The organism is Pandoraea nosoerga (assembly GCF_902459585.1).
Classification (GTDB): Bacteria; Pseudomonadota; Gammaproteobacteria; order Burkholderiales; family Burkholderiaceae; genus Pandoraea; species Pandoraea nosoerga.
The window spans coordinates 566,269-622,042 of sequence record NZ_CABPSC010000001.1 but is presented as its reverse complement, the minus strand read 5'-3'; the positions used below and the strand labels follow the sequence as shown (position 1 = coordinate 622,042).

The 55,774-nt window shown below is 67.2% G+C and carries 57 protein-coding genes and 1 riboswitch (2 of these 58 running past the window's edge); of the genes, 35 read left to right on the top strand and 22 right to left on the bottom strand.

Features of this window, described 5'->3' with window-relative positions:
* Both PNO31109_RS02880 and PNO31109_RS02875 read right to left on the bottom strand, forming a co-directional pair.
* Positions 1–252 carry the 5' end (the start) of a Rieske 2Fe-2S domain-containing protein gene (locus tag PNO31109_RS02880; protein ID WP_150554101.1) on the bottom strand. 807 nt of this gene lie to the left of the window's left edge, so the window shows 252 of its 1,059 coding nt (coding positions 1–252); its start codon is at positions 250–252; its stop codon lies beyond the left edge, outside the window.
* A 99-nt stretch (positions 253–351) separates the two neighbouring features.
* Positions 352–1,020: a GntR family transcriptional regulator gene (locus tag PNO31109_RS02875; RefSeq protein ID WP_150554100.1), complete on the bottom strand. Its 669-nt coding sequence runs from the start codon at positions 1,018–1,020 to the stop codon at positions 352–354.
* Positions 1,021–1,244: 224 nt separating this feature from the next.
* On the opposite strand from PNO31109_RS02875, the gene PNO31109_RS02870 reads away from it, so the two are divergent.
* The 20 genes from PNO31109_RS02870 to PNO31109_RS02770 all read left to right on the top strand — a co-directional run bounded on the left by PNO31109_RS02870 (position 1,245) and on the right by PNO31109_RS02770 (position 21,135).
* Positions 1,245–2,084 (top strand): gallate dioxygenase, encoded by an 840-nt coding sequence (locus PNO31109_RS02870; protein WP_150554099.1) that lies wholly within the window; start codon positions 1,245–1,247, stop codon positions 2,082–2,084.
* Complete coding sequence (locus PNO31109_RS02865) at positions 2,081–2,440, top strand: protocatechuate 3,4-dioxygenase (protein ID WP_150554098.1); 360 nt, start codon at positions 2,081–2,083, stop codon at positions 2,438–2,440. Before PNO31109_RS02870 ends, PNO31109_RS02865 begins: the two co-directional genes overlap by 4 nt.
* A gap of 23 nt (positions 2,441–2,463) precedes the next feature.
* Entirely contained in the window at positions 2,464–3,849 is a 1,386-nt protein-coding gene (locus PNO31109_RS02860) for a LysR family transcriptional regulator (RefSeq protein WP_150554097.1), read from the top strand.
* A 383-nt stretch (positions 3,850–4,232) separates the two neighbouring features.
* Complete coding sequence (locus tag PNO31109_RS02855; RefSeq protein WP_150554096.1) at positions 4,233–5,441, top strand: ABC transporter substrate-binding protein; 1,209 nt, start codon at positions 4,233–4,235, stop codon at positions 5,439–5,441.
* A gap of 37 nt (positions 5,442–5,478) precedes the next feature.
* Positions 5,479–6,351 (top strand): branched-chain amino acid ABC transporter permease, encoded by an 873-nt coding sequence (locus PNO31109_RS02850; protein WP_150554095.1) that lies wholly within the window; start codon positions 5,479–5,481, stop codon positions 6,349–6,351.
* A 13-nt stretch (positions 6,352–6,364) separates the two neighbouring features.
* Complete coding sequence (locus PNO31109_RS02845; RefSeq protein ID WP_150554094.1) at positions 6,365–7,465, top strand: branched-chain amino acid ABC transporter permease; 1,101 nt, start codon at positions 6,365–6,367, stop codon at positions 7,463–7,465.
* The gene (locus PNO31109_RS02840; RefSeq protein ID WP_150554093.1) at positions 7,462–8,214 is read left to right on the top strand and encodes an ABC transporter ATP-binding protein; all 753 of its coding nucleotides are present in this window, start codon (positions 7,462–7,464) and stop codon (positions 8,212–8,214) included. The genes PNO31109_RS02845 and PNO31109_RS02840 overlap by 4 nt, the downstream gene beginning before the upstream one ends.
* Positions 8,207–8,926, top strand: coding sequence for an ABC transporter ATP-binding protein (locus PNO31109_RS02835; protein ID WP_150554092.1), 720 nt, complete (start codon positions 8,207–8,209; stop codon positions 8,924–8,926). Before PNO31109_RS02840 ends, PNO31109_RS02835 begins: the two co-directional genes overlap by 8 nt.
* A 30-nt stretch (positions 8,927–8,956) precedes the next feature.
* Positions 8,957–9,712, top strand: coding sequence for a PIG-L deacetylase family protein (locus tag PNO31109_RS02830; RefSeq protein WP_241014084.1), 756 nt, complete (start codon positions 8,957–8,959; stop codon positions 9,710–9,712).
* Positions 9,709–10,413 (top strand): 4-carboxy-4-hydroxy-2-oxoadipate aldolase/oxaloacetate decarboxylase, encoded by a 705-nt coding sequence (locus tag PNO31109_RS02825; RefSeq protein ID WP_174966243.1) that lies wholly within the window; start codon positions 9,709–9,711, stop codon positions 10,411–10,413. The genes PNO31109_RS02830 and PNO31109_RS02825 overlap by 4 nt, the downstream gene beginning before the upstream one ends.
* A gap of 8 nt (positions 10,414–10,421) precedes the next feature.
* On the top strand, positions 10,422–11,540 hold the full coding sequence (locus PNO31109_RS02820; RefSeq protein WP_150554090.1) for a 4-oxalomesaconate tautomerase: 1,119 nt from the start codon (positions 10,422–10,424) through the stop codon (positions 11,538–11,540).
* Positions 11,537–12,292, top strand: coding sequence for an alpha/beta fold hydrolase (locus tag PNO31109_RS02815; RefSeq protein ID WP_150554089.1), 756 nt, complete (start codon positions 11,537–11,539; stop codon positions 12,290–12,292). Before PNO31109_RS02820 ends, PNO31109_RS02815 begins: the two co-directional genes overlap by 4 nt.
* The gene (locus PNO31109_RS02810) at positions 12,289–12,765 is read left to right on the top strand and encodes a nuclear transport factor 2 family protein (protein ID WP_150554088.1); all 477 of its coding nucleotides are present in this window, start codon (positions 12,289–12,291) and stop codon (positions 12,763–12,765) included. The genes PNO31109_RS02815 and PNO31109_RS02810 overlap by 4 nt, the downstream gene beginning before the upstream one ends.
* Before the next feature lie 337 nt (positions 12,766–13,102).
* Complete coding sequence (locus tag PNO31109_RS02805) at positions 13,103–14,182, top strand: porin (RefSeq protein WP_174966242.1); 1,080 nt, start codon at positions 13,103–13,105, stop codon at positions 14,180–14,182.
* A gap of 346 nt (positions 14,183–14,528) precedes the next feature.
* Entirely contained in the window at positions 14,529–15,899 is a 1,371-nt protein-coding gene (locus tag PNO31109_RS02800; RefSeq protein WP_150554086.1) for an MFS transporter, read from the top strand.
* A gap of 201 nt (positions 15,900–16,100) precedes the next feature.
* Positions 16,101–16,904 (top strand): HAD-IA family hydrolase, encoded by an 804-nt coding sequence (locus PNO31109_RS02795; RefSeq protein ID WP_150554085.1) that lies wholly within the window; start codon positions 16,101–16,103, stop codon positions 16,902–16,904.
* A 10-nt stretch (positions 16,905–16,914) separates the two neighbouring features.
* The gene (slmA, locus tag PNO31109_RS02790; protein ID WP_150554084.1) at positions 16,915–17,571 is read left to right on the top strand and encodes a nucleoid occlusion factor SlmA; all 657 of its coding nucleotides are present in this window, start codon (positions 16,915–16,917) and stop codon (positions 17,569–17,571) included.
* Between the two features lie 307 nt (positions 17,572–17,878).
* The gene (gene metX / locus PNO31109_RS02780; protein WP_150554082.1) at positions 17,879–19,078 is read left to right on the top strand and encodes a homoserine O-acetyltransferase MetX; all 1,200 of its coding nucleotides are present in this window, start codon (positions 17,879–17,881) and stop codon (positions 19,076–19,078) included.
* The gene (gene metW / locus PNO31109_RS02775; RefSeq protein ID WP_150554081.1) at positions 19,075–19,737 is read left to right on the top strand and encodes a methionine biosynthesis protein MetW; all 663 of its coding nucleotides are present in this window, start codon (positions 19,075–19,077) and stop codon (positions 19,735–19,737) included. Before metX ends, metW begins: the two co-directional genes overlap by 4 nt.
* Positions 19,738–19,839: 102 nt before the next feature.
* The gene (locus PNO31109_RS02770) at positions 19,840–21,135 is read left to right on the top strand and encodes an AmpG family muropeptide MFS transporter (protein ID WP_150554080.1); all 1,296 of its coding nucleotides are present in this window, start codon (positions 19,840–19,842) and stop codon (positions 21,133–21,135) included.
* Positions 21,136–21,158: 23 nt separating this feature from the next.
* On the opposite strand, the gene PNO31109_RS02765 is transcribed toward PNO31109_RS02770, so the two are convergent.
* On the bottom strand, positions 21,159–21,932 hold the full coding sequence (locus PNO31109_RS02765; RefSeq protein WP_150554079.1) for an exodeoxyribonuclease III: 774 nt from the start codon (positions 21,930–21,932) through the stop codon (positions 21,159–21,161).
* A gap of 227 nt (positions 21,933–22,159) precedes the next feature.
* Entirely contained in the window at positions 22,160–23,104 is a 945-nt protein-coding gene (locus PNO31109_RS02760; RefSeq protein WP_150554078.1) for a LysR family transcriptional regulator, read from the bottom strand.
* A 208-nt stretch (positions 23,105–23,312) separates the two neighbouring features.
* Between PNO31109_RS02760 and PNO31109_RS02755 the strand changes: the two genes are divergently transcribed.
* From PNO31109_RS02755 to PNO31109_RS02700, 12 genes are all read left to right on the top strand, one after another.
* A complete protein-coding gene (locus PNO31109_RS02755; protein ID WP_150554077.1) occupies positions 23,313–23,762 on the top strand; it encodes a CidA/LrgA family protein in 450 nt (149 codons plus the stop codon).
* 84 nt (positions 23,763–23,846) lie between these two features.
* On the top strand, positions 23,847–24,530 hold the full coding sequence (locus PNO31109_RS02750) for an LrgB family protein (RefSeq protein ID WP_150554076.1): 684 nt from the start codon (positions 23,847–23,849) through the stop codon (positions 24,528–24,530).
* A gap of 63 nt (positions 24,531–24,593) precedes the next feature.
* A riboswitch (S-adenosyl-L-homocysteine riboswitch) is annotated at positions 24,594–24,719 on the top strand.
* A 31-nt stretch (positions 24,720–24,750) separates the two neighbouring features.
* The gene (gene ahcY / locus PNO31109_RS02745; protein ID WP_150554075.1) at positions 24,751–26,166 is read left to right on the top strand and encodes an adenosylhomocysteinase; all 1,416 of its coding nucleotides are present in this window, start codon (positions 24,751–24,753) and stop codon (positions 26,164–26,166) included.
* Between the two features lie 224 nt (positions 26,167–26,390).
* Positions 26,391–26,747 (top strand): phage holin family protein, encoded by a 357-nt coding sequence (locus PNO31109_RS02740; protein ID WP_150554074.1) that lies wholly within the window; start codon positions 26,391–26,393, stop codon positions 26,745–26,747.
* Positions 26,748–26,803: 56 nt separating this feature from the next.
* On the top strand, positions 26,804–27,634 hold the full coding sequence (locus PNO31109_RS02735; protein WP_150554073.1) for a TlyA family RNA methyltransferase: 831 nt from the start codon (positions 26,804–26,806) through the stop codon (positions 27,632–27,634).
* Between the two features lie 25 nt (positions 27,635–27,659).
* Entirely contained in the window at positions 27,660–28,490 is an 831-nt protein-coding gene (metF, locus tag PNO31109_RS02730) for a methylenetetrahydrofolate reductase [NAD(P)H] (RefSeq protein ID WP_150554072.1), read from the top strand.
* 206 nt (positions 28,491–28,696) lie between these two features.
* The gene (locus tag PNO31109_RS02725) at positions 28,697–30,337 is read left to right on the top strand and encodes an ABC transporter substrate-binding protein (protein ID WP_150554071.1); all 1,641 of its coding nucleotides are present in this window, start codon (positions 28,697–28,699) and stop codon (positions 30,335–30,337) included.
* A 213-nt stretch (positions 30,338–30,550) separates the two neighbouring features.
* Positions 30,551–31,555 carry an ABC transporter permease subunit gene (locus PNO31109_RS02720; RefSeq protein WP_150554070.1) on the top strand — a complete coding sequence of 335 codons (1,005 nt, stop codon included), beginning with the start codon at positions 30,551–30,553 and terminating at the stop codon, positions 31,553–31,555.
* Between the two features lie 11 nt (positions 31,556–31,566).
* Positions 31,567–32,487: an ABC transporter permease subunit gene (locus PNO31109_RS02715; RefSeq protein WP_150554069.1), complete on the top strand. Its 921-nt coding sequence runs from the start codon at positions 31,567–31,569 to the stop codon at positions 32,485–32,487.
* The gene (locus tag PNO31109_RS02710) at positions 32,484–33,488 is read left to right on the top strand and encodes an ABC transporter ATP-binding protein (RefSeq protein ID WP_150554068.1); all 1,005 of its coding nucleotides are present in this window, start codon (positions 32,484–32,486) and stop codon (positions 33,486–33,488) included. Before PNO31109_RS02715 ends, PNO31109_RS02710 begins: the two co-directional genes overlap by 4 nt.
* Positions 33,485–34,531, top strand: coding sequence for a peptide ABC transporter ATP-binding protein (locus tag PNO31109_RS02705; protein ID WP_241014086.1), 1,047 nt, complete (start codon positions 33,485–33,487; stop codon positions 34,529–34,531). Before PNO31109_RS02710 ends, PNO31109_RS02705 begins: the two co-directional genes overlap by 4 nt.
* Positions 34,532–34,563: 32 nt before the next feature.
* On the top strand, positions 34,564–35,529 hold the full coding sequence (locus PNO31109_RS02700; RefSeq protein WP_150554183.1) for a TraB/GumN family protein: 966 nt from the start codon (positions 34,564–34,566) through the stop codon (positions 35,527–35,529).
* A 118-nt stretch (positions 35,530–35,647) separates the two neighbouring features.
* On the opposite strand, the gene ureG is transcribed toward PNO31109_RS02700, so the two are convergent.
* The 17 genes from ureG to urtA form a co-directional block, all read right to left on the bottom strand.
* Positions 35,648–36,274, bottom strand: coding sequence for an urease accessory protein UreG (ureG, locus tag PNO31109_RS02695; RefSeq protein ID WP_174966253.1), 627 nt, complete (start codon positions 36,272–36,274; stop codon positions 35,648–35,650).
* Positions 36,275–36,355: 81 nt separating this feature from the next.
* Positions 36,356–37,081, bottom strand: a complete 726-nt coding sequence (locus PNO31109_RS02690; protein ID WP_150554066.1) for an urease accessory protein UreF — start codon at positions 37,079–37,081, stop codon at positions 36,356–36,358.
* Entirely contained in the window at positions 37,050–37,712 is a 663-nt protein-coding gene (gene ureE / locus PNO31109_RS02685) for an urease accessory protein UreE (RefSeq protein WP_150554182.1), read from the bottom strand. Before ureE ends, PNO31109_RS02690 begins: the two co-directional genes overlap by 32 nt.
* Positions 37,713–37,817: 105 nt before the next feature.
* Entirely contained in the window at positions 37,818–39,518 is a 1,701-nt protein-coding gene (gene ureC, locus PNO31109_RS02680) for an urease subunit alpha (protein WP_150554065.1), read from the bottom strand.
* Positions 39,515–39,820, bottom strand: a complete 306-nt coding sequence (locus tag PNO31109_RS02675) for an urease subunit beta (RefSeq protein WP_150554064.1) — start codon at positions 39,818–39,820, stop codon at positions 39,515–39,517. Before PNO31109_RS02675 ends, ureC begins: the two co-directional genes overlap by 4 nt.
* A 95-nt stretch (positions 39,821–39,915) precedes the next feature.
* Positions 39,916–40,620 (bottom strand): HupE/UreJ family protein, encoded by a 705-nt coding sequence (locus PNO31109_RS02670; RefSeq protein ID WP_150554063.1) that lies wholly within the window; start codon positions 40,618–40,620, stop codon positions 39,916–39,918.
* 89 nt (positions 40,621–40,709) lie between these two features.
* Positions 40,710–41,012, bottom strand: a complete 303-nt coding sequence (gene ureA / locus PNO31109_RS02665; RefSeq protein ID WP_150554062.1) for an urease subunit gamma — start codon at positions 41,010–41,012, stop codon at positions 40,710–40,712.
* Positions 41,013–41,060: 48 nt separating this feature from the next.
* Positions 41,061–41,783 (bottom strand): amino acid ABC transporter ATP-binding protein, encoded by a 723-nt coding sequence (locus PNO31109_RS02660; RefSeq protein WP_150554061.1) that lies wholly within the window; start codon positions 41,781–41,783, stop codon positions 41,061–41,063.
* Positions 41,770–42,423: an amino acid ABC transporter permease gene (locus tag PNO31109_RS02655; RefSeq protein WP_150554060.1), complete on the bottom strand. Its 654-nt coding sequence runs from the start codon at positions 42,421–42,423 to the stop codon at positions 41,770–41,772. Before PNO31109_RS02655 ends, PNO31109_RS02660 begins: the two co-directional genes overlap by 14 nt.
* The gene (locus PNO31109_RS02650; protein WP_150554059.1) at positions 42,420–43,100 is read right to left on the bottom strand and encodes an amino acid ABC transporter permease; all 681 of its coding nucleotides are present in this window, start codon (positions 43,098–43,100) and stop codon (positions 42,420–42,422) included. Before PNO31109_RS02650 ends, PNO31109_RS02655 begins: the two co-directional genes overlap by 4 nt.
* Before the next feature lie 46 nt (positions 43,101–43,146).
* Positions 43,147–43,917 carry a transporter substrate-binding domain-containing protein gene (locus PNO31109_RS02645; RefSeq protein ID WP_241014092.1) on the bottom strand — a complete coding sequence of 257 codons (771 nt, stop codon included), beginning with the start codon at positions 43,915–43,917 and terminating at the stop codon, positions 43,147–43,149.
* A gap of 445 nt (positions 43,918–44,362) precedes the next feature.
* Complete coding sequence (locus PNO31109_RS02640) at positions 44,363–45,208, bottom strand: urease accessory protein UreD (RefSeq protein WP_150554057.1); 846 nt, start codon at positions 45,206–45,208, stop codon at positions 44,363–44,365.
* 87 nt (positions 45,209–45,295) lie between these two features.
* Positions 45,296–45,997 (bottom strand): urea ABC transporter ATP-binding subunit UrtE, encoded by a 702-nt coding sequence (gene urtE / locus PNO31109_RS02635; RefSeq protein ID WP_150554056.1) that lies wholly within the window; start codon positions 45,995–45,997, stop codon positions 45,296–45,298.
* A 2-nt stretch (positions 45,998–45,999) separates the two neighbouring features.
* Positions 46,000–46,857, bottom strand: a complete 858-nt coding sequence (urtD, locus tag PNO31109_RS02630) for an urea ABC transporter ATP-binding protein UrtD (protein ID WP_150554181.1) — start codon at positions 46,855–46,857, stop codon at positions 46,000–46,002.
* Between the two features lie 8 nt (positions 46,858–46,865).
* Positions 46,866–48,071, bottom strand: coding sequence for an urea ABC transporter permease subunit UrtC (gene urtC, locus PNO31109_RS02625; RefSeq protein ID WP_244958114.1), 1,206 nt, complete (start codon positions 48,069–48,071; stop codon positions 46,866–46,868).
* A 150-nt stretch (positions 48,072–48,221) separates the two neighbouring features.
* Positions 48,222–49,901, bottom strand: coding sequence for an urea ABC transporter permease subunit UrtB (urtB, locus tag PNO31109_RS02620; protein WP_150554055.1), 1,680 nt, complete (start codon positions 49,899–49,901; stop codon positions 48,222–48,224).
* A 63-nt stretch (positions 49,902–49,964) separates the two neighbouring features.
* Positions 49,965–51,161, bottom strand: coding sequence for an urea ABC transporter substrate-binding protein (gene urtA, locus PNO31109_RS02615; protein ID WP_370749702.1), 1,197 nt, complete (start codon positions 51,159–51,161; stop codon positions 49,965–49,967).
* Between the two features lie 362 nt (positions 51,162–51,523).
* Here urtA and PNO31109_RS02610 point away from each other — a divergent pair, with 362 nt between their 5' ends.
* Positions 51,524–52,792, top strand: a complete 1,269-nt coding sequence (locus tag PNO31109_RS02610; protein WP_150554053.1) for an MFS transporter — start codon at positions 51,524–51,526, stop codon at positions 52,790–52,792.
* A 63-nt stretch (positions 52,793–52,855) separates the two neighbouring features.
* Positions 52,856–53,836 (top strand): GlxA family transcriptional regulator, encoded by a 981-nt coding sequence (locus PNO31109_RS02605; RefSeq protein ID WP_150554052.1) that lies wholly within the window; start codon positions 52,856–52,858, stop codon positions 53,834–53,836.
* 9 nt (positions 53,837–53,845) lie between these two features.
* Here the strand turns inward: PNO31109_RS02605 and PNO31109_RS02600 are convergent, their stop codons facing one another.
* A complete protein-coding gene (locus PNO31109_RS02600; RefSeq protein ID WP_150554051.1) occupies positions 53,846–55,360 on the bottom strand; it encodes an aminotransferase-like domain-containing protein in 1,515 nt (504 codons plus the stop codon).
* A gap of 205 nt (positions 55,361–55,565) precedes the next feature.
* On the opposite strand from PNO31109_RS02600, the gene aptA reads away from it, so the two are divergent.
* Positions 55,566–55,774 carry the beginning of an omega-aminotransferase AptA gene (gene aptA, locus PNO31109_RS02595; RefSeq protein ID WP_150554050.1) on the top strand. Its footprint extends 1,120 nt past the window's final position, so only the first 209 of its 1,329 coding nucleotides appear in the window; it begins with the start codon at positions 55,566–55,568; the stop codon falls past the right edge of the window.

Genomic DNA, 55,774 nt, shown 5'->3' with positions numbered 1-55,774 from the left:
GCCGACCATCTTCGTGCACTTGCCGCCGCCGTCCACCGTCAGGCCGTGATAGCCGCACACCAGATGGCCGTCCTTCACGAAGCCCAGCGACAGCGCCGCGCCGCGATGCGGGCAGAAGTCTTCGAGCGCGGCGACGTTGCCGTTCGCCTCGCGAAAGAAGACCATCGCTTCGTTGCAGATCTTGCGGCCCAGCGGCTTGTCGGCGAACTCGTCCGGCGTGCAGGCCACGTACCAGGTGTTTTTGAGGAACATGATCGGTTGTCTCCTTGGCGCGCGCTCACCCGGCGCGCGCTCGTTTCGATAGGGGTGGAAGGTGATGAAAAATGTGGGGCCGACGATGCGTGTCGGCGCCTAGAGCAGTTGCGCGCCCATGCTGTGTTCCTGTGTGACGATGTGCTCGCGGCACATGAATTCGGCCCGGTCGGGCTGACGCGCCGCAATGGCCTCGACGATCGCGTGGTGCTGCCGGTGTGCGTACGCGATGATGTCCGCGTACTGGCGCCGGTCCTCGTGCCCGAAGGCCACCGTGCGCGGCGCGACGAACGGCACGAGGTTGCAGCGCGCGATGAAGCCTTCGAGCAACGGATTGCGTGCGCCGGTCACGAGCAGATCGTGAAAGCGCGCATTGAGCGATGCGTAGCCGATCTGCACTTCCGGCGTCATGGTATGGCCCGCGAGCAGCGCGTCGCCTTCGGCCAGCAGGTCGCGCAACCGGACCAGCAACTCGGCGCCGGCGCCTTTCTCGGCCAGTAGCCGTGCGGCGTAGCCTTCGAGCGCGCCGCGCAGGTGCAGCGCCTCGATGCTCTCTTCGCGCGTATGCGCCCGCACGGCATAACCGCGCTGCCCGGCGCGCACGACGAGCCCTTCTTCGGCCAGCACCGGCAGCGCCTGCCGTATCGGCATGCGAGAGACGCCGAGCTGCTCGGCAAGTTTCGCTTCGGCCAGCCGCTCGCCCGGCGCGAGCTCGCCCTTGAGGATCATCTCGCGCAATTGAACCGTGGTCGGCGTGGGGTGCAGCATGCGTTTCCTTTCGTTCGATGGACAGGCGCGCCGGTCCCTCAGAGCCGGCTTTTTTTCATTATGGGATCCCATAATTACAAAACGCATCAGTAAATACCCTGCTTTATGCGAATATGGGATCCCGTATAGACTCGGGCCAGCATAATCAAAGGCGTCGTCGGCTGCCGCGGGGTGACGTTATCCCCACGCGCGCGCATCGCGAGACACGAAACGGAGACTAAAGCGTGGCAAAGATCATTGGGGGGATCGGGACGTCGCACGTGCCGACCATCGGTGTGGCATACGACAAGGGCAAGCAGCAGGATCCCGCGTGGGCGCCGCTGTTCCAGGGCTACGAGCCGGTGGCCAGGTGGCTGGCCGAGAAGCAGGCCGACGTGCTGGTGTTTTTCTACAACGACCACGCGACCACGTTTTTCTTCGACATGTACCCGACCTTCGCGCTCGGCGTGGGCGAGTCGTTCCCGATCGCCGACGAAGGCGCGGGCCTGCGCCCGCTGCCGCCGATCCGGGGCGACGTTGCGCTGCAGGCGCATATCGCCGAGTCGCTCGTGAACGACGAGTTCGACATCACCGTGTTTCAGGACAAGCCGATCGATCACGGCTGCGCTTCGCCGCTGCCGTTGCTCTGGCCGCACAAGCCGGACTGGCCGGGCACCGTGGTGCCGATTGCGATCAACGTGCTGCAGTACCCGCTGCCCACCGGCCGTCGCTGCTATCGGCTCGGTCAGGCGGTGCGTCGCGCCATCGAGTCGTATCCCGAGGACCTGCGCGTGGTCGTCGTCGGCACGGGCGGGCTTTCGCACCAGATTCACGGCGAACGCGCGGGTTACAACGACGAGGCGTGGGACCGCGAGTTCCTCGAGCTGCTGGAGCACCAACCCGAGACGCTCGCCGAACTCAGGCACGTGGACTATGTGCGGCGCGGCGGCGCCGAGAGCGTCGAGCAGATCATGTGGCTGTCGATGCGCGGCGCGTTGAGCCCGCGCATCCGCCGCACGCACCTGAACTACTACCTGGCGACGACCACGGCCATGACCGTCGCGCTGTACGAGGAACTCGCATGAACCCGCAACTCGAAGGCATCGAGGCGATCACCGGCACCTACGCGTTCGATTTGCGCGTGAGCAATCGCACGCTCGCGCTCAATCGCTTCTTCTGGCACATGATTCGCGCCGAACATCGCGAGACGTACCTCGCCGACCCCGTTGCCGCCATGACGCAGGCCGGCCTCACGGCCAAAGAGCAGGCAATGGTGCAGGCGCAGGACTGGCTCGGCCTCGTGCGCCACGGCGTGAATTTCTTCGTGCTGGAGAAGTTCGCGCGCGTGGTGCGCAAGACCAATCTCGAAGTGTATGCGCTCATGCGCGGCGAGACGTTCGACGAGTTCATGGCAACCCGGCGCGTGCCGACCATGCGGTGAGCGCACCGGAGGCCATCCATCGCATGTCGATCGACACGTCCGTGAGCTTCACCACCGCCACGCCGGCGCCGGCCGCGAGCACGGCCGCGTCGGGGGCGTCGCCGGCATCCGCGGCCCGGCTCGGCTGTCACGAGCGCGGCACATGGAGCCGCGCGCCGCAGAACAACGACGCCACGCTGCTGTGCCGCAAGCTGCGCGGCCTGCGCGCCATGGTCGCCGTGCTCGAATGCGAGTCGGTCGCGCGCGCGGCGCGCATGCTGCACCTCTCGCAGTCGGCCGTTGCGCGATCGATCACCGACATCGAGACGGAACTGGGCTTTCCGCTCTTTCATCGCAGCGCCCGCGGCCTGATCCCGAATGCCGCCGGCCAGCGCCTCGGCGTGCGCGCCACGCGCGCGCTTGCCGAGCTCGCCAACGGCTACCGCGAAGCGTTTGCGGCGACGGCCTCGCAGTCCGATGGCGGCGCGCGCGCCGCGAGTCGCTTTGCCGCCGTGGTCGCCCCGCAGCAGCTCACGAGCTTCATCGCCGTGGCGGAACTCGGCAGCGGGCCGCTCGCCGCGAGTCGGCTGCAGTGCTCGCAGCCGACGATCCAGCGCAATCTCGATCAGCTCGAGGACCTCATCGGCATCAAGCTGTTCCGGCGCACACCGCGCGGCACGCGTCTGACCGACGAAGCGATGGCCCTGCTCGGGCCGGTCAAGCGCGCACTGGCCGAACTCGCAATCGCCGAAGACGAGCTCGCGCCTTTCGGCGGCCGCCAGCAAGGCACGGTGATCGTGGCAGCGCTGCCGCTCTCGAGCGGCTTTCTTCTGCCGAAGGCCATCGACAGCCTGCTGCACAAGTCGCCGTATCTCACCGTCACCGTGGTCGACGGCACCTATGAGGCGCTCGTTCGCCAACTGCGCCAGGCAGACGTGGACATGATCGTCGGCGCGTTGCGCGCGAACGACGTGCCGGCGGACATTCGTCAGGAAGCGCTGTTCGAGGACCACCTCTCGGTCGTCGCGCGCGCGGATCACCCATGCCTGTCGCGGGGCCGCTCGCCCACGCTCGCCGAGCTGCTGGAGTACGGCTGGGTGAGCCCGCTGCCGTGCACGCCCGCGCGCGGCGTGTTCGAGCGCGTGTTCCAGGCCGAGGGTCTGCCGCTGCCGCAAACGCAGGTGCAGGCGAGCAGTTCGCCGGTGGTGCGCGGCCTGTTGTCCTCGAGCGACAGGCTCGCGCTGCTCTCGCCGGTGCAGATCACCTCGGAGCTGCGCACGGGCGAGCTCGCCGTGGTGCCGGTGACACTGCAGCACGCGCGCCGCGCCATCGGTGTGGCAACACGCCGCGACGGCCTGCTCTCGCCGGCCGCCGAGCAATTGCTCGACGAACTGCGCGTGCTCGCGCCGACGATGCAGCATCCGACGTAAATCCCGCGTCATGCGCTCGGCGAGTGCGGCGAAATTCGCCGGATTCGCCATGAGTTGCATGACGCTGCGCGTGGCTTCGCGCACCACTTTCCCGGCGCGCGACGCGCTCTCTCGACAGCCTGTGCGGCCTTGCCCGGCGGGCGTTTCACCGCGCAGGCGAGAGGCGTCCCGCAGTGCGCGACGTCGCTCGCAAGACGTGCCACGTTTCGTAGGGGAAATCTCGGGGATATACGAAAAACGCAACGCTCGACGCGGGACTTTCATTCGACGTCGCCATTTCGGCTGCCTAAGCTGTTCCGGACATTATCGAGAAGGCGCGCCAACTCCCGGCGCGCTCATCGGAAAAACGGAGCGGCGCGAGACGCCGACGAGGAGACGACACCATGATGAAGCGCCACCTGTGGCTCGCTGTGGCACTCGCGAGCGTTTGCCAATTCACCGCCATTCCCACCATTTCGTCGGCCCGCGCCGAAGAGATCAAGGTCGGCGTGCTCGGACTGTTCTCCGGCTCGGCCTCGTGGTGGGGCACCGAGTATCGCCGCGGCCTGAACCTGTGGATGGAGCAGAACAAGGGCAAGGTCGGCGACGACACGCTCGTGCTGCTCGAACGCGACGAGGGCGGCGTGAATCCGCAGCGCACGCGCCAGCTTGCCCAGGAACTCGTGGTGCGCGACCAGGTGCAGTACCTGTTCGGTGGCTCGTACACGCCGAACGTGCTCGCGATGGCCGACGTGGCGAACCAGACGAAGACGCCGCTCGTGATCGGCAACTCGGGCACTTCGAGCGTCACGCTCAAGTCGCCGTACTTCGTGCGCACCGGCTTCACGCAATGGACGGTGAGCGTGCCGCTGGTGCAGTACGCCGCGAGCAAGGGCATCAAGAATGCGGCCATCGTGGTCGCCGACTTCGCCACTGGCTACGACGCCATCGACGCCTACTCGGATACGTTCAGGAAGGCCGGCGGCACGATCAGTACCGAAGTGAAGGTGCCGCTGGGCACCACGGACTTCTCGAGCTACCTGCAGCGCGTGCGCGACGCCAAGCCGCAGGCCGTCTTCATGTTCATGCCGGTCGGCCCGATGTCGGCTGGCTTCGTCAAGGCGTTCAAGGAACGTGAGCTCGACCGCGCCGGCATCCAGCTCTTCGCCACGACCGAGACGATGGAGTCGGACCTGCCCGCCATCGGCGACAGCGCGCTGGGCACCATCACCGCGCTGCACTACTCGCCGTTCCTCAACACGCCGGAGAACAACGCGTTCGTGAAGGCCTACAAGGCCAAGTACGGTGCAGGCGCGCTGCCGTCGATCGCGTCGGTGGCCGCCTACGACTCCATGACGCTCATCGCCCAGATGGTCCGGGCGACCAAGGGAAAGAAGGACGCGGACAAGGCGATAGCCGCCGTGAAGGGCTACAGCTGGACGAGCCCGCGCGGTCCGGTGTCGATCGATCCGAAGACCCGCGAGATCGTGCAGAACGTGTACATCCGCCGCGTGGAGACCATTGACGGCAAGCTCGGCAACAAGCCGATCGAGACCTACAAGTCCGTGGTCGAGCCGTGGCATCAGAGCCACCCGCAGGTGGCCGCCAAGTAAGGCGCACGACGTCGCTCAGCCCGTTCGGTAATTCCTCATGACGCAATCGCTTGCCACCTTCCTGTCGCTGTCGATCGACGGTGTGGCCTACGGGATGTTGCTGTTCCTTATCTCCGTGGGCCTCACGGTCACGCTCGGCGTGATGCGCGTGGTCAACCTCGCGCATTCCGCCTTCGCCATGATCGGCGGCTATTTCACCCTGTGGGCCATGCAGCGCGCGGGGCTCGACTTCTTCGCCGCGCTGCTCGTCGGCGTGGCGGGCACGATGGCGCTCGGGGCGATCCTCGAGCGCACGCTGTATCGCTGGGTCTACACGGCCAACGGTCTGGGGCAACTGCTCATGACGATCGGCCTCGCGTTCATCATCTGCGCGATCGCGAAGCATCTGGCCGGCACCGAGCTGCAGACCATTCCGGTGCCCCAGGCCCTGCGCGGCACCTGGGATGTGGGCGGCTTCTCGGTGTCCGTTTATCGCGTGTTCGCGCTGGTGTGCAGTGCGGTCGTGGCGCTGGGCATCTGGTGGGCGCTGGAGCGCACGCCGTTCGGCGCGAAGCTGCGCGCCGCCGTCGACAACCCGCGCATGGCGCGCTGCGTCGGCATCGACGTGCCGCTCGTGTTCTCCATCACGTTCGCCATCGGGTGCGGTCTGTCGGGGCTGGGCGGCGCGCTCTCGAGCCAGATCCTGCCGCTCGAGCCGTACTACGGTCTGAAATATCTGGTGCTCGTGCTGATCGTGGTCGCCGCCGGCGGCCTGGGCAGCCTGCGCGGTTCGCTGTACGCGGGGCTGCTGCTCGGACTCATCGACACGCTTGGCCGCTACTACGTGCCGGCGCTTGGCGCGTTCATGATCTATCTGGCCGTGCTGGCCATTCTGCTCGTCCGCCCGCAAGGGCTGGTCGGGCGCGCCTGAGCGGAGGACGACGATGCCGCAAACGAATCCTTCGCATCCGGCCGCGGGCGCGGCACAGGTCGAGCAGGTCGAGCAAGTCGGGGCGGCCCTGCGCCGCAAGCGCCTCGGCATGCTCGACGCGCTGCTGTTGCTTGCCGCGCTCGCCACTTACTTCTTCGCCGATCTGTATCTCGCGCTCGCCACGAGCGTGCTGATCATGATCATCTTTGCGCTCTCGCTCGATCTCGTGCAGGGCTACTGCGGCATCGAGACGCTGGGCCACGCCGCGTTCTTCGGCAGCGGCGCCTATGCGGCGGGCCTGTTCGCGCTGCACGTGTCGCCCGATCCGCTGCTCGGACTCGCGGCCGGCGCGGTGCTCGCGGCGGCCGTCGGCCTGGTCACGGGCATCGTGGTGCTGCGCGTGAGCGGTCTCACGCAGATCATGCTCACGCTCGCGTGTGCCACGCTGCTCTACGAGGCCGGCAACGTCGCCAAGTCGATCACGATGGGCGATGACGGTCTGACGGGCTACAGCATCGCGCCCGTGCTCGGCATGTTCGAGTTCGATATCTATGGCCATACGGCATACGTCTATGCGCTCGTGGTGCTGATCGTCGTCTACCTGTTCACGCGGTTTCTCGTGAACTCGCCCTTCGGACTTGCCGTGCAGGGCATTCGCGAGAACGCCATGCGCATGTCGCTGCTCGGCGTGCGCGTCGGCCTGCGTCGTCTGATGCTCTACACCCTCGCGGCGGCCGTGGCCGGCGTGGCGGGGGCGCTCTCGGCGCAGGTGAACAACATCGTGGCGCTCGACACGCTCTCGTTCACGCTCTCGGCCAACGTGCTCGTGATGCTCGCGCTCGGCGGCACCGGGCGGCTTTATGGCGCCGTGCTCGGCGCCGTCGTCTTCATGGTGCTGTCCGACCGCATCGCCGCCGTCGATCCGACCAACTGGCTCGCCGCGCTCGGCGTGCTGCTCATCGTGGTCGTGCGTTTTGCGCCGGACGGCCTGATCGGTCTCGTCGATCGCTTCTCCGCGCGTCTTCGCCGCACGCGCCGGCGCCCGGTCGAAGCGCCGGGGACGGCGAGCGGCGCAGCCACTTCGACGCCCACCGACAAGGAGGTCACGCCGTGAGCGCCGCACTCGAAATTCAGGGGCTGTCCAAGCGTTTCGGCCAGCTCGACGTTACGCGCAACGTCAGCCTTTCGCTGCCCGTGGGCGCGCGCCACGCGCTGATCGGGCCGAACGGCGCCGGCAAGAGCACGCTGATGAACCTGCTCACGGGCGTGCTCAAGCCGAACGCCGGCGTGGTGCGCGTGGGCGGCACCGACGTGACGACGATGCCCTCGCACAAGCGCGTGAAGCTGGGCCTCGCGCGCACGTTTCAGCTCAACACGCTGTTCGACACGCTTACCGTGGCCGAGAACGTGGCCATGGCGCTCGCCTCGCGCCGCGGGCTCGACGGCCGCATCGGCAAGCCGCTGGCGGCGCGCCCGGCCGTGGTGGAGGAGGCGGCGGAGCGCCTGCGCGCACTAGGCATGCTCGAACTCGCGGGCCGGCGCATCAACGAGCTGGCCTACGGCCAGCGCCGGCAGGTGGAAATCGCGCTCGGCCTCGCGCTGGACCCGAAGGTGCTGCTGCTCGACGAGCCGGTCGCCGGCGTGCCGTCAGGGCAGGGGCGCAAGTTGTTCGAGCTGCTCGAACGCCTGCCGCACGACGTGGCGGTGATGGTCATCGAGCACGACATGGACCTGGTCTTCCGTTTTGCACGCCGCATCACGGTGCTCGTCGAAGGCGCCGTGCTGATGGAAGGCGAGAAGGACGAAGTGCGCCGCGATCCGCGCGTGCGCGACATCTATCTGGGGCGCCGCCATCATGACTGACATCCTGCTCGACGCCAGCGGCCTGTGCACCGGCTACGGCGAGACCATCGTGCTCGAGGATCTGAGCGTGCGCGTGCGCGCGGGAGAGGCCGTGGCCATTCTCGGGCGCAACGGCGTGGGCAAGAGCACGTTGCTGCTCAGCCTGCTCGGCCTCACCACCCGCCACGGCGGCGTGGTGCGCTATCGCGGCGACGACGTTTCCTCGTGGCCGGCCTACAGGCGGGCGCGTGCAGGCCTCGCGCTGGTGCCGCAGGAGCGCGAGATCTTCAAGTCGCTCTCGGTCGAAGAGAACCTGCAGGTCTCGGCAATGGGCGCGTCCGACGGCGCCTGGACGCTCGAGCGCATCTATGACCTTTTCCCGCGCCTGCACGAGCGGCGCCGCAACCTCGGCAATCAGCTCTCGGGCGGCGAACAGCAGATGCTCGCCATCGGCCGTGCGCTGATCGGCAACCCGCACGTGGTGCTGTTCGACGAGCCGTTCGAAGGGCTCGCGCCCGTGATCGTCGATCAGCTGGTCGATGCGTTCTGGAAACTGCGCGCGCACGGCGGCATGGGCGTGGTGCTCGTGGAGCAGCACGCGGAACTCGGACTCGAGCTGACCGATCGTGCGCTGGTGCTCGACCGCGGCCGCGAAGTCTGGGCGGGACAGAGCCGCGAGCTGGCCGCGTCGCCCGAATTGCTCGGCAGCCTGGTCGGACTCGAGAACGCGTAAGCATTGGCAATACGAATGGATGACAAACTCATGAGCACTACACAGAACACGCAAGCCACCGGCCGCGCGGGCCTTGTCGTCAGCGCGCATTCGGCCGATTTCGTCTGGCGCGCCGCCGGGACCATCGCCACGCACGTGGCGCAGGGCTATCGCATGAAGGTCGTGTGCCTGTCGTTTGGCGAGCGCGGCGAGTCGGCCAAGCTCTGGCGCAAGGGCGCGCAGATGACCGAGGCGAAGGTCAAGGCGGCACGTCGCGAGGAGGCGCAGCGCGCGGCCGACATTCTCGGCGCGGAAATCGAATTTCTCGACATCGGCGACTACCCGATGCGCGTGTCGGACGAAACGCTGTTCCGGCTGGTCGACATCTATCGCGAACTCCAGCCGTCGTTCGTGCTGAGCCACTCGGAGAAGGATCCGTACAACTTCGACCATCCGCTCGCCATGCACGTCACGCAGGAAGCCCGCGTCATCGCGCAGGCCGAAGGCCACAAGCCGGGGGAAAAGATCATCGGCGCGCCGGCCGTGCTCGCGTTCGAGCCGCATCAGACCGAGCAGTGCGAATGGGTTCCCAATACGTTCGTCGACATCACGCCCGTGTGGGACAAGAAGCGCGCCGCGATCGAATGCATGGCCGGTCAGGAACACCTGTGGGACTACTACACGCGCGTGGCGCTGCAGCGCGGCGTGCAGGCCAAGCGCAACATCGGCATTACGGCGGCGCGCGACATCCGGTATGCGGAGGGGCTGATGCGCCTCACGCCGACCGTCACGGAGCAACTGTCATGATTCGCGGCGTCGTCGTTCGTCGGATTCCCCGTGTCGATGCCGCGACGCTCGACGTGCTGCGCAGCGCGGGCAGCGCCACCGTCCACGAGGCCCAAAGTCGCCTCGGGCTGATGGCCACGTACCTGCGTCCGATCTACGCGGGCGCGTGCGTGGCGGGCAGTGCCGTGACGGTGCTCGCGCCGCCGTCCGACAACTGGATGCTGCACGTTGCCGTGGAGCAGGCGCGGGCGGGCGACGTCGTGGTCGTGGGCGTGACCTCGCCGTGCGACGATGGCTATTTCGGCGATCTGCTCGCCACGTCGATGAAGGCGCGCGGCGTGGCCGGGCTGATCATCGACGCGGGCTGCCGCGACATCGGCACGCTCACCGAAATGCAGTTCCCGGTGTGGTCGAAGGCCATCTCGTCGCAGGGCACGGTAAAGGAGACGCTCGGCTCCGTGAACGTGCCGGTCGTGTGCGCGAACCAGATCGTCAATCCGGGCGACGTGATCGTCGCCGACGACGACGGTGTGGTGGTCGTGCCGCACGCCACCGCGCAGACGGTGGCGAAGGCCGCCGCGGCGCGCGGCGCCGACGAAGCATACAAGCGCGGCGTGCTCGCGAGCGGCACGCTGGGACTCGACTACTACAAGATGCGCGAACGCCTTGCCGCGAAGGGGCTGCGCTACGTCGACTCGCTCGACGAGCTGCAGGGGCAGTGACGGCCGACATGAAACACTCCCAGACGCGCATTCCGGCCGCGGTGATCCGCGGCGGCACCTCGAAGGGGCTGTATTTCCTCGCCGGGGATCTGCCCGCCGACACCGCCGCGCGCGACGCCGTGCTGCTCGCGGCGATGGGCTCGCCCGACGCGCGCCAGATCGACGGCATGGGCGGCGCCAATCCCCTCACCAGCAAGGTCGCGATCGTCTCGCGCGCGACGCGGCCCGATGCCGACGTCGACTATCTGTTCGCGCAGGTCGTGGTCGACGAGGCGCGCGTGGACTACGGACAGAACTGCGGCAATCTGCTCGCGGGCGTGGGTCCGTTCGCGATCGAGCGCGGCCTCGTGGCGATCGCGGGCGAGGTGACCGAGGTCGGCATTCACATGGTCAACACCGGGCAGGTGGCGGTCGCCGCCGTGCAGACGCCGGGCGGCGAGGTGAGGTACGACGGCGAGGTGGCCATCGACGGCGTGCCGGGCACGGCCGCGCCGATTCCGCTGATGTTTCGCGACACCGCCGGCGCGACCTGCGGCGCGCTGTTCCCGACGGGGCGGCGTCAGGACGTGGTCGAGGGCGTCGCCGTGACGTGCATCGACAACGGCATGCCGCTCGTGCTCCTGCGGGCGGCGGACGTGGGCTGCACCGGCGCCGAGCCTTGGCAGGCACTCGATGCGAGCGCCGATTTTCAGGCGATGCGCGAGCGGATCGAGACGATCCGCCTGGCGCTCGGCGAGCGCATGAACCTCGGCGACGTTCGCTCGCGCACCGTGCCCAAGATGTGTCTCGTCGCACCGCCCCGGGCGGGCGGCGCGCTCGCGACGCGTTGTTTCATTCCGCACCGCTGCCATTCGGCCATCGGCGTGCTGGCGGCGGTGAGCGTGGCGACCGCCGCGGCCTTGCCGGGGACCGTTTGCCACGACATGGCCGTGGTGCCGCCCGGCGAGGCGCCGCTACTCGCCATCGAACATCCGAGCGGCGAGTTCACGGTGCGTCTGGCGCTCGGCGCTAACGCGGCGGGCGAGACCGAAGTCGTCGGCGCAGGGCTGTTGCGCACCGCGCGCTGGCTCTTCGACGGTCAGGTGTGTGTGCCGCGCGCCGTCTGGGCGCAGGGAGGAAAGCCATGAGCGCCGATCGTCCCCCCTTGCTCATGCTTCCCGGCTTGCTGTGCGACCGGGTGGCCTGGGCTGCCACGGCGGCCTTGCTGCCGCAGTTCGATTGCCGCGTGCCGTCCTGGGGCACGCTCGACACCATCGGCGCGATGGCGCAGCACGTGCTGGCCACTGTCGCCGAGCCGCGGTTCGCAGTGGCGGGCCATTCGATGGGAGGACGCGTCGCGCTCGAAGTCGCGCGCCGCGCGCCGCATCGCGTCACCCATCTCGCGCTGCTCGACACCGGCTATCAGGCGCTGCCCGAAGGCGAGGCCGCCGACAAGGAGCGTGCGGGACGCGCCGCGCTGCTCGCGCGTGCGCGCGCCGAGGGCATGCGCGCGATGGGGCAGGTCTGGGCCACCGGCATGGTGCATCCCGACCAGATCGCGACACCGCTCTTCGAATCGATTCTCGACATGATCGAGCGCAGCAGCCCCGAGCAGTTCGCGGCACAGATCCACGCGCTGCTGGGAAGACCGGACGCCACCGCGGTGCTGGGCGAGCTGCGCTGCCCGACGCTCGTGCTGTGCGGGCGGCAAGACACGTGGAGTCCGCTCGCGCGGCACGAAATCATGGCCGGTCTGATCCCGGGCGCCGTGCTGCGTGTCGTCGAGCACAGCGCTCACATGAGTCCGATGGAACGTCCGCAGGCGGTGGCCGACGCGATGCGCGAATGGTTGGCCAGGCCCGCGCCGAACGCGGGAGCCACACAGGGGGTGGGCGCATGACGCACGACGTTCGGCCGACCGGCTCCGGCATCGATCAGCACACGCTCGACGCCGTGCTCGCGAAACAGGCGTGTTACGACCTGGTGATGCGCTTCGTCGCCTGTAACGATCGGCGCGACCCGCAGGGGCTCGCGGCGCTTTTCGCCGAGACGGGCGTGCTCGTGCGTCCGAACGGCGACACGCTCGTCGGGCCGGCCGCGATTGCCGCGGCCTATGCGGACCGGCCGGTCGACCGGCTCACGCGGCATCTCGTAGGCAACGTCCTCATCGACGTGACATCCGCGACGAGCGCTCGCGGCAGCAGCGCCGTGCTGCTCTGGAGCGGCTCGGCGCAGGACACGCCGGGGCCGTTCGGGCGGCCGGCGCAGGGACGTCAGGTGATGGGCGAATTCGAAGACATGTTCGTGCGTACCGCGCAGGGCTGGCGTATCGCCCGACGCGAGGCGCGTTTCACATTCGTGCGCGAGGCGTGAAGAAAAATCAGCGCTTCACGTCGCGCGGGGAGACATCGGAGTGCTCGGCCGAAGGGCGGTCGCATCGCCCAGGAGGCGGCGGGGCACGCCGGTAACGCTGTCGGCGCCGCCACGCTGCGAAGCAGGGCACAACGGCGGCGGGCGGCGGGCGGCAGGGCGGCAAGGCGGCGGGCGGTGCTCGCAGTCACCGGACAGGTGAGGCGAAGCAGCGGTGCCGCAGTCGTGCAGTCACGCCGTAGAAGAGGCCGGGCCGGCGACATTGTCGCGGGTCCGGAGACCGACTCGCGGGGGTGAGCAGACCCTCGAAGCTGTGTATTTCAAAAACAAGGGGACAGAAGTGAAAGGGAAACACGCATTGGCCGCTGGCCTGCTGTTGGGCGCAGGCCTGGCTCACGCACAAAGCAACGTGACGCTTTACGGGATCATCGATACCGGCATCGCGTATTACAACAACGCCGCCAACGGCGGCAGCTTCATCGGCGAGCCCACGCTCACCGGCAAGGTGCCGTCGCGCTTCGGCTTCAAGGGCGTCGAGGATCTGGGCGGCGGTCTGAAAGCCGTCTTCACGCTGGAAAACGGCTTCCAGCCGGGCACCGGCGGGCTGAACTACGGCGGCCGTCTGTTCGGCCGTCAGGCGAACGTGGGCCTGTCGGGCGCCTGGGGCACGCTGCTCGTCGGCCGTCAGAACAACATGACGTTCTACGTGACCGGCAACGCGGACGTGATCGGACCATCGATCTTCTCGCTCGCGAGTATCGATCCGTACATCGCCAATGCGCGCAGCGACAGCGCCATCGGCTACATGGGCAAATTCTCGGGCGTGACCATCGGCGCGACGTACAGCTTCGGGCGCGACGCTTCGTCGGCCGGCGGCCCGTCGGGGACCAACTGCGCGGGTAACGTGGCCGGCAATTATCAGGCCTGCAAGCAGTTCACCGGCCTGATCGGCTACGACTACGAGAACTTCGGCATCTCGGCGTCCTACGACCAGATGCGCGGCAACACCGGCGCGGCCGCACCGCTCACGAGCTCGAGCTACACCGACTCGCACTCGGTCATCAACGTGTACTACAAGTGGTCCTCGGGCCGCGTGGGCGGCGGCTGGATTCATCGCAACGTGAGCGCGGACGCCGCTTCGCTGCGCTCGGACATGTATTTCATCGGCCTCACCTATCTGCCCACGATCACCTGGGCGCTCGACGCGCAGGCCATCCGCTATCAGTTGAAGAGCCGCGCCAACGCGACGATGCTCATCGGCCGCGCCACGTATTCGCTGTCCAAGCGCACGTCGCTGTATGGCATGGCGGGCTGGGTGGCCAACAGCCGCAACGGTGCCGTGGCGATCGCCGCGGGCGGCTCGGTCGTGACCGGCAGCAACCAGTTCGGCACGATGCTGGGCATTCAGCACACGTTCTGAGCGCCGGCCTGCGACTCAGACAGCGCTTAGCAGGTTTACGCGGCATCGCGCGCTCCAGCGGTGTGAGGCGTCCGGGGGGGCGGCTCATGCCGGCGCGGTGCGGCGTCACTCCCGATGCGCGGCACGCGACGTGGTGGCGGTGCCGCGCGCCACGAGAGAGTGATCCGGCAGACGTCGCGCGGCAGCACCGTGTGCCGCCGTACATTCCCCGAGCTGCACCATCGCGCGCGATTTTCCTGCCCGGCCCGGGCCCAGAGGCTTGTATCATCTGCGGAACTCCCCGGGCCGATTTTTTTCTTCGACGACCCGTCGATATCCGATTCGATTCGATTCACACCGTTTGCGTATGACACGACCCCACGCGCCGCTCGACGAGGGACTGAACGCGAGTGCGCGGCGCATTGCCGTGCCGTCCATTCTGCTCGGCACGTTTCTCGGCAATCTCGACGCGTCGATCGCCAACGTGGCGCTGCCGACCATTGCGCGCGATCTCGCGGCCGATCCGGCGTCGACCGTATGGGTCGTCAACGCCTATCAACTGATCTTCGCGATGGCCGTGCTGCCACTCGCCGCGCTCGGCGAGAAGCTTGGCTACCGACGCGTGTTCCTGTTCGGCGTGGCGGGCTTCACGCTGGCCTCGGCGGGCTGCGCGCTGGCGCCCGGCCTCGGCTGGCTCGTTGCCGCGCGCGTGGCACAGGGCCTGTGCGGCGCGTGCATGTCGACCATCGTGCCGGCGCTGCTGCGCATGGTGTTTCCGCCAAGCATGGGCGGACGCGCCATTTCGTTGCTCGCGCTCACCGTGGCGCTGTCGACGGCGGCCGGGCCGAGCGTGGCCGCCGGCCTTCTCTCGCTGGGCGACTGGCGATGGCTTTTCGCCATCAATCTGCCGATCGGCCTCGTGGCGTTCGCCGCGTCTTACCGGTTCCTTCCGCGCACGCCCGGCACCGAGCGGCATCTCGATGTGCCGGGTGCCCTGCTCAACGCCGCGGCGCTCGCGCTCATCATCATCGGACTGGGACACGTGGGCGAAGCCGGGCGGCGCGGTATGGCGGCGCTTCAGATCGTGCTCGGGCTGATCGTTGCCGTGGCGCTCGTGCTGCATCAGCGCCGGCAGCGCGTGCCGCTGCTGCCGCTCGATCTCATGCGCGTGCCGGTGCTGGCGCTGTCCTCGCTCACGTCGGTTGCCTGCTACATGTCGCAGACGCTGTCATACGTCGGCATGCCGTTCTTGCTGCAGCACACGCTCGCGCGCGGCGAAGCCATGACCGGCCTGCTGATCACGCCGTGGCCGCTGGTGATCGTGTTCGTCGCGCCGCTCACCGGCCGGCTGTCCGATCGCTTCGACAGCGCGCATCTGAGTGCGCTCGGCCAGGGCGTGTTCGCGCTTGGGCTGGCGTCGCTGGCCTGGCTGCCACACGATGCGTCCGACTGGGGCATCGCGGTGCGCATGGCGGTATGCGGGCTGGGCTTCGGCTTCTTCCAGACGCCCAACAACCGCATCATCATGATGGGCGCGCCGCGCGAGCGCAGCGGCGCGGCCAGCGGCCTCATGACGATTGCGCGCACGGTGGGCATGACGCTGGGCGCGGCGCTCGTCGCGCTGCTCTTCGATCTGTACGGCGAGGCCGGCGCGCACGCTGCGATGGTGGCCGCGACCGTGCTGGCGGCCGTCGGCGGCGCCGTCAGCCTGCTGCGCGTGCGGGCCAGGGCGGTATGACCCGGCGGGCTGATTTGGCAGGCGAATTTGTCAAAGGGCGTAACGCACGCTAGCATCGTGCTTTCGTCGCGGCTGCCCGCGTTCGCCACCCGGTGGTCTCGCCCATCGGGATTGCCGTCCCGGCATGGTCCGGCCTGCATGGCACAGTCGCCCGCGGGCGCATGGCAGCCGAGCCCCTTCGCATCACTTGCGCTTTTTTCTGTGGCTTCTTCTCATGTCCTGAGCCGGCGTCGCCGGGCGAACCGCGCCCGCAGCGAGCACGGCGCGCGCGGCCCGGTCTGGTTGTTCGATCTGGACAACACGTTGCACCGCGCCTCGCACGCGATCTTCCCGCGCATCAATCGCGCGATGACGGCCTATATCGTCGAGAAGCTCGGGTTGCCGCAGGAGCAGGCCAACCGGCTGCGCTCGGACTACACCGAACGCTACGGGGCGGTGCTGCTTGGGCTCATCCGGCATCACGCCATCGATCCCCATGAATTCCTGGAGCGCGTGCATGAACTGCCGCCGCTGGCGGAGGTGCTGCGCGCGGAGCGGGGCATCGCCCGCCTGCTCGCCGGCCTGCCCGGGCGCAAGATACTGCTCACCAACGCGCCGGCGCACTACGCATTGCCGATCGTCGAGGCGTTGGGCATTCGCCGCCATTTCGAGCGCTGCGTGAGTATCGAGGACATGGCCGACCGGCGCGGGTGGCGCGCCAAGCCCGACGCCGCCATGCTGCGCCGGCTGCTCGCGCGCGAGCGGCTTTTGCCGCGTCGCACGTGGCTGGTGGAGGACACGCGCTCGCATCTCAAACACCTGCGGCATTTCGGCATCGGGACGGTGTGGATTACGGGCCATCTGCCTGTCAGAAACAGTCTTGGCGACGCGATGCCGCGCAGTGGGCGCCCACACTATGTGGATATCAAAGTACAATCTCTGCGCGAGTTACGGGCGCGCCTTGCGACCGGGGCCGGAGCGAAGCGCGTAGCCCAGGCCGCCCGACCATCAAATCCCTACCGATAACGACCAGACGATGCAGCAGGAAAACTCTTCGAGCGGCGCCGGCTACGGCGCCGCCGACGCGCTGGAGGCCGCACCCGCGCCGGTAAAAACGACCCGCCCCAAGCCGGGCGAGCGTCGCGTGCAGGTGTTGCAGACCCTCGCCGCCATGCTCGAGGCGCCCAAGGGCGAGAAGATCACCACGGCGGCACTCGCCGCCCGGCTCGATGTCTCGGAGGCGGCGCTCTATCGCCACTTCGCGAGCAAGGCCCAGATGTTCGAAGGCCTCATCGAGTTCATCGAACAAACCATTTTCGGGCTGATCAACCAGATCTCCGCCCAGGACCAGGACGGCGTGTCGCAGGCGCGCGCCATCGTGCTGATGCTGCTCGGTTTCGCCGAGAAGAACCCGGGCATGACGCGCGTGCTGACGGGCGAGGCGCTGGTCGGCGAAAACGAGCGTCTGCAGGAGCGCATGAACCAGTTGCTCGACCGCATCGAGGCGTCGCTGCGCCAGGTGCTGCGTCTGGCCGCGGCCAACGGCACGCTGCCCGAGACCTTCGACGCCAATTCGCGCGCCAACCTGCTCGTCTCCTACGTGCTGGGCCGCTGGCACCGTTTCGCCAAGAGCGGCTTCAAGCGCTCGCCGGCCGAAGGGGCCGAACCGCAGGTCGCCGCGCTGCTGCGCTAAGACCTGCCTCGTCTGCGCTGCCTGCGCGGATTACGTTATACTTTCGCAGCACGCGACGGGGCGCCGGCGATTCGACCGGCCCTGTCGCGACGATTGGCGCGCCGATTTGGTGACTCGCTTGCGGGCGCGCGAATGACGCTGTCGGGCAGACCGGCAGGGCCATTCATTACAAATGCGGCTAAAGAGGTCGTTCGCGCACCCCGCCGTCTTTTCATCGACCCCTTTTCCCGCATAGAACGCCCGAGGACGCCGTGCGTCGACACCCGTCGAACGCGAGGCCGGCCCGGCATGTTTCGGACAGGGGTTTATGGAATCTTCAATCGGAATCGTCACGCCGCAGCGGATGCATTTCGCTGAGCCGCTGGCATTGCAGAACGGCAGCACGCTCGCGGGCTACGACCTGATGGTCGAGACCTACGGCGAGCTCAACGCCGATCGCAGCAATGCCGTGCTCGTCTGTCACGCGCTCAACGCATCGCATCACGTGGCGGGCATTGCCGCCGACAATCCCAAGGACGTCGGCTGGTGGGACAACATGGTCGGGCCCGGCAAGCCGCTCGACACCCGGCGCTTCTTCGTCATCGGCGTGAACAACCTCGGCTCGTGCTTCGGCTCCACCGGGCCGATGAGCATCGACGACGCCACGGGCACGCCCTACGGCGCGCGTTTTCCGGTCGTCACCGTCGAGGACTGGGTCAACGCGCAGGCGCGCGTGGCCGACGCTTTCGGCATCCGCAAATTCGCCGCCGTGATGGGCGGCAGCCTCGGCGGCATGCAGGCGCTCGCGTGGAGCATCATGTATCCGGAGCGCGTCGGGCACTGTCTCGTCATTGCCTCCACGCCGAAGCTCTCGGCGCAGAACATCGCATTCAACGAGGTGGCCCGCTCGGCCATCCTCTCCGACCCCGATTTCCACGGCGGCGACTATTACTCGCATGGTGTGGTGCCGCGTCGCGGCCTGCGCGTGGCGCGCATGATCGGTCACATCACGTATCTGTCCGACGAGGACATGGCGACCAAGTTCGGCCGTGCGCTGCGGCGCGCCGAGGCGCTCGCCGACGGTGTGGCGAATGGTGCGTCGAATGGTGCGGCGGGTGGCGGCGCAGACGACGGCTACCGGTTCAGCTTCGACGTGGAGTTCGAAGTGGAATCGTATCTTCGCTATCAGGGCGACAAGTTCGCCGAGTACTTCGACGCCAACACGTATTTGCTGATCACGCGGGCGCTCGACTACTTCGATCCGGCGCGCACGGTCGGCGGCGATCTGGCGAAGGCGCTCGCGCACACCACGGCAAAGTATCTGATCGTGTCGTTTACGACCGACTGGCGCTTCGCGCCGTCGCGCTCGCGCGAGATCGTCAAGGCGCTGCTCGATACGCGCCGTACCGTGAGTTACGCCGAGATCGACGCGCCGCACGGGCACGACGCCTTCCTGCTTACCGACGCGCGCTATCACAACCTGGTGCGCGCCTACTACGAACGCATCGCCGAGGAGGTCGGAGTATGAGTCAGTCCACGGTCCCGGCAAACGGCGTGCGCGCGGCTTCGCCGGCCGCATCGCGCAATACCATCTCGGCGTCGCTTGCCGAGCGTCCGGATTTTCGCGTCATCGCGCGCTGGATCGAACCGTCGTCCCAGGTGCTCGACCTGGGCTGCAGCGACGGCTCGCTGCTGCGTCTGCTCATCGACGAACTCGGCGTGAGCGGTTATGGCGTGGAGATCGACGACGCGGGTGTGCTGGCCTCCGCGCAGCGGGGCATCAACGTCATCCAGCAGAACATGGAAGACGGGCTCAAGCTGTTCGAAGACCAGAGCTTCGATACCGTGATCCTCTCGCAGACGCTGCAGACGATCCACCGCACGGCCGACATCCTGCGCGAGACGGTGCGCGTCGGCCGCGAGGCGATCGTGTCGTTCCCGAACTTCGGCTACTGGCCGCATCGTCTATCGGTGCTGCAGGGGCGCATGCCGGTCTCGAAGAGCCTGCCGTTCCAGTGGCACAACACGCCGAACGTGCGCGTGCTCACGATCAGGGACTTCGAGGCGCTGGCGCCGGAAGTCGGCGTGCAGATCCTCGATCGCGCCGTGTTGCATAACGGGCGACTGGTGTCGGTGGGGGCGAACTGGCGTGGTAGTCTTGCGGTCTATCGCGTCAAGCGTTCCTGAACCGACGGCAGCTAGCGGGGCAGCGCAGCGCCCCCGGGCGGGTCAAGGCAAGGGGGAGCCGGCGTCGCACGCCGCGGGCGGCCGGCCCCAACCGTGCCTTCCATGACCGATTCGCTGCCGCCCGACGACGGGCGAGTCTTCCACCCCACGCGGATGCTCATCTGCGTGATCCTCGGCTTCACTTCGGGTTTGCCGCTGTTCATCCTGCTCAATCTCGTGCAGGCGTGGCTGCGCAGCGAGCACGTGGACCTCAAGGCGATCGGCCTGTTCGCGCTGATCCAGTTTCCCTACACATGGAAGTTTCTGTGGGCGCCGCTCATGGATCGCTTCGCGCCGAACTTTCTCGGCTGGAAGCCGGGACGGCGGCGCGGCTGGATGTTCCTCACGCAGTTGCTCGTGGCGGGCGCCGTCGCGCTCATGGGCACGTATTCGCCGCAGCGCGACCTGCCCACCATCGCCGCGCTCGCGGCGGCGCTGGCGTTTTTCAGCGCGAGCCTGGACATCTGTCTCGACGCCTATCGCCGTGAGCTGCTCTCCGACCGCGAGCAGGGACTCGGCACGGCCATGCACGTGAACGCCTACAAGGTGGCCGGTCTCGTGCCGGGCTCGCTCGCGCTGATTCTGGCCGATCATCTGCCGTGGGCCGAAGTGTTCCTCGCGACGGCTGCCTTCATGCTGCCGGGCATCGTGATGACGCTCGTCGTCAAGGAGCCGGAGATTCGCGGCACGCCGCCGAAGACGCTGCGCGAAGCGGTCGTCGAACCGTTCCACGAGTTCGTGACGCGCGGCGGCTGGTCGCAGGCGCTCCTCGTGCTGGCGTTCATCTTTCTGTACAAGCTGGGCGACTCGATGGCGACGTCGCTCGCGACATCGTTCTATCTCGATCTGGGCTTCACCAAAACGCAGATCGGCGTGGTGGCCAAGGCGACGAGCCTGTGGGCGAGCGTTGCGGGCGGCATCATCGGCGGCGTCTGGCTGATCAAGCTCGGCATCAATCGCGGGCTGTGGGTCTTCGGCGTGCTGCAGCTCGTGTCGGTGCTAGGCTTTGCGTGGCTCGCGCAAGCCGGCGCCGTGGTGGTGGGACTGGGCGCGGTGATCGCGTTCGAGGCGTTCACGGCGGGGCTGGGTACGGCGGCCTTCACGGCATACATCGCGCGCACGACGGACCCGCGCTACACGGCCACGCAGTTCGCGCTTTTCACGAGCCTGGCGTCGGTGCCGCGCACGTTCGCGAATGCCGGTACGGGCTATATCGTGGATGGCGTGGGCTGGCTCACCTTCTTCCTCGTTTGCACGGCGCTCGCCGTGCCCGGCATGCTGCTGCTGCCGAAGGTCGCGCCGTGGGGCGCCGACGACGGTGGCGGCGACGGCGTTCCGGCGCCCAGCGGCTCACGTTGACGGCGTGGCGCGCGAGCGCGCCGTCACAGCGCGTGATCGTAATCCACGGTCAGCGGGGCATGGTCGCTGAACTTGATGTCGCGAAAGACCGACGTCGCCCTGGCCTTGCTCGCGATGCCCGGCGTGGCGATCTGGTAATCGATGCGCCAGCCGACGTTTTTCGCATAGGCCTGTCCGCGGTTGCTCCACCATGTGTACTGGTCGGGACGGTCGTCGAGCGTGCGAAACACGTCGACGTAGCCGTGCTGGTCGAACAACTGCGTGAGCCACGCGCGTTCCTCGGGCAGGAAGCCGGAGTTCTTCAGGTTGCCCTTCCAGTTCTTGATGTCGATCTCCTTGTGCGCGATGTTCACGTCGCCACACAGCACCACCTCGCGGCCCGCCGACTTGAGCGAGAGCAGGTGCGGCATGAAGTCCGCCATGAAGCGGAATTTCGCCGCCTGACGTTCCTCGCCGCTCGAGCCGGACGGGATGTAGACCGAGATGACCGACAGGTTGCCGTAACGGACTTCCACGTAGCGGCCTTCGGCGTCGAACTCTTCGTTGCCCCAGCCGATGAGGATGTCGTCGGGCTCGCGCCGCACGTACACGCCTGCGCCGCTGTAGCCCTTCTTCTGCGCGTAATGGAAGTAGCCCTGGTAGTCGTGCGGCTTGAGAAAGTCCGGCGTCATGTCGGGCAGTTGCGCCTTGATTTCCTGCACACAGAGGATGTCGGCTTCCTGATTGCCGAACCACTCGAAAAAGCCTTTCTTGGCGGCCGATCGCACGCCGTTCAGATTCGCGGTAATGATGCGCATGGATGTCGATGTGCCGCGCTCGCGCGGCGGGGGGGAAATATCAGCGGCAAGGATACCGCAATCCCCGCGCCCGGGCGGGGATGCACCGCGAGGCGCGACGGCAGTCGCGAACAGCGGCGACCAGCGGCGGACAGTCGCGGGCGGTCATGCGCGGGCAAGCCCGTGCGCGGCGCCCCGGCCCCCGGGAGTACCGCACTCGCGCGGGACTTGCGTCGAGGCCGCCGTGCTCAGTTGCGACGCGCGCCTCCGGCAATGGCCGCCTGGGCTTCCCCATCGCCGCCGGGACCGAGGATGTCGCGCGCGAGCGCCAGCCAGCGACGCGCCGCGTGCGACAGGTACGAGTCGCGCCGCCATGCCATCGCCAGGTCCCATGGGATCGCGGGGTCGCGCACGTCAGCGATCACGAAGCGCCCCGGATCGAGCCGCGCGCAGAACGGCTCCGGAAGCAAGGCGATGCCCACGCCGTTGTCCACCATCGACGCGATGAAGTCCCACTGACTGGAGCGTCCCGCGATCTTCGGCGTGAAGCCTGTGCGGCGGCAGGCCGCAATCACCAGTTCCGAGAGTGCGAAGCCTTCGCCATAGAAGACGAACGGCTCGTCGCGCAATTCGCCGAGACCCACCGACGCACGTCCTTCCCAGCGCGACCCGCGCGGGGCGATCAGGCGCAGCGGGTAGTGACACACCGGCAAGACGTCGAGGACCGTGGGATCGACGGGCAACAGCACGGCGCCCAGCTCGATGTCACCCGCGAGCAGCGCTTGCTCGATGGCGCGCGAGCCCGTCTCGAACAGCTTCATCTCGATGTCGGGATAGTGCTGATGAAACGCGCCGATCACGGGAATGAACAAATCGCCGCCGAGCGGCGGGATGCCGATCGACAGTTCGCCGCGCGCCACCGTCTCCAGGTCCGCCAGTTCCTGCTGCAGCCGGGCGTAGGCGGCGAGCACGTCCTGCCCGCGCTCGAAGACGACCCGTCCGGCATCGGTCAACTGCAGCCGGCGCCCCATGCCGCGCTCCTCGCGCAGCATCAGCGGCGTGCCGAGCTCGTCCTCGAGCGCCTTGACCATCTTGCTCACCGTCGGCTGCGTGACGAACAACGCTTCGGCGGCTGCCGTGAAGCTCTGCTGTCGCACGACTTCCACAAATCCTCGCAACGCGCGCAGTTCCATGTTGGTTCCTTCGTTTGCCCCGATTTGGTGCAATTTGTCGCAAAGCCCCGTCCCGTAAGGGGTTCGCATGCACGATTAGGGTTAATACTTAAATTATTCCGCTTTGGAATTGATTTGATAATACTAATTCATTTTATTTATGTTGCGGTGCTTCCTATACTGGCCTTCATGTCGATGCCTATCGACGCCAAACCCTCGGGAGTCCGCCATGACCAAGATGATCGCCAGCCGTCTGTATAGCCGCAGCAAGCGCGTTGTGGACGTGGTGTGGCAAATCGCGCTGCTCACGGGCATCTATCTCGTGGCCGATGCTGCATCGCGTCATTTTCATTTGCCGCTGCCGGGCGGGGTACTGGGGCTGCTTGCAGTGGTCGCGCTGCTCATGAGCGGCGTGCTCAAAACGGAGAAGATCAAGCGCGGCGCCGACTGGTTCCTCGCCGAAATGATTCTGTTCTTCGTGCCGATGGTCGCCGCCGTCATGCAATACACGGACTTGCTGCGCCACGAGGGTCTGCAGCTGCTCGCCGTGATCGGCGTGGGCACCGTGCTCGTGATGGTCTCGACGGCGCTGGCCGTGGACCTCGCATGCCGCGCCGAGCGGCGCTTCAAGCGCGCCCTCGTTCGCGTGCCGTCGCGCCGCGCCCACCAGGCGCGCTGAGCTGCCGGGCGCACTGGCCGCCGTCTGCGCGGTTTCGTCCGCGCTCTTCGCCTTGTCCGCTTCTAACGCCTGTCGGGTATTGCCATGAATCATACGGCGCTCCTGCTGCTCGTTCTCACGGTCGTGTTCTATTACGTGTCGAAGCGCCTCCATGCGCGCTTCGGCAAGGTCTGGCTCGGTCCGGCGATCCTCGCGCCGTTGCTGCTCATCGCGGTGATGGTGGGCGGCGACATCTCCTACGCGACCTACATTTCCGATTCGCGCTGGCTCGTGTGGCTGCTCGGGCCTACGACGATCGCGTTCGCCGTGCCGATCTACGAGCATCGCGACATCATCCGCCGTCATGCCTTTGCGCTGAGCGTCGGGGTGCTCGTGGCGATGATCGTGGCCGTCGGCAGTTCGTACCTGCTCGCGCGCCTGTTCGAGCTACCGCCCGAGATGGCGCGCAGCCTGCTCGCGCGTTCGATTTCGACGCCGTTCGCGCTGGCCGTGTCGGACAAGGTTGGCGGCTCGCGCGATCTGGTGGGGCTGTTCGTCATCATCACGGGCTTCGTCGGCATGTTGCTCGGCGAGGCGCTGCTGTCCTGGCTGCCGTTACGCACGCGCATGGCGCGCGGCGCGCCGTTCGGCGCCGGGGCGCACGGTTTCGGCACCGCCAAGGCGCGCCAGATCGGCAGCGAGGAGGGCGTGGTGGCCAGCCTCGTCATGATGATCAACGGCATTCTCATGGTGTTCGCCGCGCCGCTGCTCACCCATCTGCCGTTCTGAAGAATAACCCTTCGCGCGTCGCCCCTGCGCCGACACCGCGCATCACTTTTGCTACAATGCCGGGGTCTTGAGGAGCGTTGCGACAGCCGAAGTGCTGCCAGGCTCAAGATCCTTCCCATTGGCCCCGCCGGCCGCCGGTTCACCCCGGGTAGTCTGGCGCGTGGGCTGCAAGAACGGCGCTCACGTCCCAACTATCTAGACTTTAGAGAAAGGAGGCGTGATGAACGCCGTAGTCGATTCGAAATTCTCCGATTTCCACGTAGCCGATATCCATCTCGCCGCCTGGGGCCGTAAAGAGCTCACCATCGCCGAGAGCGAAATGCCCGGCCTGATGGCCACACGCGAGGAGTTCAAGGCGAGCCAGCCGCTCAAGGGCGCGCGCATTGCCGGTTCGCTGCACATGACCATCCAGACCGGCGTGCTCATCGAGACGCTCGTGGCGCTGGGCGCCGAAGTGCGCTGGGCGTCGTGCAACATCTTCTCGACGCAGGATCACGCCGCGGCCGCCATCGCCGCGGCCGGCATTCCGGTGTTCGCCTTCAAGGGCGAATCGCTCGACGAATACTGGGAATACAGCCATCGCATCTTCGAGTGGCCGAACGGCCAGTTCGCCAACATGATTCTCGACGACGGCGGCGACGCCACGCTGCTGCTGATCCTGGGCAGCAAGGCCGAGAAGGACATCTCGGTCGTGGCCAACCCGACCAACGAGGAAGAGGTGGCGCTGTACGCGTCGATCAAGCGCCACCTCGAAGTCGACCCGCAGTGGTACAGCAAGCGCCTGTCGCAGATCAAGGGCGTGACCGAAGAGACCACCACCGGCGTGCATCGTCTGTACCAGATGGAGAAGGACGGCACGCTGCCGTTCCCGGCCATCAACGTGAACGACTCGGTCACCAAGTCGAAGTTCGACAACCTGTACGGCTGCCGCGAGTCGCTCGTCGACGGCATCAAGCGCGCCACGGACGTGATGATTGCCGGCAAGATCGCGGTGGTGGCCGGCTACGGTGACGTGGGCAAGGGCTGCGCGCAGAGCCTGCGCGGTCTGGGCGCCACGGTGTGGGTCACGGAAATCGATCCGATCTGCGCGCTGCAGGCCGCCATGGAAGGCTATCGCGTGGTGACCATGGAGTACGCCGCCGACAAGGCCGACATCTTCGTGACCGCCACGGGCAACTACCACGTGATCGATCACGACCACATGCTCGCGATGAAGCATCAGGCGATCGTGTGCAACATCGGCCACTTCGACTCGGAAATCAACGTGGCGTCGACCCGCAAATACCAGTGGGAGAACATCAAGCCGCAGGTCGATCACATCATCTTCCCGGACGGCAAGCGCATCATCCTGCTCGCCGAGGGCCGCCTCGTGAACCTGGGCTGCGCCACGGGCCACCCGTCGTTCGTGATGAGCAACTCGTTCACCAACCAGACGCTCGCGCAGATCGAGCTGTTCGTGCACGGCGCCAAGTACAAGAACAGCGTGTATGTGCTGCCGAAGCACCTGGACGAGAAGGTCGCGCGGCTGCACCTGGGCCGCATCGGCGCCGAGCTGACCGTGCTGACCGACGAGCAGGCGAAGTACATCAGCGTCGACAAGAACGGTCCGTTCAAGCCGGCGCACTATCGCTACTGATCGCCGCCGCTGCCGGCCGGGACGTCGCACGCAGCGGTGCGCGGCGTCGGCAGGGGCCGCAGCGTGGTGGCGGCAGGGCGGCATGACAGCAGGGTCGCGCGCGACGTCGCAGGTTGCCGCCGCGCGCATTGGAGTGCCCGGCGTGCCGCGCGTGCCGCGGAAGTCTTTCTTACCGCCGGTGCCGGGACTTTGGTCCCGCACCGGCTCGTTCATCGGAGCTTGCCATGCGTCTGCTGCTGATTTGGCTCATCAACGCCATTGCGCTTCTCGTCTTGCCGTATATCGTGTCCGGCGTTCAGCTCAAGGGCATTGGGACGGCGCTGATCGTCGCGATCGTGCTTGGCCTGATCAACGCGTTTCTTCGCCCGCTGCTCGTCGTGCTCACGCTGCCGGTCACGGTGCTCACGCTCGGTCTGTTCATCTTCGTGATCAACGCCTTGCTGTTCTGGCTGGCTTCGCATGTCGTGAAGGGTTTTGAAGTCTCGGGCTTCTGGGCGGCGCTGTTCGGCTCGCTCCTGTACAGCCTGATTTCCTGGATTCTGTCGGCGCTGGTCTTCGGCGAGCGCGCGACCAACGTGTAATTTCGACGCGCGTCCACGCCCCATCGTCGAGCGCTTTTCGCAGGAATTCCGTCGTCATGTCGCAAGCTCTTCGTGCCGATCAGGCGCTCGTCTCGAGAGGACTGGCCGCTTCACGCACCGCCGCGCAACGTCTGATCGATGCCGGACGCGTGTATTACGCCGGCACCGACACGGCGCTCAAGAAGGCCAGCCAGATCGTGGCGGACGACGAGGGCATCGAAGTGCGTGCGGCGGCCGACGGACGGCCCGGCGAGGATCGCTACGTCTCGCGCGGCGGGCTGAAGCTGGCCGGGGCGTTGGCCCGGACGGGCCTCGGCGTCGCCGGGCGCGTGGCGCTCGACGTGGGACTGTCGACCGGCGGCTTCGCCGACTGCCTGCTACAGGGCGGTGCGGCGCAGGTCCTCGGGGTCGACGTCGGCCATGGGCAGTTGCACCAGCGGCTGGCCGGCGAGGCGCGGCTCGTGTCGCTCGAAGGCGTCAATGCGCGGCATCTGTCGCGCGAGATGCTCGACGAACGGCTGGCGGCGCTCGCGTCGGCCGCCGGCGAAACGCCGCCGGCGATCGCGCGTGTGCCGGCGAGCGGCTTCGACCTGATCGTGGGCGACGTGTCGTTCATCTCGCTCACGCTGGTGCTGCCTGCGCTGGTGCCGCTGCTGGCGGCGAACGGCGATCTGCTGATGCTGGTCAAGCCGCAGTTCGAAGTGGGACGCGAGCACATCGGCCGCGGTGGCCTCGTGCGCGACGCCGCGCAATATGCGCAAGTGGAGACAAGGATCCGCGCCGCCTGCGAGGGCTTGGGGCTGACGGTGGCCGCATGGCTCGACAGCCCCATTGCCGGCGGCGACGGCAACCGGGAGTTCTTCGTGCATGCCAGGCATGCGGCATGAACGCTCCCCAGAAAAGACAACGATCATGACGCAACCTTCCTTCAGTTTCGAATTCTTCCCGCCCAAGACCGCCGAAGGCGCGCAGAAGCTGCGCGCCACGCGCCAGCAACTATTCCCGCTCGGCCCGAAGTTCGTCTCGGTGACGTTCGGTGCGGGCGGCTCTACCCAGCAGGGCACGCTCGATACGGTCGTCGAGATCCAGCGCGAAGGCGTGGAGGCCGCCCCGCATCTGTCGTGCGTGGGCTCGACGCGCGAGAACATCCGCGCAATTCTCTCGACGTACCAGCAGCACGGCATCCGCCACATCGTCGCGCTGCGCGGCGATCTGCCCTCGGGCATGGGCGAGATCGGCGAATTCCGCTACGCGTCGGAGCTCGTCGAGTTCATTCGCGCCGAGACGGGCGACTGGTTCCACATCGAAGTGGCGGCCTATCCGGAATACCATCCGCAGGCGAAATCACCGCGCCTGGATCTCGAGCACTTCGCCAACAAGGTCAAGGCCGGCGCGAACGCCGCGATCACGCAATATTTCTTCAACGCCGACGCCTATTTCCGCTTCGTGGACGACGCCAGCCGCCTCGGCGTGAACGTGCCGATCGTGCCGGGCATCATGCCGATCACGAACTACTCGCAGATGATGCGTTTTTCGGAGATGTGCGGCGCCGAAGTGCCGCGCTGGATTGCCAAGCGTCTGGAAGGGTTCGGCGACGACCGCGAATCGATCCGCGCGTTCGGTCTGGACGTGGTGAGCGCATTGTGCGAACGCCTGCTCGCCGGCGGCGCGCCCGGTCTGCATTTTTATACGCTCAATGCGGCCTCGGCCACCAAGGCCATGTGGCAGCGTCTCGGCCTCTGAGGGGCGCCGCGCAATCGTTTGCCAACGATAGGGTGGTTCGGAAGTCAATCCTGATAAAAATTAAGTGGTTTCCTAATCAAAAACGCCACAAATACGCGGATTGCTAGGGATTTGGCGTGTTGTTGCGCCGGGTAAGCTTCAGTAATATCCCCCGTGGGCTCGGCGACGGACCGTTGCCGGGCGTCACACAAGATCCCGAGGAGCCTATGAAACGAACCCACACCCTGCGTTTGCTTTTGGCTGCAACCCTGCTGACCGGCGCGGCGGTGATCCCGCCCGCCGTAGCCGTCGAGCTCCCCAACAAGACCCTCGTGTACTGCTCCGAGGGCAGCCCGGCCGGTTTCGATCCGGGACAATTGACTACTGGCACGGACTTCGATCCGGCCGACGCCATCTACAACCGTCTCATTGCCTTCGTCCCGGGCGAGACGGGCGTGATGCCCTCGCTGGCGGAGAAGTGGGAGATCTCGCCCGACAGCAAGGTCTACACGTTCTACCTGCGCAAGGGCGTGAAGTTCCACACCACCGAATACTTCAAGCCGACGCGCGACTTCAACGCCGAGGACGTGAAGTTCACCTTCGATCGCATGGGCGATCGCGAAATGCCGTTCCGCAAGGCCTATCCGGCCGAATTCCCGTACTTCGTCGACATGGGCCTGCAGGCTGACATCGACCGCATCGAGATCGTCGATCCGTACACGGTGCGCTTCGTGCTCAAGAAGGTCGACGCACCGCTCATCCAGAACCTGGCCATGTCGTTCGCGTCGATCCTGTCGAAGGAATACGCGGACAAGCTGCTCGCGGCGAACAATCCGCGCGACATCGCGCTCAAGCCGGTTGGCACGGGTCCCTTCATCTTCCGCAGCTACACGAAGGACGCCACGCTGCGCCTGGACGGCAACAAGGAGTACTGGAACACGCAACTGCCGCCCAAGGTCGGCAAGCTGATCTTCGCGATCACGACCGACGCGAACGTCCGCATCCAGAAGCTCAGGCGCGGCGAATGCCAGGTCGCGACCTATCCGCGTCCGGCGGACGTCGACGCGCTCAAGGCCGAGATCAAGGCGCAGGGCGGTGCATCGAAGCTCAAGATGCCCGATCAGGTCGGCTTCAACCTCGGCTACGTGGCGTACAACGTGCAGAAAAAGCCGCTCGATCGTCTGGAAGTGCGCCAGGCGCTCGACATGGCGATCAACAAGAAGGCCATCCTCGAATCGGTCTACGGCTCGGCGGGACAACTGTCGAACGGCGCGCCGATGCCGCCGACGCAGTGGTCCTACGACAAGAACATCAAGGCGGCCGGCTATGACCCGGAAAAGGCCAGGGCGCTGCTCGAGAAGGCCGGGGTGAAGAACGTCGAACTGACGCTGTGGGCCATGCCGGTGCAACGTCCGTACAACCCCAACGGCAAGCTCATGGCCGAGATGATCCAGGCCGACTGGGCCAAGATCGGCGTGAAGGCCAACATCGTCACCTATGAGTGGGGCGAGTACATCAAGCGTGCGAAGGCCGGCGAGCACGACGCGCTGCTCATTGGCTGGACGGGCGACAACGGCGACCCCGACAACTGGCTCGGCGTGCTGCTCGGCTGCGATTCGATCAACGGCAACAACTTCTCGAAGTGGTGCTACAAGCCGTTCGACGACCTCATCAAGCAGGCGCGCCAGACCACGGACGTGGCCGCACGCACGAAGCTCTACACGCAGGCGCAGGAAATCTTCGCCCAGCAACTGCCGTTCTCGCCCATCGCACACTCCACGCAATACAAGCCGATGGCCAAGAACGTGCAGGGCTTCAAGCTGAGTCCGTTCAGCCGCAACAGCTTCGCCGGGGTGTCGCTGGACTGAGCCGCGCAGGATGACCGGCGTCGACGGTGATGCGTGCGCGCCGGTGCGCACCGGCGACTCATGCTGCCGGACATGGCCGCCGCGCCGTGTCCGGCAGCGGTAACAAGGCGGCAGACCGAAGACGGTACGCCCTCTGCAACTGATCAACGCGGCACGGCGCCGCCCGTTCTCCCGCCGGGCACGGGACGGCGCGCACGGCCCACGGAACCCCCTATGCTGAGATTCGTCCTGAGACGGCTGGGCATGGTGATCCCGACTTTCATCGGCATCACCGTCCTGGCATTCGCGCTCATTCACCTCATTCCCGGCGATCCGATCGAAGTGCTGGTGGGCGAGCGCAACCTCGATCCCGTCATGCACGCCGAAGCGATGAAGCGGCTGGGACTCGATCAACCGCTCACTACGCAGTATTTCGTCTACCTGAAGCACGCCGCGCAGGGCGACCTCGGGCGCTCCATCGTGACCAACGAAGGCGTGCTGCACGAGTTCTTCGCCCGTTTTCCCGCCACGCTGGAACTGGCGCTGTGCGCCATGATCTTCGCGCTCGTCGTCGGCCTGCCCGCCGGCGTGGCCGCTTCGCTGCGGCGCGGCAAGATGCTCGACCACACCACCATGGGGGCCGCGCTCACCGGCTATTCGATGCCCATCTTCTGGTGGGGCTTGCTGCTCATCATGCTGTTCTCGGTGGACTTGCAATGGACGCCCGTCTCCGGGCGCATCGGCGTGGAGTACGACGTGCCGAACGTGACCGGCTTCATGCTCATCGACACGCTGCTCTCGGGCGACGAGGGGGCGTTCGCGTCCGCCGTGAGTCATCTGGTCCTGCCGACCATCGTGCTGGGCACCGTGCCGCTCGCGGTGATCGCGCGCATGACGCGCTCGGCCATGCTCGAAGTGCTGCGCGAAGACTACATCCGCACGGCCCGCGCGAAGGGGCTCTCGCCCTGGCGGGTGATCGTGGTGCATGCGCTGCGCAATGCGCTGATTCCGGTCATCACCGTCATCGGTTTGCAGGTCGGCACGCTGCTCGCCGGCGCGGTGCTCACCGAGAACGTGTTCTCGTGGCCCGGTATCGGCAAGTGGCTCATCGACGCCATCCTGCGACGCGACTATCCGGTGGTGCAGGGCGGCATCCTGCTCATCGCGACGGGCGTGATTCTCGTCAACCTGCTGGTCGACGTGCTTTACGGCGTCGTCAACCCGCGCATCCGGCACTGAAGGAGGTCACCATGAGTGATACGCCTGCAACGCTGCCGCCTCCTGCCGCGGTCGCCGCCACGCCGCGCGCGCGCCTCGTGCGGGAGTTCCTGCGCAGCTTCACCGCCAATCGTGGCGCCACGGTGGCGGCCATCGTTTTGTTGTTGATGTTCGTGGCGGCGATTTTCGCGCCGGTGCTCGCCCCGCACAGCCCCATCGAGCAATATCGCGATTACGTGAAAGTGCCGCCGGCGTGGTTCGACGGCGGCAGCCGGCAATTCCCGCTCGGCACCGACGAAGCCGGGCGCGACATCCTCTCGCGTCTGATCCACGGCGCGCGCCTGTCGTTCTGGATCGGTCTGTCGTCGGTCGTGCTCTCGCTCATCCCGGGCATTCTGCTCGGGCTGCTCGCGGCGTTTTTTCCACGCTGGCTCGACACCCCGATCATGCGCCTGATGGACATGATGATGGCGTTGCCGTCGCTGCTGCTCGCCGTGGCGGTGGTCGCGGTGATCGGCCCGGGCCTTGCCAATACGACCATCGCGATCGCCATCGTCACGCTGCCCGCCTATGTGCGCCTCACGCGCGCGGCGGCCATAGGCGAATTGCAGCGGGAGTACGTGGTCGCGTCGCGCATGGCCGGCGCCGGTACGTTGCGCCTGATGTTCTCCACGGTGCTGCCGAACTGCGCGGCGCCGCTCATCGTGCAGGCCACGCTGAGCTTCTCGGTCGCGATTCTCGACGCGGCGGCGCTCGGCTTCCTCGGCCTGGGCGTGCAGCCGCCGCTCGCCGAGTGGGGTTCGATGCTCGCTTCGGCGCGCGACTACATGGAAAGTGCCTGGTGGATCGTGACGCTGCCGGGACTTGCGATCGTCATTTCGGTGCTCGCCATCAATCTGGTCGGCGACGGCCTGCGCGACGCGCTCGACCCCAAACTGAAACGAATCGCATGAGTCTGCTCTCCATTCGCAATCTCTCGGTCGACTTCGACGGCGCGCGCGCGGTCGAGGCCATCGACCTCGACGTCGGCCAGGGCGAGATTCTCGGCGTGGTCGGCGAATCCGGTTCCGGCAAGAGCGTGACGATGCTCGCGCTCATGGGGCTCATCGACGCGCCGGGGCGCGTGCGTGCCGACGAAGTCCGCTTCGACGGGCGCGACTTGCTGCATGCGAGCGCCCGCGAGCGGCGCAACATCGTCGGACGCGACGTCTCGATGATTTTCCAGGACGCGCTCACGAGCCTGAACCCGAGCTACACCATCGGCTATCAGATCGGCGAGGTGCTGCGTCGGCACATGGGGCTGCGTGGCCGGGCGCTGCGCGATCGCATCGTGGAGCTGCTCGAGCAGGTCGAGATTCCCGATGCGGCCAACCGGCTCGGCGCCTATCCGCATCAGCTCTCCGGCGGCATGAACCAGCGCGTGATGATCGCAATGGCGATCGCCTGTCGCCCGAAGCTGCTGATCGCCGACGAACCGACCACGGCGCTCGACGTCACCATCCAGGCGCAGATCATGGCGCTGCTGCTGCAGCTGCAGAAGGAGCACGGCATGGCGCTGGTGCTGATTTCGCACGATCTGGCGGTCGTGGCCGAAGTCGCGCACCGGGTGGCGGTGATGTACGCCGGGCAGGTGATCGAGGTCCAGCAGGTGCCCGCGCTTTTCGATGCGCCGCACCATCCCTACACGGAAGCGCTGCTCTCGGCGATTCCCGAGCACAATCGGGGCGTTCGCCGCCTGCGCACGCTGCCCGGCGTGGTGCCGGGGCGCGACGACCGTCCCGCCGGTTGCCTGCTCTCGCCCCGCTGTCCCTATGCCGACGACCATTGCCGCACGGCGCAGCCGTCGCTCGATCCCTATACGGGGCCGACGGCGACGGGCGCACCGCTGGTGCGGTGCTTCAAGCCGCTGCCGCATGTCGCGGCGGATCATCAGTCGATGGGAGGGGCGCAATGAGTGAAACCGTTTTCGCAACGCCCCCGGCCGCGCCGCAAGGCCCCGATGTCGGCGAGGCGGCGCGCGACGCCAGCCGCATCGTGCTGGCCGCGCACGATCTGAAGCGTTTTTACACGGTGAACCGCGGTTTGCTGCGCGCTCAGGTGAGCGTCAAGGCGCTCAACGGCGTGTCGTTCGAGCTTGCCGCGGGGCGCACGCTCGCGGTGGTCGGCGAGTCGGGGTGCGGCAAATCGACGCTGGCCCGGGTGCTGACATTGATCGAGCCCCCGACGTCCGGCAAACTCGCCATCGACGCGACCGAGACCACGGGCGCCTCGGCGGGCGAACTCGCGGCGCTGCGCACGCACATCCAGATGGTGTTCCAGAATCCGTATGCGTCGCTCAATCCGCGCAAGACCGTGGGACAGGCGCTCGACGAGCCGCTGGCGATCAACACGTCGCTCAGCCGCGTGGAGCGGGGCGAGAAAATCGAAGCGATGATGCGCACCGTCGGCCTGCGGCCCGAGCACGTGGCACGCTATCCGCACATGTTCTCGGGCGGGCAGCGCCAGCGCGTGGCGATTGCCCGGGCGATGATCCTGTCGCCGGCAATCGTGGTCGCCGACGAGCCGGTTTCCGCCCTGGATGTCTCAATTCAGGCACAGATCCTGAATCTTTTCATGGATTTGCAGGACCGGTACGCGACGAGTTACGTATTCGTGTCGCATAATCTCGCCGTGGTCGAGCATGTGGCGGATGACGTCATGGTGATGTATCTCGGCCGCGCGGTCGAACACGGTCCCAAGGCCGCCGTGTTCGGCAAGCCGCTGCATCCGTACACCAAGGCGCTGATGTCGGCCACGCCGGCCATCAAGGCGTCGGAGCGGCGCGTGAAGATTCCGCTGATCGGCGAGCTGCCCTCGCCGCTGCGGCCGCCGCCGGGGTGTGCGTTTGCGCCGCGCTGCCCGTATGCCATCGACCGGTGTCGTGAGGAAGTGCCGCAACTGCGCAAGCTCGAGGGACGTCTGGTGGCGTGCCATCGGGTGGAAGACATTGAGGGATGACAAGATTGGGTGGACCACCACGCGCCACGCATGTGCGTCGGGGCGTTGCATTGACCGGCTGGTTGCTCGGTTGCCTGCTGATGACGCTGGCCGTCACGCTGGACGCGGCATCGACCGTGACCCCGCGCGCCATCGCGGCGCGTGCGCTGCCGCTGGTGGTTCCCGAGCCTGGCGAATCGCCGCCGGGCGCCAATCTCCCGTTCTATGAGGCCCGCAAGGGCGACATGACCCTCTACGTCATGGGCACGCTCCATGTAGGCAAGCCCGACGACTACCCGTTCCGCAAGGTCGTGGTCGACGCGCTGCGCGTATCGAAGGTGGTGGCGTTCGAGCTCTCGCCGGACGACCTGACGATGTCGCAGGACGACGTTCAGAAGTACGGCATGTGTACGCGGGCGTGCCTGCCGCGGCTGATTCCCGCGCCGCTGTGGCGCAAGCTGCGCGACCGGCTCAAGGGCAATCCGGCGATGCTGGCCGAGATTCGCCACATGCGGCCGTGGCTGGCGGCGCTGCTCGTCGAGACGCTCGATTCGATGGGCGCCGACCTGCAGACCGAATACGGCACCGAGAACCAACTGGAGAACATCTACCGCGGGCGCATCGTCGGCCTGGAGTCGCTGGCCGAGCAGATGGACGCCTTTACCGGCCTGAGCGCGGCCCAGCAAAACGAGCTGCTTGCGCAGGAGCTGGTGCTGAGCCCGAAGACCGCGACGGCGCAGGTCGAAGAGCTGCATCGGCTGTGGCGCGCGGGCGACGCGGAACTCGTGTTCGACTGGTCGCAGAGCAAGGCGGCGCAGGTGCGGCGCAACGCGGCGCTGGCCGACGCCATCGACGAGCGCATTCTCTACTCGCGCAACCGACGCTTTCTTGCGCGCATGCTCTTCCTGGCCGATCCGGGCAAACCGGTCTTCGTCGCCATCGGCACACTGCACCTGGGCGGCCCTCACGGCGTGCTGCAGTTGCTGCGCGAACATGGGTTTTCGGTGACGCAGCGCTAAGGCGAGGAACGGGCGCACCCCTCCGGGTATGGGGCCGTTCGGGGGGAGGGGCGTTCGGGGCGCCTTTCTCGCGAATCGACCGATTCAGCGCCCGGCACGGCCCGCGCCGCTCAGTGTCTCAAGCCAACATCCCGCGCGCTTCGATGAAGCCGATGATCTCCTGAAGCCCCTTGCCTTCCTTCATATTGCCCATGACGAACGGCCGCATGCCACGCATCTTCTGCGTATCCGATCGCATGATGTCGAGCGACGCGCCGACGTAGGGCGCCAGATCCGTCTTGTTGATCACGAGCAGGTCGGACTTGGTGATGCCGGGCCCCCCTTTGCGCGGGATCTTCTCGCCGCCGGCAACGTCGATCACGTAGATCGTCAGGTCCGAGAGCTCCGGGCTGAACGTGGCGGCGAGGTTGTCGCCACCGGATTCGATGAAAACGACGTCGGCGTCGGGAAAGCGCTCGAGCATGCGCTCCACGGCCTCCAGGTTGATCGACGCGTCTTCGCGAATCGCCGTGTGCGGGCAGCCGCCGGTCTCCACGCCGAGAATGCGTTCCGGCTCCAGCGCGCCGGCCACCGTGAGCAGTCGCTGATCTTCTTTCGTGTAGATGTCGTTGGTGATGACGACGAGATCGTAGCGCTCGCGCATGGCCTTGCAGAGCATTTCGGTCAGCGTCGTCTTGCCCGAGCCGACGGGCCCGCCGATGCCGACACGCAGCGGCGGGTTCTTCTTGGTACGACGGGCGTTCACGGTTGTCGTCATGGCAGATGTCGTATTGGCGATGAAGTAAGGGGTGGAGGGGGCGCGGCGCATGCCTGCGAGCCTGGGAACCTAGGAACGAAAGAGGCGCGAGTACTGCGTCTCGTGACGTGACGCGAGAATGGCGAGCGCCGGCGAAAACGTATTGACCTGATCGTCGCGCAGCGATGCGGCGCGGTGCGCGGCGTCGACGACACGCGTGCGCAGGGCGACGATTACGCGCTGCGCCGCCAATTGGCCCAGCGGCACGGCCTTTAGCGCGCCGGCCACCTGATTCTCGAGCCAGCTGAACGCATAGGCCACGAGCGTGTCGGCCAGCGGCGCGCCGTGCGTGAGCGCGGCGAAAGCGAAGGCTGTCGGCAACGCGATGGGACGCAACGAGGACAGCACCGCGCGTTGCTGCGGGGCACCCCATTCGAGCGACAGGGCGAGTTGCGTGAGCGACCAGCCCATCTGCTCGGTCTCGGCGCGAAGCTCGGCGGCCTCGCGCGTGGCGAGCAGCCAGTCGTTTACCCGCGCGAGGGCCGCCGGGTCGCCTGCTTGCCAATGCCGCCATTGCCTGGCGAGCAGTGCCAGCTCGCCCGTGGTGAAGACGCCGTTCAACTGGCTGGCGATCCATTGCTCGGCGCTCGCGGCGTCGTGAATCATGCCGTGCTCCACGGCGGCTTCCAGCCCCTGCGAGTAGCTGAAGGCGCCGATGGGCAACGCGGGCGAAGCGAGATGCAGCAGCGCGGCGAGCGACTGCAGTGACGCCGCCGTCACCGGCTCAGCGAGCGGACTGGCCAGACTGGCTGTCATCGGACGGGCTCACGGCGGCGTGCGCGCGGGGGTCGACGGCACCCGCCGGCGCGTGCGAATGGTGATGCGCGCAGCCGGGCCCGTGGACATGCCCGTGGTCATGCGCGTGATCGTGTCCATGGTGTTCGCGGAACACCTGTTGCGCGAGCGCGAAGTCTTCGGCGAAGGTGGCGTCGTGGCCGTGCTTGTGCCCGCCGCCGTATGCGCCGGCTTCGGGCTCGAACGGCATGAGCGCTTCGGCCACGTCGACGTCGAGCCGCAGCAGCATGTCGCGCAGCACCGGGTCGTATTCGAGCTTGAGATAGCCGTCGCCGACTTCCACCGGCGTATGCCGGTTGCCAAGGTGGTATGCCGCGCGCGTCAGCGCGAGCGGGGTGGCGGCGCTCACGAGCAGCACCGTCTCGGGGGCGGCCTCCACACGAATGAGGCCGCCGTCGTCGGCCACGAGTACGTCGCCGCCGCGCAGCACGGTGCCGCGCGGCAGAAAGAGCGCCACCTCCTCGCCGGTGGCCAACGTGGCGCGCAGCCGGCTCTTGCTGCGCGCGTCGAAGGGCAGCACGAGCGCGGGCGCGCGACGCACGAGTGGCGCGGCGAGGGTGCCCGCGTCGAGACGCTTCTCGACGCGGCGCAGCGTGGCCGATGTGAGCGCCGTGGCCAACTGGGCCGACTGCGCCGACTGGGCCGATGGGGTGGACGAGCCCGACGAGCCGGGCGATTCGCAGACTTGTGGCATGGGTCAGAACAGGAAGTAGCGTTGTGCCATCGGCAGCACGGTCGCGGGCTCGCACGTGAGCAACTGACCGTCGGCGATGACCTGATAGGTCTCGGGGTCGACGCTGATGTGCGGCAGCCAGTCGTTATGGATCATGTCGGCCTTGGTCACCCGCCGGATATCGCGCACCGGCACGATGCGCTTGGACAGCCCATAGCGGCCAGCCACGTCGCCATCGTAAGCTGCCTGCGATACGAACGTGAGAGACGTGCGCGCGAGCGCGCCCGCGCGCGCGCCGAACATCTCGCGGTAATGCACCGGCTGGGGCGTCGGGATCGAGGCGTTCGGGTCTCCCATGAGCGCCGACGCGATCATGCCGCCCTTGAGAATCAGTGACGGCTTGACGCCGAAGAATGCCGGTTCCCACAGCACGAGATCGGCCCACTTGCCGACCTCGACCGAGCCGATTTCGTGCGCCATGCCGTGAGTGATCGCCGGGTTGATGGTGTACTTCGCCACGTACCGCTTGACGCGGAAGTTGTCCGCCTGCGCCGTGTCCGTGCCGAGCGCGCCGCGCTGCACCTTCATCTTGTGGGCGGTCTGCCAGGTGCGCATGACGACTTCGCCGACCCGGCCCATCGCCTGCGAGTCCGACGAGATCATCGACAGCGCGCCGAGATCGTGCAGGATGTCCTCGGCGGCGATCGTCTCGCGCCGGATGCGCGACTCGGCGAACGCGATGTCCTCCGCAATGGCAGGATCGAGGTGATGGCAGACCATCAGCATGTCGAGGTGCTCGTCGAGCGTGTTGACGGTGTAAGGGCGCGTCGGGTTGGTGGACGACGGCAGCACGTTCGCTTCGCCGCACACTTTCAGGATATCCGGCGCGTGACCGCCCCCGGCGCCCTCGGTGTGATACGTATGGATCGTTCGGCCCCTGATGGCCGCGACCGTGGCTTCCACGAAGCCGCCTTCGTTGAGCGTGTCGGTATGGATGGCAACCTGCGTGTCGGTCGCGTCGGCCACGGTCAGGCAGGCGTCGATGGCCGCGGGCGTGGACCCCCAGTCCTCGTGCAGCTTCAGGCCGATGGCGCCCGCCTCGATCTGCTCGGTGAGGGGGGCGAGCTGGCTGACGTTGCCCTTGCCGAGAAAGCCGAGATTGATCGGCCAGCCGTCGGCCGCTTGCAGCATGCGCTCGAGATGCCACGGACCGGGCGTGCAGGTCGTGGCGTTCGTGCCCGTCGCCGGACCGGTGCCGCCGCCGAGCAGCGTGGTCACGCCGGACGAGAGCGCCTCCTCGATCTGTTGCGGGCAGATGAAGTGGATGTGCGAGTCGATGCCGCCGGCAGTGACGATCATGCCCTCGCCGGCGATCACCTCCGTCGCGCCGCCGAGCGCGATGGTGACGCCGGGCTGGATGTCCGGATTGCCGGCCTTGCCGATACCCCAGATGCGGCCGTCCTTGAGCCCGATGTCCGCCTTGACGATGCCCCAGTGATCGATGATCACGGCGTTGGTGATGACGGTGTCGACGACGTCCGCACGCGTGCGCTGCGACTGGCCCATGCCGTCACGGATGACCTTGCCGCCGCCGAACTTCACCTCTTCGCCGTACACCGTGTAGTCGCGTTCGATCTCGACGATCAGCTCCGTGTCGGCAAGCCGCAGACGGTCGCCCGTCGTGGGCCCGAACATTTCCGCGTAAGCGCGGCGTGAAATCTTCATAGCGCCCCCATCACCCGGCCGGCAAATCCATAGACGCGGCGATCCCCCGCCAGCGCCACGAGTTCGACCGTGCGTTGCTGCCCTGGCTCGAAGCGCACCGCGGTGCCGGCGGCGATGTTCAGCCGGAAGCCACGCGCGGCCTCGCGGTCGAACTGCAGGGCGTCGTTGACCTCGTAGAAATGAAAATGCGAGCCGACCTGAATCGGCCGGTCGCCCGTATTGGCGACGGTGACGCTGATCGTCGGTCGCCCTGCGTTAAGCGTGATCTCGCCCGCAGCGGGCAGCAGTTCGCCGGGAATCATCAATGTCTCCAGTGGGCGGTGGTGCGCCAAGACGACGGAATGACGACGGAATGACAGCGGAACGACAACGGATCGTTTGTCACGACGCCCGCCGCTCAGCTTGCCACGGCCAGCAACGACACGCCGTAGGCCAGGACACCGGCGCCCAGCGCGCGCGGCAGCCATGCGGTGCGGTGACGCAGCGCCATGCCGGCCGCGATGCCCGCGCCGTGGAGCATGCCCGTCGCGAGCAGGAAGCCGGCCATGTAGTGCAGCGCACTCGCTTCGTCGGGCAGTTCGGCGCCGTGGGCGAAACCATGAAAGACGGCAAACGCGCCCACGACCGCGGCGCCCGCCCAGCCGGGCAGCGTCGCGCGCGTGGCCAGCATCAGGCCGAGCACCAGCAGCGAGACGGCAATCATGGGCTCCACCCCGGGCAGCGCGAAGGCGTGCGACATGCCGAGCAGGCCGCCGACGGCGAGCATGGCGACGAATGCGATCGGCGCGAGCCAGACCCGGCGCGACGTCAGCGCGCTCCACAGGCCGACGACGATCATCGCGCACACGTGATCCAGGCCCGTGAGCGGGTGGAATACGCCGGCCGCGAAGCTGCTGGCCGCGTCATGTCCCGGATGCCCCGGATGCGCGAGCGCGACGCCGGACGCCGCCAGCAGCGCCAGGCCCGTCGCGGTGCGCACCAGGCGGCGCGGTGCGGCGGCCGCGCCAAAGCGGCCGAAGGGGAGGTTCGGGCAACGAGGCGTGGAAGATGCCGGCGAAGTCGCGGCAAAAGTGCGAGTGCTCGGGGAGCGGTTTGCTGACATGAGACGTCCTTGATCTGTAGTTGTCGACGACGAATGGAATAACGCGAATCCGGTAAATCACCGCGAAGCGTGTCGCTCATGCAGCGCCTTCACGGGATGGGGTGATGCACGGTGACGAGCTTGGTGCCATCGGGGAACGTTGCCTCCACCTGGATGTCGGGAATCATTTCGGGCACCCCTTCCATGACGTCGTCGCGCGTGAGCAGCGTAGTGCCGTAGTGCATGAGCTCGGCAACCGTGCGGCCATCGCGCGCGGCCTCCATGAGCGCGGCGCTGATGAAGGCCACGGCCTCGGGGTAGTTCAGCTTCAGGCCGCGGGCGCGCCGTCGTTCGGCGAGCAGCGCGGCGGTGAAGATGAGCAATTTGTCTTTTTCGCGTGGAGTGAGCTTCATCGTAGGAGAGCGAATGTCAGGACAAGCGGGGCTTCGGCAGGGCCGGCATCATTGACGGATGAATCGCTGCAGTTCCGGCGTCGCCGGCCGCGTGAAGAGCTGTTCCGGCTCGCCGGATTCCCAGATCCTGCCCTGGTGCATGAACACCACGCGATCGGACACGTGACGCGCAAAGCGCATCTCGTGCGTGACGAGGATCAGCGTCATGCCTTCTGCCGCCAGGTCCTCGAGCACCTTGAGCACTTCGGCCACCAGCTCGGGGTCGAGCGCCGAGGTGATTTCGTCGCACAGCAGCACGGCCGGGGCCATCGCGAGCGAGCGCGCAATCGCCACACGCTGCTGCTGGCCGCCGGAGAGCTGCGACGGGTAGCTGTCGAACCTGTCGGCAAGTCCCACCTTGGCGAGCATGGCGCGCGCCGTCTCGCGGGCGTCGGCGGCCGGCGTCTTCTTGACCACCCTCTGCGCGAGCATCACGTTCTCGCCGGCCGACAGATGCGGGAACAGGTTGTATTGCTGGAACACCATGCCGACCTTCAGGCGCAGCGCGCGCAGATCGGTGTCGCGCGCCCCGACGTGGACGCCGTCGACGGCCACGCTGCCCGCGTCGAAGCGCTCCAGTCCGTTGAGCGTTCGCAGCAGTGTGCTCTTGCCCGAGCCGCTCTTGCCGATGATCGACACGACCTGACCGCGCTCGACGTCCATGTCGATGCCCTTGAGCACCGGGTTCTCGCCAAAGCGCTTTTGCATGCCCCTGACTTCAATGAGCGACATGATGGAGTTTCCTTTCGAGACGACGCGCCCAGAGCGACAGCGGGTAGCAGGCAGCGAAGTAGAGCAGGGCAACGAGGCCGTACACCGTGAACGGCTGGAACGTCGCGTTGGTGAGCATGGTGCCGGTCTTGGTGAGTTCGTCGAAGCCGATGATCGAAGCGAGCGCCGTGCTCTTGACCACCTGGACCGAGAAGCCGACCGTGGGCGCGATGGCAATGCGCAACGCCTGCGGCAGAATCACGTGCCGCAACTGTTCGCCGTAACGCATGGCCAGGCTCGACGACGCCTCCCATTGGCCGTGCGGGACGGCGTCGACGCAACCCCGCCAGATTTCCGTCAGATAGGCGCTCGTGTACAACGTGAGGCACACGGCGGCCGCGACCCACGGCGACACTTCGAGCCCGAGCAGCGGCAGGCCGAAGAAGACGAGGAATAGCTGCATGAGCAGCGGCGTTCCCTGGAATACCTCGATATAGAGGGCGACCGCACGCGCTGCCCACGATACGCGCCCGACGCGCACGACGAGCAGCACCAGCGCCACGAGCGCGCCGCAGACGAAGGCGATGGCCGAGAGCGCCAGCGTCCAGCGCCCGGCGATCAGCAGCCCGCGCAGCATGTCCCAGAGCGTGAACTCGATCATCGTGCGCCTGCCTTGACCATGCCGCGAAACAGGCGCCGCGCGCCGCGCATCAGCACGCGGCGCAGCGCAATGGCCAGCAGCAGATACAGCGCGGTCACGATCAGATAGCTCTCGAAAGCGCGGAACGTGCGCGACTGCACGAAGTTCGCGGCATATGACAGATCGGGCACGGAGATCTGCGAGACGACGGCCGAGCCGAGCATCACGATCACGATCTGACTGGCGAGCGCCGGGAACACCTTGGCGAAGGCCTGCGGCAGAATCACGTGCCGCAAAATCTGCGCCCGGCTCATCGCCAGCGACTGCCCCGCTTCGGACAGGCCGCGCGGCACGGCGCGCATGCCCGCACGAATGATCTCCGTCGCGTAGGCGCCGAGGTTCACGCTCATGGCGACGATGGCGGCGCTCATCTCGTCGATGTGAATGCCGAGGCTCGGCAGGCCGAAGAAGATGAAGCACAACTGAACGATGAACGGCGTGTTGCGAATGAGCTCGACGTAAAGCCCCGCGATGGCCTTGAGCCACGCCGGGCCGTCCTCGCGTGCGACGGCGCACAGCGCACCGACGAACACGCCCACCACCGTCGAGACGGCCGTAAGCGCAATCGTGAGCGCGGCGCCCCGCGCGAAGAGCATCAGGTACTGCCGCAGATCGGCAAAGTCGAGAACGTAGTGCATCGGGAGCGGACCGTGAGTCGGAATGCGTCGGCGCAGACGGCGGCGCTCAGAGTTCGGCCGGCAGCGGCATGCCGAGCCACTTCTGCGAGACCTTGCCAAGCGAGCCGTCCTTCTTCGATGCGGCGAGGATCTCGTTGACCTTGGCGAGCAGGCGCGGCTCGTTCTTGTTGAGCCCCACGAAGCACGGCGAATTCTTGATGAGGAATTTCGGCTCGGGCAGCTTGGGCGGATGTTTGGCCACGATCGCGGCGGCGACCACGTTGCCGGTGGCAACGAGCTGCACCTGCCCCGACAGGAAGGCCGAGATCGTGCCGTTGTTGTCCTCGAAGCGCTTGATGGTCACGTCGGCCGGCGCGATTTTCGACAGCTCCAGGTCCTCCACCGCGCCGCGCGTCACACCGATGGTCTTGCCCGACAGGTCGGCCGGCTTGGCCACGGCCAGATCCTTCGGCCCGAACACACCGTTGTAGAACGGCGCATAGGCTTCGGAGAAATCGATGACTTTCTCGCGCTCGGCGTTCTTTCCCAGGCTGGAGATGACGAGATCGGCCTTGTTGGTGGTGAGGTACGGCACCCGGTTGGCGCTCGTCACGGGCACGAGTTCGAGCTTCACGCCCATGCCTTTGGCGAGCAGCGCGGCGGTGTCGATGTCATACCCGACCGGCTTCATGTCGGGGCCGATCGAGCCGAACGGCGGGAAGTCCTGCGGCACGGCGACACGAAGCGTGCCGCGCTTGACGATGTCATCCAGGCCGTCGGCGTGAGCCGTGCGCGGCATTGCCATGGCAAGCGCGGCGAGCGCGCTGGCGGCGAGCATCAACGCGGTGAAGGCGCGTCGGGCGCGAGCGCGCGCGCCCAGCGTGGCGGCAACGGCTTCGCGCGAGATGGCAGTGCGGGGGAACGACAGCATGGCGGCAACCTCGGTAGCGGATGGAGGAACGAAGCGTTTCGGTTTGGACGACCGGCATCTGGTCAGACCGGTCGATACAGTGAGGTAGCACGAACCGTGCCCGGCACCGCCGTTGTGCGCGAGCGGCCCGAAGCGGCGCGGTCGCCGCCAGCGCCTGGGTGCCACGGTCGTCCGCGCGGAGCGGAGAATTGCACGGCATTGGTGCGGTATTTGCCGCAAGATGCCGAGTCACGGCGGTCCAATCACCAGAATGGTGCAAGGAAAATGGGCGCCTGAAGCACCCAAGGCGCCCGACGGAAGACGCGCGGATGACGGGCCGTGCTTCGCGATGTCGCCGGCCCTGCGCGCAGGCCTAGGTCGCCCAGATCCGCAACGGCTCGGCCGGCACTCGGTGGACGATCGGGCGCAGCGTGAGCCAGTGGGCGATCAGCAGTTGCCGCACCGCCTCCATGTCACGACCGAGCACGCGCAGCACCAGTACGTTGTCGGGCAAACAAGTGATGCCCGCGCGCAGGTCGTCGTTGAACGGCAGCCCTTCGGCGAGCGATTCCGCCAGCTCGCGCGTGCAGGCGTCGCCCACGGCCCACAGCGTGGCGAAGACGGGGTATCCGGCGAGCCCGGTCGCGCCGTTGCGCTGCGCGTCGCCGGCGCCCAGCACCGCCTGTTCGGCCCACAGCAGGCGATCGTTCGCGTCGCGCAACTCGAAGGTCGAGCGCCACCGGCCCTGCGTCCATTGCTCGCCGGCGGCTTGCCGCCCGAGCAGCGTGGCGTCCCATCCGATGATCGTGGCGCCCGCACCCAAACGCACGGCAATGCGCTGCTGTGCGTCGGCATCCTCGAATACGATGTTCTCGAGCGGCAGCCAGTCGAGCCTGGCGCCGTCGTGGAGGGAAAGCGAGACGGTCTGCGTGCCGCTGCGGCCTTGCGACTTGTACCACTTCGTCGCCCCCGGCGTCGTGAGCACGGCGTGAGCGGCCTCACCCACGTCGATGCCGATGGCGAGGCTGTCGCCGCCGGCGATACCCCCCGGGGGATGGACGACGACGGCGTGGCAGATGCCCGGCCCTTCGGGATGCAGCGACTTCTGTACGACGAGAGGCCCCTGGTGGCGGCGTGTGGCGAGCACCGTGCGGGCGTTGCGCCGCGCGAAGCCCAGCGTCAGTTCGGCGTGCCAGCCGGCGGCGTAAGGATGATTCATGACGATCGATGCGCGTTGGATGCCCGCGAATCTAGCACGCGCTGCGCGAGACCGGTGCGGGAGCTGTGCGATGCGCGTGCCGCGCCATCACACGGCTACCATGTGGCGCACGCCGTCGGCCTCCATGTCCTTGCCGAGGCCGCTCGCCACGATGGCGCCGCGGCTCATCACGCGATAGTGGTCGGCGAGCGCCAGCGCGAAGTCGTAGTACTGCTCGACGAGCAGCACCGTCATGCCGCGCTCGTCGACCAGACGCCGCAGCGTCGCGCCGATGTCCTTGATGATCGAGGGCTGAATGCCTTCGGTGGGCTCGTCGAGGATCAGCAGTTGCGGGTCGCTCATCAGCGCGCGGCCGATGGCGAGCTGCTGCTGTTGGCCGCCGGACAGATCGCCGCCGCGCCGCTGCTTCATGTCGCGCAGCACCGGAAACAGCTCGTAGATGTGCGCCGGCACGCCACGCTTGGCCTCGCGTGACGCACGGCTCGCCGCGCCGATCAGCAGGTTCTCTTCGACGGTGAGACGCGGGAAGATCTCGCGCCCCTGCGGGACATACGCGAGACCGCTCGCGACACGCGCGTGGGGCGCCGCCGCCGTGAGCGCCGTGCCGCGCCAGGCAATGCTGCCCGACTTCACCGGCACCACGCCCATCAGGCACTTGAGCAGCGTGGTCTTGCCCACGCCGTTGCGCCCGAGCAGCACGGTGAGCTGCGCCTCGGGCACGGTGAACTCCACGTTACGCAGGATATGACTGCCGCTGTAGTACTGATTGAGTGCGTGAATTTCGAGCATGCTCAGCGTCCCAGATACGATTCGATCACGCGCTCGTCGCGCTGTACGGCGTCGAGCGTGCCTTCGGCGAGCACCCGGCCTTCGGCCATGACCGTGACGGTGCCGGTCTCGCCCGCGAGCGCGGCGACGAACGCCATGTCGTGTTCCACGACCATCATCGAACACTGCCCGCGCAGCCGGTTGAGCAGCTCGGCCAGTTGCGCCGTCTCCTCGTCGGTCATGCCGGCGGCGGGTTCGTCGAGCAGCAGAAGCTGGGGTTGCTGCATGAGCAGCATGCCGATCTCGAGCCGCTGTTTCTGGCCGTGAGAGAGCTGACCGGCGCGCACATGCGCCTGATGCTCGAGATGCGTGAGCGCCAGTACGTCCTCGATGCGGTGACGCATCGCTGAGGTGAGTACCGCCCACAGGGCGTGGAACCAGCGCTTGTCGCCGGCGCAGGCGAGCTCGAGGTTCTCCCACACGCTGTGATGCTCGAACACCGTCGGTTTCTGGAACTTGCGTCCCACGCCGGCCTGCGCAATGGCGGGTTCGTCAAGGCGCGAGAGGTCGAGCGTCTGACCGAGGAACGCGCGGCCGGCGTCGGGCCGCGTCTTGCCGGTGACCACGTCCATCATCGTCGTCTTGCCGGCGCCATTCGGGCCGATGATGCAGCGCAGTTCGTTGGTGCGAATCGACAGCGACAGATCATTGAGCGCGCGAAAGCCGTCGAACGAGACGCAGATGTTCTCCAGATACAGAATCAGACCGTGCGACGTGTCGATCTCGCCCGGCACGAGCAGATGCGACATGCCGGTGGTGTCGCCGCTCACGCTCACCGATGCGTCGGGCGCGTCGGCCTCCTGCCAGCTGATGTCGGTCATGTACTGGTTCATGCGCGGTCTCCGGTGGCGGGGTGAGCGGCGTCGCCCTCGGCGCTCGCGCGCACGGAGTGCGCGCGTTTGCGCGAATGCCGGGTGACGAGCCCGATTACGCCCTGCGGCAGCAGCAGCGGCACGAGCACGAACATCGCGCCGAGGAAGAACAGCCAGTACTCGGCGAAGTAGGCGGTGAAGAAACTCTTTGCGCCGTTGACCAGAAACGCCCCCGCGATGGCGCCCACGAGCGAGCCGCGCCCGCCGATGGCCACCCAGATCGCCATCTCGATGGAGTTGACCGGCGCCATCTCGCTCGGATTGATGATGCCGACCTGCGGCACGTACAGCGCCCCCGCGATGCCGCACAGCACGGCGGATAGCGTCCACACGAAGAGCTTGTAGCCGAGCGGCCGATAGCCGAGGAACATGGCGCGCGATTCGCCGTCGCGAATGGCGGTGACCACGCGGCCGAACTTCGAGACAACGAGCGCGCGACACAGCACGAACGCGCCCACGAGGACGGCGAACGTCACGAGAAAGAGCGCCGTGCGGGTGTTCGCGGACGTGATCGAATAGCCGAGGATGCGCTTGAAGTCCGTGAAGCCGTTGTTGCCCCCGAAGCCGGTCTCGTTGCGGTAGAACAGCAGCATGGCCGCGAACGTGAGCGCCTGCGTGATGATCGACAGGTAGACGCCCTTGACCCGCGAGCGAAACGCCAGATAGCCAAAGAGCCAAGCCACGACACCGGGCAATGCGACGACGAGAAACATCGCCCAGGCGAAATGCTCGGTGCCGCTCCAGTACCAGGGCAGCTCCTTCCAGTCGAGAAACACCATGAAGTCGGGCAGATCGCTGTGGTATACGCCGTCGCGACCGATGGCGCGCATCAGGTACATGCCCATCGCGTAGCCGCCGAGCGCGAAGAAAAGCCCGTGGCCGAGGCTGAGAATGCCGCAATAGCCCCACACCAGATCGAGCGCAAGCGCGGCGATGGCGTAGCACATGATCTTGCCCACGAGCGTCATCGCATAGGCCGACAGATGCAGCGGGTGCGACGGTGGCAGCACCAGCGCGCAGACCGGCACGAGGATCAGCACGGCCAGCACGAAGGCGAGCAGCGCGGGCGCCGCGCCCCTGGGCAGCAGGCGCGCGCGCGCGGGGAGATCGAGGGCGACGGCGGGCACATTGGCGGCCACATCGGCGGCCACATCGGCGGCCACATCCCTCGCCGCGTTCGCAGCGGATTTTGCGGCAGGATTCGCAACGGAATTTGCGGCAGGATTCGCGGCGGGATTCGCGGCAGGATTCGCGGCGGGATTTGTGGCGGGATCGGGCGTCGACGTCGCGCACAGAAAGTCTGGCGTTTTCATTCAGGCCTCCGCGCTGCGCCCTTTGAGCGCGAACATGCCCTGCGGGCGTTTCTGGATGAACAGCACGATCAGGATCAGCACGGCGATCTTCGCGAGCACGGCGCCCCACACCGGCTCGAGCAGCTTGTTGGCAATGCCCAGGCCGAATGCGCCCACGATCGTGCCCGCGAGCTGTCCCACGCCGCCCAGCACCACGGCCATGAACGAGTCGATGATGTAGCTCTGCCCGAGATCCGGGCCGACGTTGCCGATCTGCGAGAGCGCGCAGCCGCCCAGGCCGGCGATGCCGGCGCCGAAGGCGAACGCGTAGCTGTCGACGCGGCCCGTCTTCACGCCGACGCACGCGGCCATCGAACGGTTCTGCGTGACGGCGCGGATGAACAGGCCGAGACGCGTGAGATTGAGCACCGACCACGTGAGCGCCACGACGACCAGCGCGAACGCGAGAATCACGATGCGGTTGTAGGGCAGCATCAGGTTGGGCAGCACGGCAATGCCGCCGCTCATCCAAGACGGGTTGACGACCTCGACGTTCTGCGCGCCGAACAGCGTGCGCACCGCCTGGATCAGCAGCAGGCTGATACCGAAGGTGGTGAGCAGCGTCTCGAGCGGACGGCCGTAGAGATGCTTGATGACGGTGCGCTCGAGCACGAGGCCGAGTGCCGCGGCCACGAGGAAGGCGGCCGGTACGGCGGCCACGAGATACCAGTCGAACGCGCCGGGCAGAAAGCGCTGAAAGAGCGTCTGCACGACATAGGTGGCATAGGCGCCCACCATCAGGAATTCACCGTGCGCCATGTTGATCACGCCGATCAGGCCGTATGTGATGGCCAGCCCCAGCGCGGCGAGCAGCAGCACGCTGCCGAGCGACAGGCCGGCGAACACCGTGCCGAAGAACTCGCTGCGACGCTGCGCCGAGGCCAGCTTCGTCAGGGCGATGTCGGCGGCGCCGCGCACGCTCGCGTCGCTTTCGGCGTAAGTGCCGTCGGCCTGTTTTGCGACGATCGGCAGCAACAGGTCGCGCATCTGCGGATCGCCCGCTGCGGCAATGAGGTCGATGGCTTCGCGGCGCTTGGCCGGATCGGCGTCGTGCAGCGCGGTTTGCGCCCACAATTGGTCGAGACGCGGCTTGAGCGCCGGGTCGGTTTCCTTCGCGCGCGCCTTGTCCACGAGCGACTTGAACGCGGGCGAGGGGTTTTGCAGCATCGTGTCGATGGCGCGGGCGCGCGCGTCGCGATCGGGCGAGAGCAGGGCGCCCGCGGCGGCGGCGGTGGCCACCTTGGCGCGCAGCACGTTGTTGAGCGTGAGCGAGCCGGCGTCGTCGGCCTTGACCGTCGCGCCGGTGATCGGGTCGACGTACCGGTCGCCGTCCGGGATGGCGATGCGCTCGCCCACGGCCACGGCGGAGTCGTCGGCCAGTGCCTTGAGGAGCGCGGCGGCCTGCGGCGAGCCGTCGGCCGCGAGATGGTCGATCGCCTGGGCCTTGGCGTCGAAATCGTCGCCCGCGAGGGCGGCCAGATCGGCGTTCGTGATCGAGACCGGCGTCACAACCGTGGGCGCCGCGGGTGCCGTGGCAGCCCCGGGATCCGCGGCGGCCGCGGCCGTCCCCGGCGTGATGAGCGCTGCGCCCAGCGAAAGCAGGACAAGGGCGGCAGCGGTCCAGCGTCTTATCGTTATCATCGAAACCTCTGCGCGCGCCGGAGACCGTCTCGGTCGCTCCGGCGCCTGGAGTGGAAGGGGCGGTCAGACCTTGTCGGGCTTGCCTTCATTGCCCGCGATGAACGGGCTCCACGGTTGCGCACGCACCGTCGACTTGGTCTTCCACACCACGTTGAACTGGCCGTCCGGGCGGATTTCGCCAATCATTACCGGCTTGTGCAGGTGGTGGTTGCCGTCCATGACCATGTCGAAACCGTCGGGCGACTTGAAGCTCTGGCCGACCATGGCGGCGCGGACCTTGTCGACGTCCACGCTGCCGGCCTTCTCCACGGCCTGCTTCCACATGTGCATGCCGACGAAGGTCGCTTCCATCGGATCGTTCGTCACGCGCTTGTCGCCGCCCGGCAGGTTCTTCGCCTTGACGTAGGCGAACCACTGCTTCTTGAACGAATCGTTGGTCGGGTTCTTGACCGACATGAAGTAGTTCCATGCCGCGAGGTGGCCCACGAGCGGCTTCGTGTCGATGCCGCGCAACTCCTCTTCACCCACGGAGAACGCCACGACCGGCACGTCGGTGGCCTTCAGGCCCTGGTTGCCCAGTTCCTTGTAGAACGGCACGTTCGAGTCGCCGTTGATGGTCGAGACGACGGCCGTCTTGCCGCCCTGCGCGAACTGCTTGATGTTGGCGACGATGGTCTGGTAGTCGCTGTGGCCGAACGGCGTGTAGACCTCCTGGATGTCCTTGTCGTCCACGCCCTTCGAGTGCAGGAAGGCGCGCAGGATCTTGTTGGTCGTGCGCGGGTAGACGTAGTCGGTGCCGAGCAGGAAGAAGCGCTTGGCGCCGCCGCCTTCCTTGCCCATCAGGTACTCCACGGCGGGGATTGCCTGCTGGTTCGGCGCGGCGCCGGTGTAGAAGACGTTCTTCGACATCTCCTCGCCTTCGTACTGCACCGGGTAATAGAGCAGGCCGTTGAGTTCCTCGAAGACGGGCAGGACCGACTTGCGCGAGACGGAAGTCCAGCAGCCGAACACGGCCGCGACCTTGTCTTTGGTGAGAAGCTGGCGCGCCTTCTCGGCGAAGAGCGGCCAGTTCGACGCGGGGTCGACGACCACGGCCTCGAGCGGCCGGCCCATGACGCCGCCGCGGGCGTTGATGTCGGCGATGGTCATGAGGGCCACGTCCTTGAGCGACGTCTCCGAGATGGCCATCGTGCCCGAGAGCGAGTGCAGGATGCCGACCTTGATGGGCTGCTTGCTCTGCGCGAACAAGCTGGGCGCCATGCCCGTGAGCGATGCGGCGCCCGAGAGGGCCGCCATCTGGAGTAGCGTGCGTCGTTTCATGGTACGTCTTCCCCTTTTCTGGTTAGACCGGTCGATCCGGTACGGGGAGAGTTACGCAAAGGGCGTGCCAGGGACGCGCGACGGCGGCGCGATGGGCCTGACGGCCCCGGGAGCGCACGTGCCGGCCGTGGGCGCGAAACACGTTGGTGCGGGCGCGCGCAGAGTTGGTGCGCACCGAGTTGGCGCGCGGCGGGTGGTGCGCGGCGTGGCATTTTTTGATGCATGATTGGCATTCGTGCCAATGTGGCCGACGGCAAGATGGGGCCCTCCCACGGACTCCTCACTTGTTTCAGGACACGCAAATGACCGATGCCATTGCCGGGCGCGCCGCGCCCTCTTCCGAGCCGCCCGGACCCGCGCGCAAGCTGGGCCGCCGTTATGCGGCCGTGCTCGCCGCCTGTCAGGCGCTCTACACCGCTGCGCTGTCGGTCGACCTTACGCTGACCGGGCTGGTCGGCTACATGCTGGCATCGGACAAGGGATACGCCACGCTGCCGTTCTCGCTCATCACGGTGGCCTCGGCGATCACCACGATCTTCGCGTCGATGCTGATCCAGCGCATGGGGCAGCGCTTCGGCTTTGCGCTGGGCGCGGCGTTCGGCACGCTCGGCGGTCTGGTGTCCGTGATGGCGATCTATCAGGGCCATTTCGCGATGTTCTGCGCGGGCACGGCGTGCGTTGGCGTTTTCCAGGCCTTTGCGCGCTACTACCGTCTGGCGGCGGCGGACGTCGTGCCCGTCGAGGACAAGCCGCGGGCGATTTCGGTGGTGCTCACGGGCGGCGTGCTCGCTGCGGTGATCGGCCCGGCGTTGGCCGCCGGCAGCAAGGACTGGCTCGCGCCGGTCACGTTCGCCGGCTCGTATCTCGTCGTGACGCTGCTCTCCGGCGTCTCGCTCCTGCTGCTCGTGGGGTTCCTGCGCGATCTGCCGGTGCATGCGGCCGGCAGCACCACGGCAGACGGCGCGGCGCTGCCCGCGCGACCGCTCGGCGAGATCATGCGTCAGCCGATCTACGTGGCGGCGCTCGCGAACAACCTGATCGGGTTCATGGTGATGATGTTCGTGATGACGGCCACGCCGATCGCTGCCGTTGCGTGCGGGCACAGCATCGACGACGGGGCGCACATCATCGAATGGCACCTGGTTGGCATGTACGCGCCGTCGTTCTTCTCGGGGCATCTCGTCAAGCGCTGGGGCGTGGTGCCGGTGTTGCTTGCCGGGATTGCGATGAGCGCGCTGTGCGGCGTGCTGGCGCTTGCGTCGACGAGCCTGCCGTATTTCTATGCGGCGCTCGCGTTCCTCGGTGTGGGGTGGAATTTCATGTTCGTGGGGGGCACGACGCTGCTCACGATGTCGTACCGGCCGGCCGAGCGCGCACGCGCACAGGCGGCCAACGAGTTCATCACGTTCGCCGGGACGGCGCTCGCGAGTCTCTTCGCCGGGCAATTGCTGGCGCGCTTCGGCTGGGCGACCATCAACCAGGCAACCTTTCCGCTGCTTGCGATCGCGGCGCTCGCGACGGCGTGGTATGCCATCGATGCCAGGCGCCGCGAAACGCCGGTGACGGCCTGATCCACGGGCAGATCACGCCCTGAAAACGTCCTGAAAACGACCTGAAAACGACCTGACAACGCCATGACACCACCTCGTCTCGTTGCTTTTCTCATCGTGCCGCCGTTCGTGCTGCTGGACCTGGCCGGGCCGCTCGATGCGTTCCATGCCGTGATTCGCAACTTCACGGAGCTTGGGCGGGGAGCACCCTATCGCACCGTGGTGGTCTCGGAGCACGGCGGGCCGGTCGAGACGGGCTCGGGCATTACGCTGCACACCGAGCCGATGCGCGCGCTCGAAGCGATGCACGTCGACACCCTGATCGCGGTGGGCGGCGCGGTGGCGCACCGTCCGGCGGTACCCGGGCCGGTCGGCGAGTGGCTGCGCGGCTATGCGCCGCGCGTGCGTCGGGTGTGTTCGGTGTGCGTGGGCGCGTTCATCCTCGGCTCGGCGGGGTTGCTCGACGGCAGGCGCGCCACGACGCACTGGCTCGATACGGCGATGTTGCAGAGCTGCTTTCCGAATGCACGGGTCGAGTCCGATCCGATTTACGTGCGCGAGGATCCGGTGTGGACATCGGCGGGAATTACGGCGGGCATCGATCTCGGGCTGGCGTTGGTGGAGGACGATTGCGGCGCGGACGTGGCGCTGCAGGCGGCGCGCCGGCTCGTGGTGTTTCTCAAGCGCGCGGGCGGGCAGTCGCAGTTCAGCCCGCCGCTACAGGACCAGATGGCGGCGGGGGCGCCGTTTGGCGAGTTGCACGCGTGGATGGCGGCGCGGCTCGATGGTGATCTGTCGGTGGCGCGCCTGGCGGAGCAGGCCAACATGAGCGCGCGCACGTTCGCGCGCACCTATCTGGCGCGCACGGGCTCGACCCCGGCGAAGGCGGTCGAGCGCATGCGCCTGGAGGCGGCGCGCTTCGCGTTGCTCGATTCCGATGCGCCGCTCAAGCGTATCGCGGCCCGCGTGGGCTTCGGCGACGAACAAAATCTGCGCCGCGCCTTTCAGCGGCAATACGGCGTGACGCCGGCGGCTTATCGGGAAAGGTTCGGGGTGGAGGCTTAGGCGGCGTCGTCAAACCGCTCCCGAAGCCGAGTGGTCGCGAACGGCTGTAGCGGCTGTCATGGCAGTAACGGCTGTTGCCCCGGCGAGCTTCCCCGCCGCCGCGCGATCGAGGAATCGGAACAGGCGGGCGTCGTCCGAATAAGCGACATTGAAGCGGAACCATCGGCACGGATCGCCGTGCGGCAGGAAAAACTCGCCCGGCGCGAGCATGATGCTCTCGAGCAGCGCGGCTTCGGCCAGTTCGCGCGCCGGGGGCGCCGTCTCCGGCAAGCTGCCGCACACGAACATGCCGCCCTCGGGCTGCGCCAGCAACGTCACCCCGTGCGTCTGCAGTTGCGTGATGAGCCGGGCGCGCGAGCGCGTGAGCCGGTCCGACAGGCGCTCGATGTGCTTGCGGTGTCGTCCCTCGGTCAGGATCGCATGCACGATGCGTTCGTTGATCTCCGAGGACGTCAGCCCCGCCACCATCTTGCTGCGCGCGATCTCATGCGCCAGATCGCGCGAACACGCCAGATACCCCACGCGCACCGACGGCGAGATCGTCTTCGAGAAGCTCGATACATAGATTACGCGCGACAGGCCGTCCATCGCCGCGAGCGACGGCGTGCCCGCCGGCGCCAGCTCCCGGTAGATATCGTCCTCGACGAGCCAGAAGCCGTGCTGCTCGGCACATTGCAGAATGCGATGCGCGAGCGCCGGCGTGAGCGACGTCCCCAACGGGTTTTGCAGCGCCGGATTGATGAAGAACGCTCGCGGCCGGTGCGTTTGCGCCGCCTGTTCCAGCGCGGCGAGATCCAGCCCCGCCTCGGTTCGTTCGATTCCCACCACGTTGAGCCCGGCCAGGCGCAACACCGCCAGCAGATTGCAGTACGCCGGCGCCTCGACCAGCACGGTGTCGCCCGGCTTGAGCAACGTGCGCACGACCAGATCGAGCGCCTGCGTTGCGCCGTGCGTGAGCACGATCTGTTCGGGCGCCGCGTCGATGGACAACTCGCCAAGCCGGCGCGTGAGCCACTGTCGCAGCGGCCCATAACCGTGCGGATGGCCGTAATGCGCGAAGTGCGCGCCGGGGCCCTTCGAGAGCGAGCGCAGCGCGCCGTGCAAGCCGTCCTCGTCGAGCCAGCTGTCCGGCAGCCAGCCGCAACCGCTTTTCACGGCAATGGAGTCGTCCGCAAAGATCTCCGAGAGCAGCCACGCATTCGTCACCTCGCTCGCGGCCCCGCTCGTCGCCAGCGCGCCGCTGCGGCCCGGCACCGCGCTCTCGTGGGCGTCGGCCGCCCCGGCGACGAAGAAGCCCGCACCCCGGCGCGCGACCAGCGTGCCGCGCGCCACGAGCCGGTCGTATGCCTCCACCACCGTGAACGTACTGATGCCGTGCGCCTTCGCCAGCGAACGGATCGACGGCATGCGCACACCCGCATGGAGCGTGCGGCGCTGGAGCGCACGCTCGACCTCGCGCACGATCTGATCGACCAGCGCTTCCGGCTGGGCGCGGTTCAGGGAAAAAGCGAGCGGCTGGACCATGACAGTGAAACCTCGAAGCAGACGGCGGAAGTGGCCCGACGGGCTGTTGCCAATACAGTTGAAGCGATCGACCGATACAGAATATACATTTTCCGGGCGACTGTGCATGTCTGTACCGGTCGGGCTCTCGTAGGATCGATCCATCCACCCGTGGGCGCGAGCCGCGGGACATCCTGATCGAGCCAAGACCTGGGGAGACCCCGCGATGAACATGAAAGACCTGAATCTCGACATGACGGCGTTCTGGATGCCGTTTACCAACAACCGTCAGTTCAAAAGCGCGCCGCGTCTGCTCGTCAAGGCGCAGGGCATGCACTACACGTCGTCGGACAATCGCCGCATTCTCGACGGCACGGCCGGCCTGTGGTGCGTGAACGCCGGCCACTGCCGCACGGAGATCGTCGAGGCGATCCG

Excerpts from the sequence above, each read along its gene's own strand:
- PNO31109_RS02875 (WP_150554100.1), bottom strand. The coding sequence starts at position 1,020 with ATGCTGCACCCCACGCCGACCACGGTTCAATTGCGCGAGATGATCCTC.
- PNO31109_RS02865 (WP_150554098.1), top strand. The coding sequence starts at position 2,081 with ATGAACCCGCAACTCGAAGGCATCGAGGCGATCACCGGCACCTACGCG.
- PNO31109_RS02860 (WP_150554097.1), top strand. The coding sequence starts at position 2,464 with ATGTCGATCGACACGTCCGTGAGCTTCACCACCGCCACGCCGGCGCCG.
- PNO31109_RS02855 (WP_150554096.1), top strand. The coding sequence starts at position 4,233 with ATGATGAAGCGCCACCTGTGGCTCGCTGTGGCACTCGCGAGCGTTTGC.
- PNO31109_RS02850 (WP_150554095.1), top strand. The coding sequence starts at position 5,479 with ATGACGCAATCGCTTGCCACCTTCCTGTCGCTGTCGATCGACGGTGTG.
- PNO31109_RS02845 (WP_150554094.1), top strand. The coding sequence starts at position 6,365 with ATGCCGCAAACGAATCCTTCGCATCCGGCCGCGGGCGCGGCACAGGTC.
- PNO31109_RS02835 (WP_150554092.1), top strand. The coding sequence starts at position 8,207 with ATGACTGACATCCTGCTCGACGCCAGCGGCCTGTGCACCGGCTACGGC.
- PNO31109_RS02830 (WP_241014084.1), top strand. The coding sequence starts at position 8,957 with ATGAGCACTACACAGAACACGCAAGCCACCGGCCGCGCGGGCCTTGTC.
- PNO31109_RS02825 (WP_174966243.1), top strand. The coding sequence starts at position 9,709 with ATGATTCGCGGCGTCGTCGTTCGTCGGATTCCCCGTGTCGATGCCGCG.
- PNO31109_RS02820 (WP_150554090.1), top strand. The coding sequence starts at position 10,422 with ATGAAACACTCCCAGACGCGCATTCCGGCCGCGGTGATCCGCGGCGGC.
- PNO31109_RS02815 (WP_150554089.1), top strand. The coding sequence starts at position 11,537 with ATGAGCGCCGATCGTCCCCCCTTGCTCATGCTTCCCGGCTTGCTGTGC.
- PNO31109_RS02810 (WP_150554088.1), top strand. The coding sequence starts at position 12,289 with ATGACGCACGACGTTCGGCCGACCGGCTCCGGCATCGATCAGCACACG.
- PNO31109_RS02800 (WP_150554086.1), top strand. The coding sequence starts at position 14,529 with ATGACACGACCCCACGCGCCGCTCGACGAGGGACTGAACGCGAGTGCG.
- slmA (WP_150554084.1), top strand. The coding sequence starts at position 16,915 with ATGCAGCAGGAAAACTCTTCGAGCGGCGCCGGCTACGGCGCCGCCGAC.
- metX (WP_150554082.1), top strand. The coding sequence starts at position 17,879 with ATGGAATCTTCAATCGGAATCGTCACGCCGCAGCGGATGCATTTCGCT.
- metW (WP_150554081.1), top strand. The coding sequence starts at position 19,075 with ATGAGTCAGTCCACGGTCCCGGCAAACGGCGTGCGCGCGGCTTCGCCG.
- PNO31109_RS02770 (WP_150554080.1), top strand. The coding sequence starts at position 19,840 with ATGACCGATTCGCTGCCGCCCGACGACGGGCGAGTCTTCCACCCCACG.
- PNO31109_RS02765 (WP_150554079.1), bottom strand. The coding sequence starts at position 21,932 with ATGCGCATCATTACCGCGAATCTGAACGGCGTGCGATCGGCCGCCAAG.
- PNO31109_RS02760 (WP_150554078.1), bottom strand. The coding sequence starts at position 23,104 with ATGGAACTGCGCGCGTTGCGAGGATTTGTGGAAGTCGTGCGACAGCAG.
- PNO31109_RS02755 (WP_150554077.1), top strand. The coding sequence starts at position 23,313 with ATGACCAAGATGATCGCCAGCCGTCTGTATAGCCGCAGCAAGCGCGTT.
- PNO31109_RS02750 (WP_150554076.1), top strand. The coding sequence starts at position 23,847 with ATGAATCATACGGCGCTCCTGCTGCTCGTTCTCACGGTCGTGTTCTAT.
- ahcY (WP_150554075.1), top strand. The coding sequence starts at position 24,751 with ATGAACGCCGTAGTCGATTCGAAATTCTCCGATTTCCACGTAGCCGAT.
- PNO31109_RS02740 (WP_150554074.1), top strand. The coding sequence starts at position 26,391 with ATGCGTCTGCTGCTGATTTGGCTCATCAACGCCATTGCGCTTCTCGTC.
- PNO31109_RS02735 (WP_150554073.1), top strand. The coding sequence starts at position 26,804 with ATGTCGCAAGCTCTTCGTGCCGATCAGGCGCTCGTCTCGAGAGGACTG.
- metF (WP_150554072.1), top strand. The coding sequence starts at position 27,660 with ATGACGCAACCTTCCTTCAGTTTCGAATTCTTCCCGCCCAAGACCGCC.
- PNO31109_RS02725 (WP_150554071.1), top strand. The coding sequence starts at position 28,697 with ATGAAACGAACCCACACCCTGCGTTTGCTTTTGGCTGCAACCCTGCTG.
- PNO31109_RS02720 (WP_150554070.1), top strand. The coding sequence starts at position 30,551 with ATGCTGAGATTCGTCCTGAGACGGCTGGGCATGGTGATCCCGACTTTC.
- PNO31109_RS02715 (WP_150554069.1), top strand. The coding sequence starts at position 31,567 with ATGAGTGATACGCCTGCAACGCTGCCGCCTCCTGCCGCGGTCGCCGCC.
- PNO31109_RS02710 (WP_150554068.1), top strand. The coding sequence starts at position 32,484 with ATGAGTCTGCTCTCCATTCGCAATCTCTCGGTCGACTTCGACGGCGCG.
- PNO31109_RS02705 (WP_241014086.1), top strand. The coding sequence starts at position 33,485 with ATGAGTGAAACCGTTTTCGCAACGCCCCCGGCCGCGCCGCAAGGCCCC.
- PNO31109_RS02690 (WP_150554066.1), bottom strand. The coding sequence starts at position 37,081 with ATGACAGCCAGTCTGGCCAGTCCGCTCGCTGAGCCGGTGACGGCGGCG.
- ureC (WP_150554065.1), bottom strand. The coding sequence starts at position 39,518 with ATGAAGATTTCACGCCGCGCTTACGCGGAAATGTTCGGGCCCACGACG.
- PNO31109_RS02675 (WP_150554064.1), bottom strand. The coding sequence starts at position 39,820 with ATGATTCCCGGCGAACTGCTGCCCGCTGCGGGCGAGATCACGCTTAAC.
- PNO31109_RS02670 (WP_150554063.1), bottom strand. The coding sequence starts at position 40,620 with ATGTCAGCAAACCGCTCCCCGAGCACTCGCACTTTTGCCGCGACTTCG.
- ureA (WP_150554062.1), bottom strand. The coding sequence starts at position 41,012 with ATGAAGCTCACTCCACGCGAAAAAGACAAATTGCTCATCTTCACCGCC.
- PNO31109_RS02660 (WP_150554061.1), bottom strand. The coding sequence starts at position 41,783 with ATGTCGCTCATTGAAGTCAGGGGCATGCAAAAGCGCTTTGGCGAGAAC.
- PNO31109_RS02655 (WP_150554060.1), bottom strand. The coding sequence starts at position 42,423 with ATGATCGAGTTCACGCTCTGGGACATGCTGCGCGGGCTGCTGATCGCC.
- PNO31109_RS02650 (WP_150554059.1), bottom strand. The coding sequence starts at position 43,100 with ATGCACTACGTTCTCGACTTTGCCGATCTGCGGCAGTACCTGATGCTC.
- PNO31109_RS02645 (WP_241014092.1), bottom strand. The coding sequence starts at position 43,917 with ATGCTCGCCGCCAGCGCGCTCGCCGCGCTTGCCATGGCAATGCCGCGC.
- PNO31109_RS02640 (WP_150554057.1), bottom strand. The coding sequence starts at position 45,208 with ATGAATCATCCTTACGCCGCCGGCTGGCACGCCGAACTGACGCTGGGC.
- urtE (WP_150554056.1), bottom strand. The coding sequence starts at position 45,997 with ATGCTCGAAATTCACGCACTCAATCAGTACTACAGCGGCAGTCATATC.
- urtD (WP_150554181.1), bottom strand. The coding sequence starts at position 46,857 with ATGACCGACATCAGCTGGCAGGAGGCCGACGCGCCCGACGCATCGGTG.
- urtB (WP_150554055.1), bottom strand. The coding sequence starts at position 49,901 with ATGATAACGATAAGACGCTGGACCGCTGCCGCCCTTGTCCTGCTTTCG.
- urtA (WP_370749702.1), bottom strand. The coding sequence starts at position 51,161 with ATGGCGCCCAGCTTGTTCGCGCAGAGCAAGCAGCCCATCAAGGTCGGC.
- PNO31109_RS02610 (WP_150554053.1), top strand. The coding sequence starts at position 51,524 with ATGACCGATGCCATTGCCGGGCGCGCCGCGCCCTCTTCCGAGCCGCCC.
- PNO31109_RS02605 (WP_150554052.1), top strand. The coding sequence starts at position 52,856 with ATGACACCACCTCGTCTCGTTGCTTTTCTCATCGTGCCGCCGTTCGTG.
- PNO31109_RS02600 (WP_150554051.1), bottom strand. The coding sequence starts at position 55,360 with ATGGTCCAGCCGCTCGCTTTTTCCCTGAACCGCGCCCAGCCGGAAGCG.